The organism is Cupriavidus alkaliphilus, from assembly GCF_900094595.1.
GTDB classification, from domain to species: Bacteria; Pseudomonadota; Gammaproteobacteria; order Burkholderiales; family Burkholderiaceae; genus Cupriavidus; species Cupriavidus alkaliphilus.
Genome location: NZ_FMAD01000009.1, coordinates 223,720 through 279,485, shown reverse-complemented (window position 1 = coordinate 279,485; position 55,766 = coordinate 223,720). Strand labels below are relative to the sequence as shown.

At 69.3% G+C, this 55,766-nt stretch carries 53 protein-coding genes (2 of these 53 only partly in view); 19 read left to right on the top strand and 34 right to left on the bottom strand.

Annotated features, from left to right (window positions below; genetic code table 11):
* From GA0116996_RS20030 to GA0116996_RS20020, 3 genes are all read left to right on the top strand, one after another.
* On the top strand, positions 1-439 hold the 3' portion of the coding sequence (locus GA0116996_RS20030) for a GntR family transcriptional regulator (RefSeq protein WP_092315100.1). Its footprint begins 380 nt before the window's first position; only the last 439 of its 819 coding nucleotides appear in the window; its start codon lies beyond the left edge, outside the window; the stop codon is at positions 437-439.
* A gap of 100 nt (positions 440-539) precedes the next feature.
* Positions 540-959 (top strand): cupin domain-containing protein, encoded by a 420-nt coding sequence (locus tag GA0116996_RS20025; RefSeq protein ID WP_092315098.1) that lies wholly within the window; start codon positions 540-542, stop codon positions 957-959.
* A 5-nt stretch (positions 960-964) separates the two neighbouring features.
* Positions 965-1,315, top strand: a complete 351-nt coding sequence (locus GA0116996_RS20020) for a hypothetical protein (protein ID WP_092315096.1) — start codon at positions 965-967, stop codon at positions 1,313-1,315.
* Here the strand turns inward: GA0116996_RS20020 and GA0116996_RS20015 are convergent.
* The 5 genes from GA0116996_RS20015 to GA0116996_RS19995 all read right to left on the bottom strand — a co-directional run bounded on the left by GA0116996_RS20015 (position 1,312) and on the right by GA0116996_RS19995 (position 5,579).
* On the bottom strand, positions 1,312-1,692 hold the full coding sequence (locus GA0116996_RS20015; RefSeq protein WP_092315130.1) for a DUF427 domain-containing protein: 381 nt from the start codon (positions 1,690-1,692) through the stop codon (positions 1,312-1,314). The genes GA0116996_RS20020 and GA0116996_RS20015 overlap by 4 nt on opposite strands.
* Before the next feature lie 89 nt (positions 1,693-1,781).
* Complete coding sequence (locus GA0116996_RS20010; protein WP_092315094.1) at positions 1,782-2,306, bottom strand: gamma carbonic anhydrase family protein; 525 nt, start codon at positions 2,304-2,306, stop codon at positions 1,782-1,784.
* 90 nt (positions 2,307-2,396) lie between these two features.
* Positions 2,397-3,386: a tripartite tricarboxylate transporter substrate binding protein gene (locus tag GA0116996_RS20005; protein WP_092315092.1), complete on the bottom strand. Its 990-nt coding sequence runs from the start codon at positions 3,384-3,386 to the stop codon at positions 2,397-2,399.
* 70 nt (positions 3,387-3,456) lie between these two features.
* Positions 3,457-4,611, bottom strand: coding sequence for a CaiB/BaiF CoA transferase family protein (locus GA0116996_RS20000; RefSeq protein ID WP_092315128.1), 1,155 nt, complete (start codon positions 4,609-4,611; stop codon positions 3,457-3,459).
* Between the two features lie 20 nt (positions 4,612-4,631).
* Entirely contained in the window at positions 4,632-5,579 is a 948-nt protein-coding gene (locus GA0116996_RS19995; RefSeq protein ID WP_092315090.1) for a hydroxymethylglutaryl-CoA lyase, read from the bottom strand.
* A gap of 218 nt (positions 5,580-5,797) precedes the next feature.
* Here GA0116996_RS19995 and GA0116996_RS19990 point away from each other — a divergent pair, with 218 nt between their 5' ends.
* Both GA0116996_RS19990 and GA0116996_RS19985 read left to right on the top strand, forming a co-directional pair.
* Positions 5,798-6,754, top strand: a complete 957-nt coding sequence (locus GA0116996_RS19990; protein WP_092315088.1) for a LysR family transcriptional regulator — start codon at positions 5,798-5,800, stop codon at positions 6,752-6,754.
* Positions 6,755-6,936: 182 nt separating this feature from the next.
* The gene (locus GA0116996_RS19985; protein WP_092315086.1) at positions 6,937-7,629 is read left to right on the top strand and encodes an SDR family NAD(P)-dependent oxidoreductase; all 693 of its coding nucleotides are present in this window, start codon (positions 6,937-6,939) and stop codon (positions 7,627-7,629) included.
* Here the strand turns inward: GA0116996_RS19985 and GA0116996_RS19980 are convergent.
* On the bottom strand, positions 7,616-8,608 hold the full coding sequence (locus GA0116996_RS19980) for a LysR family transcriptional regulator (RefSeq protein ID WP_243419702.1): 993 nt from the start codon (positions 8,606-8,608) through the stop codon (positions 7,616-7,618). The genes GA0116996_RS19985 and GA0116996_RS19980 overlap by 14 nt on opposite strands.
* 96 nt (positions 8,609-8,704) lie before the next feature.
* On the opposite strand from GA0116996_RS19980, the gene GA0116996_RS19975 reads away from it, so the two are divergent.
* Positions 8,705-9,382, top strand: coding sequence for a type 1 glutamine amidotransferase domain-containing protein (locus GA0116996_RS19975; RefSeq protein ID WP_092315082.1), 678 nt, complete (start codon positions 8,705-8,707; stop codon positions 9,380-9,382).
* A 100-nt stretch (positions 9,383-9,482) separates the two neighbouring features.
* On the opposite strand, the gene GA0116996_RS19970 is transcribed toward GA0116996_RS19975, so the two are convergent.
* The 7 genes from GA0116996_RS19970 to chrA all read right to left on the bottom strand — a co-directional run bounded on the left by GA0116996_RS19970 (position 9,483) and on the right by chrA (position 18,245).
* Positions 9,483-11,921, bottom strand: a complete 2,439-nt coding sequence (locus GA0116996_RS19970; protein WP_092315080.1) for a penicillin acylase family protein — start codon at positions 11,919-11,921, stop codon at positions 9,483-9,485.
* Positions 11,922-12,056: 135 nt separating this feature from the next.
* Positions 12,057-13,640, bottom strand: a complete 1,584-nt coding sequence (locus GA0116996_RS19965; RefSeq protein ID WP_092315126.1) for a sulfite reductase subunit alpha — start codon at positions 13,638-13,640, stop codon at positions 12,057-12,059.
* An 11-nt stretch (positions 13,641-13,651) separates the two neighbouring features.
* Entirely contained in the window at positions 13,652-14,659 is a 1,008-nt protein-coding gene (locus tag GA0116996_RS19960) for an FAD:protein FMN transferase (RefSeq protein ID WP_244159921.1), read from the bottom strand.
* A 14-nt stretch (positions 14,660-14,673) separates the two neighbouring features.
* A complete protein-coding gene (locus tag GA0116996_RS19955; protein WP_092315076.1) occupies positions 14,674-15,513 on the bottom strand; it encodes a DUF4198 domain-containing protein in 840 nt (279 codons plus the stop codon).
* An 18-nt stretch (positions 15,514-15,531) separates the two neighbouring features.
* Positions 15,532-16,056, bottom strand: a complete 525-nt coding sequence (locus GA0116996_RS19950; RefSeq protein WP_092315074.1) for a DUF2271 domain-containing protein — start codon at positions 16,054-16,056, stop codon at positions 15,532-15,534.
* Between the two features lie 56 nt (positions 16,057-16,112).
* The gene (locus tag GA0116996_RS19945; RefSeq protein ID WP_092315072.1) at positions 16,113-16,769 is read right to left on the bottom strand and encodes a PepSY-associated TM helix domain-containing protein; all 657 of its coding nucleotides are present in this window, start codon (positions 16,767-16,769) and stop codon (positions 16,113-16,115) included.
* Positions 16,770-17,012: 243 nt separating this feature from the next.
* On the bottom strand, positions 17,013-18,245 hold the full coding sequence (chrA, locus tag GA0116996_RS19940) for a chromate efflux transporter (RefSeq protein ID WP_092315070.1): 1,233 nt from the start codon (positions 18,243-18,245) through the stop codon (positions 17,013-17,015).
* Positions 18,246-18,602: 357 nt separating this feature from the next.
* Here chrA and GA0116996_RS19935 point away from each other — a divergent pair, with 357 nt between their 5' ends.
* Together GA0116996_RS19935 and GA0116996_RS19930 are read left to right on the top strand one after the other, a co-directional pair.
* Positions 18,603-20,156, top strand: coding sequence for a methyl-accepting chemotaxis protein (locus GA0116996_RS19935; RefSeq protein ID WP_092315068.1), 1,554 nt, complete (start codon positions 18,603-18,605; stop codon positions 20,154-20,156).
* Between the two features lie 145 nt (positions 20,157-20,301).
* The gene (locus tag GA0116996_RS19930; protein ID WP_092315066.1) at positions 20,302-20,553 is read left to right on the top strand and encodes a GlsB/YeaQ/YmgE family stress response membrane protein; all 252 of its coding nucleotides are present in this window, start codon (positions 20,302-20,304) and stop codon (positions 20,551-20,553) included.
* On the opposite strand, the gene GA0116996_RS19925 is transcribed toward GA0116996_RS19930, so the two are convergent.
* From GA0116996_RS19925 to cyoA, 7 genes are all read right to left on the bottom strand, one after another.
* Positions 20,526-23,801 carry a transglycosylase domain-containing protein gene (locus tag GA0116996_RS19925; RefSeq protein WP_092315064.1) on the bottom strand — a complete coding sequence of 1,092 codons (3,276 nt, stop codon included), beginning with the start codon at positions 23,799-23,801 and terminating at the stop codon, positions 20,526-20,528. The two genes, GA0116996_RS19930 and GA0116996_RS19925, sit on opposite strands and share 28 nt — an antisense overlap.
* Before the next feature lie 226 nt (positions 23,802-24,027).
* Positions 24,028-25,065: an aldo/keto reductase gene (locus tag GA0116996_RS19920; RefSeq protein ID WP_092315062.1), complete on the bottom strand. Its 1,038-nt coding sequence runs from the start codon at positions 25,063-25,065 to the stop codon at positions 24,028-24,030.
* Positions 25,066-25,130: 65 nt separating this feature from the next.
* Entirely contained in the window at positions 25,131-25,979 is an 849-nt protein-coding gene (locus tag GA0116996_RS19915) for an SURF1 family protein (RefSeq protein ID WP_092315060.1), read from the bottom strand.
* Positions 25,976-26,377, bottom strand: a complete 402-nt coding sequence (gene cyoD, locus GA0116996_RS19910) for a cytochrome o ubiquinol oxidase subunit IV (RefSeq protein WP_092315058.1) — start codon at positions 26,375-26,377, stop codon at positions 25,976-25,978. Before cyoD ends, GA0116996_RS19915 begins: the two co-directional genes overlap by 4 nt.
* Entirely contained in the window at positions 26,374-27,048 is a 675-nt protein-coding gene (gene cyoC / locus GA0116996_RS19905) for a cytochrome o ubiquinol oxidase subunit III (RefSeq protein ID WP_243419704.1), read from the bottom strand. Before cyoC ends, cyoD begins: the two co-directional genes overlap by 4 nt.
* Entirely contained in the window at positions 27,041-29,044 is a 2,004-nt protein-coding gene (gene cyoB / locus GA0116996_RS19900) for a cytochrome o ubiquinol oxidase subunit I (RefSeq protein WP_092315056.1), read from the bottom strand. Before cyoB ends, cyoC begins: the two co-directional genes overlap by 8 nt.
* A 107-nt stretch (positions 29,045-29,151) precedes the next feature.
* On the bottom strand, positions 29,152-30,156 hold the full coding sequence (cyoA, locus tag GA0116996_RS19895; protein WP_165835182.1) for a ubiquinol oxidase subunit II: 1,005 nt from the start codon (positions 30,154-30,156) through the stop codon (positions 29,152-29,154).
* A 164-nt stretch (positions 30,157-30,320) separates the two neighbouring features.
* Between cyoA and GA0116996_RS19890 the strand changes: the two genes are divergently transcribed.
* From GA0116996_RS19890 to fabG, 3 genes are all read left to right on the top strand, one after another.
* Positions 30,321-31,637 (top strand): MFS transporter, encoded by a 1,317-nt coding sequence (locus GA0116996_RS19890; protein WP_092315122.1) that lies wholly within the window; start codon positions 30,321-30,323, stop codon positions 31,635-31,637.
* 143 nt (positions 31,638-31,780) lie between these two features.
* Positions 31,781-33,010, top strand: a complete 1,230-nt coding sequence (locus tag GA0116996_RS19885; RefSeq protein WP_092315052.1) for an NAD(P)/FAD-dependent oxidoreductase — start codon at positions 31,781-31,783, stop codon at positions 33,008-33,010.
* A gap of 58 nt (positions 33,011-33,068) precedes the next feature.
* The gene (gene fabG / locus GA0116996_RS19880) at positions 33,069-33,800 is read left to right on the top strand and encodes a 3-oxoacyl-ACP reductase FabG (RefSeq protein WP_092315050.1); all 732 of its coding nucleotides are present in this window, start codon (positions 33,069-33,071) and stop codon (positions 33,798-33,800) included.
* A gap of 7 nt (positions 33,801-33,807) precedes the next feature.
* On the opposite strand, the gene GA0116996_RS19875 is transcribed toward fabG, so the two are convergent.
* The gene (locus tag GA0116996_RS19875; RefSeq protein WP_092315048.1) at positions 33,808-34,713 is read right to left on the bottom strand and encodes a LysR family transcriptional regulator; all 906 of its coding nucleotides are present in this window, start codon (positions 34,711-34,713) and stop codon (positions 33,808-33,810) included.
* A gap of 134 nt (positions 34,714-34,847) precedes the next feature.
* Here GA0116996_RS19875 and GA0116996_RS19870 point away from each other — a divergent pair, with 134 nt between their 5' ends.
* Entirely contained in the window at positions 34,848-36,155 is a 1,308-nt protein-coding gene (locus GA0116996_RS19870) for an SGNH/GDSL hydrolase family protein (RefSeq protein WP_092315046.1), read from the top strand.
* Here GA0116996_RS19870 and GA0116996_RS19865 read toward each other — a convergent pair.
* The 5 genes from GA0116996_RS19865 to GA0116996_RS19845 form a co-directional block, all read right to left on the bottom strand.
* Complete coding sequence (locus tag GA0116996_RS19865) at positions 36,113-36,766, bottom strand: glutathione S-transferase family protein (protein WP_092315044.1); 654 nt, start codon at positions 36,764-36,766, stop codon at positions 36,113-36,115. The two genes, GA0116996_RS19870 and GA0116996_RS19865, sit on opposite strands and share 43 nt — an antisense overlap.
* Positions 36,767-36,817: 51 nt before the next feature.
* Complete coding sequence (gene pip, locus GA0116996_RS19860) at positions 36,818-37,774, bottom strand: prolyl aminopeptidase (RefSeq protein WP_092315042.1); 957 nt, start codon at positions 37,772-37,774, stop codon at positions 36,818-36,820.
* A gap of 68 nt (positions 37,775-37,842) precedes the next feature.
* Entirely contained in the window at positions 37,843-38,391 is a 549-nt protein-coding gene (locus tag GA0116996_RS19855) for an MOSC domain-containing protein (protein ID WP_092315040.1), read from the bottom strand.
* A complete protein-coding gene (locus GA0116996_RS19850; protein ID WP_092315038.1) occupies positions 38,388-38,651 on the bottom strand; it encodes a type II toxin-antitoxin system HicB family antitoxin in 264 nt (87 codons plus the stop codon). The genes GA0116996_RS19855 and GA0116996_RS19850 overlap by 4 nt, the downstream gene beginning before the upstream one ends.
* A gap of 42 nt (positions 38,652-38,693) precedes the next feature.
* The gene (locus tag GA0116996_RS19845; protein WP_092315036.1) at positions 38,694-39,581 is read right to left on the bottom strand and encodes a LysR substrate-binding domain-containing protein; all 888 of its coding nucleotides are present in this window, start codon (positions 39,579-39,581) and stop codon (positions 38,694-38,696) included.
* 155 nt (positions 39,582-39,736) lie between these two features.
* On the opposite strand from GA0116996_RS19845, the gene GA0116996_RS19840 reads away from it, so the two are divergent.
* Complete coding sequence (locus GA0116996_RS19840) at positions 39,737-40,135, top strand: RidA family protein (RefSeq protein WP_092315034.1); 399 nt, start codon at positions 39,737-39,739, stop codon at positions 40,133-40,135.
* Positions 40,132-41,262 carry an oxidoreductase gene (locus GA0116996_RS19835; RefSeq protein ID WP_092315032.1) on the top strand — a complete coding sequence of 377 codons (1,131 nt, stop codon included), beginning with the start codon at positions 40,132-40,134 and terminating at the stop codon, positions 41,260-41,262. Before GA0116996_RS19840 ends, GA0116996_RS19835 begins: the two co-directional genes overlap by 4 nt.
* 12 nt (positions 41,263-41,274) lie before the next feature.
* Here the strand turns inward: GA0116996_RS19835 and GA0116996_RS19830 are convergent, their stop codons facing one another.
* Positions 41,275-42,273, bottom strand: coding sequence for an AraC family transcriptional regulator (locus GA0116996_RS19830; RefSeq protein WP_092315030.1), 999 nt, complete (start codon positions 42,271-42,273; stop codon positions 41,275-41,277).
* A gap of 202 nt (positions 42,274-42,475) precedes the next feature.
* On the opposite strand from GA0116996_RS19830, the gene GA0116996_RS19825 reads away from it, so the two are divergent.
* The 3 genes from GA0116996_RS19825 to GA0116996_RS19815 are packed head-to-tail and all read left to right on the top strand — an operon-like array spanning position 42,476 to position 45,991.
* Positions 42,476-43,456, top strand: a complete 981-nt coding sequence (locus GA0116996_RS19825; protein WP_092315028.1) for a quinone oxidoreductase family protein — start codon at positions 42,476-42,478, stop codon at positions 43,454-43,456.
* Positions 43,457-43,480: 24 nt separating this feature from the next.
* Positions 43,481-44,329, top strand: coding sequence for a TauD/TfdA dioxygenase family protein (locus tag GA0116996_RS19820; protein ID WP_092315026.1), 849 nt, complete (start codon positions 43,481-43,483; stop codon positions 44,327-44,329).
* Between the two features lie 15 nt (positions 44,330-44,344).
* Positions 44,345-45,991, top strand: a complete 1,647-nt coding sequence (locus tag GA0116996_RS19815) for a fatty acid--CoA ligase (protein WP_092315024.1) — start codon at positions 44,345-44,347, stop codon at positions 45,989-45,991.
* 68 nt (positions 45,992-46,059) lie between these two features.
* On the opposite strand, the gene GA0116996_RS19810 is transcribed toward GA0116996_RS19815, so the two are convergent.
* From GA0116996_RS19810 to GA0116996_RS19800, 3 genes are read right to left on the bottom strand one after another with little or no spacing between them, the layout of a single operon-like run.
* Complete coding sequence (locus tag GA0116996_RS19810) at positions 46,060-47,034, bottom strand: tripartite tricarboxylate transporter substrate binding protein (protein WP_092315022.1); 975 nt, start codon at positions 47,032-47,034, stop codon at positions 46,060-46,062.
* Between the two features lie 10 nt (positions 47,035-47,044).
* Entirely contained in the window at positions 47,045-47,236 is a 192-nt protein-coding gene (locus GA0116996_RS19805) for a DUF1289 domain-containing protein (RefSeq protein ID WP_092315020.1), read from the bottom strand.
* Positions 47,237-47,295: 59 nt separating this feature from the next.
* Positions 47,296-48,354, bottom strand: coding sequence for a beta-keto acid cleavage family enzyme (locus tag GA0116996_RS19800; protein ID WP_092315018.1), 1,059 nt, complete (start codon positions 48,352-48,354; stop codon positions 47,296-47,298).
* 117 nt (positions 48,355-48,471) lie between these two features.
* Here GA0116996_RS19800 and GA0116996_RS19795 point away from each other — a divergent pair, with 117 nt between their 5' ends.
* Positions 48,472-49,476, top strand: coding sequence for an AraC family transcriptional regulator (locus tag GA0116996_RS19795; RefSeq protein WP_092315016.1), 1,005 nt, complete (start codon positions 48,472-48,474; stop codon positions 49,474-49,476).
* 682 nt (positions 49,477-50,158) lie between these two features.
* Here GA0116996_RS19795 and GA0116996_RS19790 read toward each other — a convergent pair.
* From GA0116996_RS19790 to argG, 4 genes are all read right to left on the bottom strand, one after another.
* Complete coding sequence (locus GA0116996_RS19790) at positions 50,159-51,322, bottom strand: porin (RefSeq protein WP_092315014.1); 1,164 nt, start codon at positions 51,320-51,322, stop codon at positions 50,159-50,161.
* Positions 51,323-51,390: 68 nt separating this feature from the next.
* The gene (locus GA0116996_RS19785) at positions 51,391-51,984 is read right to left on the bottom strand and encodes an RBBP9/YdeN family alpha/beta hydrolase (RefSeq protein WP_092315012.1); all 594 of its coding nucleotides are present in this window, start codon (positions 51,982-51,984) and stop codon (positions 51,391-51,393) included.
* Between the two features lie 17 nt (positions 51,985-52,001).
* A complete protein-coding gene (locus tag GA0116996_RS19780) occupies positions 52,002-53,357 on the bottom strand; it encodes an MFS transporter (protein ID WP_092315010.1) in 1,356 nt (451 codons plus the stop codon).
* 231 nt (positions 53,358-53,588) lie between these two features.
* Positions 53,589-54,914 (bottom strand): argininosuccinate synthase, encoded by a 1,326-nt coding sequence (argG, locus tag GA0116996_RS19775; RefSeq protein WP_012357049.1) that lies wholly within the window; start codon positions 54,912-54,914, stop codon positions 53,589-53,591.
* A 324-nt stretch (positions 54,915-55,238) separates the two neighbouring features.
* On the opposite strand from argG, the gene GA0116996_RS19770 reads away from it, so the two are divergent.
* A protein-coding gene (locus tag GA0116996_RS19770; protein ID WP_092315008.1) for a CaiB/BaiF CoA transferase family protein crosses the window boundary here: on the top strand, positions 55,239-55,766 show its 5' end (the start). 636 nt of this gene lie beyond the right edge of the window; the window shows 528 of its 1,164 coding nt (coding positions 1-528); the start codon lies at positions 55,239-55,241; the stop codon falls past the right edge of the window.

The following is a 55,766-nucleotide window of genomic DNA, read 5'->3' as shown; positions in this document are numbered from 1 at the left end:
CCAGGCGCGCCGCGTGGTCGAGCCCGCGCTGGCCGCTGAACTGGCACAACGCGCCACGCCCGCCAAGGTGCGCAGCCTGCGCCGCCATGCCATGGAAGAAGACAACGCGCGCGCCCGCGGCGACCGCGCGGCAATGATCCGGCTGTCGGGCGAGTTCCATATCCTGCTGGCCGAGATGGCCGGCAACGCCATCCTGGAAAAGCTGATCCGCGAGATGGTGTCGCTGACCTGCCTGATCATCACGCTGTACGACCGCCCCGGCGCACCCGCCTGCGCCGAGCATGAGCACCGGCAGCTGATCGACGCCATCGAACAGCGCGATGCCGCGCGCGCCAGCGCGCTGATGGCGGAACACCTGGAGCACATCGAAGGCTCACTCGATTTAAGCATGCCGGACAGCGGCGCGCCGGACTTCTACAGCATCTTCAGCAAGGGCTGAAACCGGCAGGCCTGGGGCCCGGGATTGCACTCCGCGTGCGGCAGCCTAGACTGGCTGCATGACAAGGCGGCGCGCCCCGCGCCGCAGGGGAGGTCCCATCATGGCCACCACCGAGCCGCCCGCCGCGAGCGGACGGGCACCGCTGGCGTTCGCGCGGCTGTATGCGGATGCGGCCGGCGAATCGCACTTCGCGCCGCTTGCCGTTGCCGTCACCGAACGCCTGTTCGCGCCGCCGGCTCGTGCGTTCTGGGTATCGCCACTGGAGGAAGCCGCCCGGCACGGCTTCCTGGTCGTACCCGCTGGCTGGGTCGGTGCACCGCATCCCTCGCCGTTGCGCATGTGGATCTTCGTGCTGGGCGGCGCGATGGAATTCGAGGCGAGCGATGGCGAGCGCCGGGCGCTGCCGACAGGCAGCGGACTGCTGCTCGAAGACACCACCGGCAAGGGCCATGCCAGCAAGGTGGTCGGGCCCGCCGACGCGACGCTGGCCGTGGTGCAGATGCCGGTGCCGCCGGGCTGAAACCCATGACCGCGCCCGAGCCAGCGGCATCCCCCAAGCCAACGCCGCAAATGGTGCCCACCGGCTATCGCCAGGGCATCATCACCGCGATCACCGTGCTGCTGGGCTTTTCGCTGGGGTTCTGGCGTTTCTGGGGCTTCGAAAGCCCGGGCGAATGGGACTGGCGCTCGCTGCTGGCGGCGGTGGCGCTGCTGGCCGCGGTGGTGCTGCAGATCGTCGCGCTGTTCCGCGCGCTGCGCGTCGAGGACGATGCGGTGCCGGAGTACCGCAAGACGGTGCGCTGCTTTATCGCCTCGGCCATTGCACTGGTGATTGGCCTGGCCGCGGCGATGATCGACGCGGCGCTCGAAACTTAGGGCCCGATGATCTCGATGCTGTCGACACGGTCCGGATAAAACGCCAGGAGCGCGCCGATGGCGGCAACGGCAACGTACGGCGACTCATAGCTCCACACCGCGTTGCGCGCGCGCTCGCCGCCGGCCGGAATGGAGAAGTAGCTGCAGTCGCCCTTGTACGGGCAGTAGGTGGCATGCGCGCTGCGCTCCAGCCGCGCCATGTCGACATGCGCGCGCGGGATGTACTGCACCGGCGCATAGTCCGCCTCCTGCAGGGTCAGCGCCGCATCGCTGTCGGCAATCGTGATGCCGGCCACCTTGACCACCACCCTGCCGGCGGTCGGCGTGATGGTGATGGGATGGTCGGGGCCGGGGATCCTGACGGGCTTGCCTGGCATCTCGTGCTCCTGCATTGGCGGGATGCAGGACATTCTAGGCGCTTGCCGGCCAGCTTGCCGCAACGGCCCCGGGCCGCGCCATGGGCGGCTCAGCCGACCTTCTCCAGTGCCGTGCGGTAGTGCGCGGCACGGCGCACATAGTCCTGCGCATTGGCACGCAGGTTCTTCACTTCGTCATCGGTCAGTTCGCGCACGGCCTTGGCGGGCGAGCCCAGGATCAGCGAGCGCGGCGGGAACTGCTTGCCCTCGGTCACCAGCGCACCGGCGGCAACCAGCGATTCCGCGCCGATCGAGGCGTTGTTCAGGATCACGGCCTGGATGCCGATCAGCGCGCCATCGCCCACGGTGCAGCCATGCAGCATGGCCTGGTGCCCGACCGTCACACCGGCGCCGAGCACGAGCGGACAGCCGGGGTCGGTGTGCAGCACGGCACCTTCCTGGATATTGCTGCCGGCGCCGATGGTCACCGGTTCGTTGTCGGCACGGATCACGGCTCCGGGCCAGACCGACACATGGTCAGCCAGCTCGGCGCGGCCGATGACGGTGGCTTCGGCCGCGACGAAAGCGCTGCCGGCGATGGCGGGCGAGAGCTCGCCAAGCTTGTAGAGAGTCATGATGGATGGTGGAAGACAATGGATCGCCAGCGCTGCCTGCCAGGCAAGGCAGCGGTCGCGCCGGCGGCGGGAAGCAGGAAGCCGTCCGGCTTACTCGGCCTTGACGTTGGCCTTCTTCACCAGCGCGGCATAGCGCGCGGCTTCGCTGCGGAAGAACGCGGCCGCGGCCTCGGGCGTGCCGGGCTCGATCACGGTGCCCTGCTTCTTCATCGCCTCCAGCACTTCGGGCGAGGTGAAGGCTTTGGCAAAGGCATCGTGCGTGCGCTTGACTTCCGCCGCCGGCATGCCGGCGGGGCCGATGACGGCGAACCAGCCAGCGACGTTGTAGCCCGGCAAACCCTGTTCGGCGAGGGTGGCAAGGTCGGGCGCGGCGGCGGTGCGCTTGTCTCCGCACAGGCCGATGGCGCGCAGCGTGCCCGCCTTCAGGTGCGGCGCCACCGCGTTGAGCGCGACCACGCCCATCTCCACCTGTCCGGCCAGCAGGTCGTTGATCATCGGGCCGGTGCCCTTGTACGGCACATGGCGCGCCGTGACGCCGGCCTCGTCCAGGAACATCTCGCCCGCCAGGTGGAGGATGGTGCCGTTGCCCGACGAGGCGTAGTTGTAGCTGTCGGGCTTGGCCTTGAGCAGCGCCACCAGTTCCTTCACGTTCTTCGCCGGCACCTTGGGATTGACCACCAGCACCAGCGGCGTGGTGCCGATCACGCTGATCGGAGTCACGTCCCGGATCGCGTCGAACGGCATGGTGCGGAACACGCTGGGGTTGATCACGTGGTTGTTCGACACCAGCCCCAGCGTGCTGCCGTCGGGCTGCGCCTTGACCACCGCGGCAGCGCCGGTGATGCCGCCGGCGCCGGGCAGGTTCTCGATCACCACCGGCTGGCCGAAGGCCTTGCCCAGCGCCGGGCCGGCCGCGCGCGCGATATTGTCGACGCCGGAGCCGGCGCTGATCGGCAGGATCAGGCGCACGGGCTTGCCCGGTCCGCCCTGCGCGAGCGCTTCGAAGCCGGGGGCGGCGAGTGCGGCGGCAAGCGTGGCGGAAAGTGCCAGCGCAGACTTGAGCAGGGTACGACGTTGCATGCTTTGTCTCCGTTTCGTTATCGTAGGGCTTTGCTGGCGCCGCTGTAGCGCGGCTTGCCCGTCAGCCGCCTCAGCCGCGGCCTTTGCCGAGCCGTGCCAGGATTTCTTCGTTGTGCTCGCCGGCGCGGGGCAGCGGGCCGCGCACGCCGGGGCGGCGGCCGCCCATCAGCAGCGGCAGCAGCACGGTGGGCGTGGTCGAGCCGTCGTCCGCCTGCATCGGCACCAGCCCGCCGCTGGCGAGAAGGTGCGGATCGTCGAGCAGCTGGTCCGGGCGCACGATCGGTGCATAGGGAATGCCGGCGGCTTCAAGCCTGGGCGCCAGATCGGCAGAGCGATGGTGGCGCAGGATCGCGCCGAGCTCTTCCAGCAGTTGCGGCCGCACCGCGACGCGCGAGGTGTTGCTGGCGTATTCCGGCTTGTCGATCAGCTCCGGATGTTCCAGCACGTGGCACAGCGTGACGAACTGCTTGTCGCTGACCGCGCCGATAAAGAGCTGTTCGTCCTGCGCCAGCGTGAACACGTCATACACGCTCCACGCCGACACGCGCGACGGCATCGGCGGCGGCGGCTCGCCGGTCATCGCGTATTGCTGCATATGCTGCGAGGCCAGGAACACACAGTTCTCGAACAGCGCGCTCTGGATCTCCTGCCCCTTGCCCGTGCGGTCGCGCTCGCGCAGCGCGGCCAGCACGCCGATGGCGCCGAACATGCCGCCCATGATGTCGTTGACCGAGGTGCCGGCGCGCAGCGGCCGGCCGCTGGGGCCGGTCATGTAGGACAGGCCGCCCATCATCTGCACCACTTCGTCCAGCGCCAGCCGGTGCTCGTACGGGCCCGGCAGGAAGCCCTTGTGCGACACATAGATCAGGTGCGGGTAGTCGCGCGACAGCGTGGCGTAGTCCAGTCCCAGCTTCTGCATCAGGCCGGGGCGGAAGTTCTCCAGCAGGATGTCGCTCTGGCCCGCCAGTTCCGCCGCGGCGGCGCGGCCCGCGTCGGTGGTGATGTCGAGCACCACGCTCTTCTTGTTGCGGTTGAAGGCGCGGAAGAAGCCGATGCCCAAACCCGGCAGGTTGCGCGTCTTGTCGCCGCCGGGAGGCTCGACCTTGACGACTTCGGCGCCCAGGTCGGCCAGGATCATGCCGCAGGTGGGGCCCATCACCATGTGCGTGAATTCGACCACGCGCACGCCGGCGAGCGGCAGGGACTTGCTGCTGTCTTGGGTCATCTCTTGGGTCATCTCTTGTCTCAGGCAGCGATGGCCGCGGGGCGGGCCGCGTAGGTCTTGGGCAGGCCGGCGCGCCACAGCGTGCCGTGCAGGGTCTCGTCGCGCAGCCAGCCGGCCACGTCCGCGCGCAGCGCCAGCAGGCGTGCGATATCGATGCCGGTCTCGATGCCCATGCTGCCGAGCAGGTAGGCCAGGTCTTCGGTGGCCACGTTGCCGCTGGCGCCGGGCGCATGCGGGCAGCCGCCGATGCCGGCCAGGCAGGCGTCGAAGCGGGTCACGCCGGCGTCGAGCGCGGCATAGACATTAGCCAGCCCGAGCCCGCGCGTGTCGTGGAAATGGCCGCACCAGAAGCGCTCGCCGGCGATATCGACGGCCCGCCCGAACAGCTCGCGCACCATGCGCGGATCGGCATAGCCGACGGTATCGGCCAGGCTGACGCGGTCGGCGCCGGCATCGAGCAGCGCCTGCATCAGCCGCAGCACTTCTTGCGCATCGACATGGCCCTGCAGCGTGCAGCCGAACGCCGTGCCGACGCCGCCTTCGATCAGCGTCCTGGCGCCGCTGGCATCGCGCGCGGCGCGGATGCGCGCCACTTCGGCGACGACTTCATCGGGCGTCTTGCGCAGGTTGGCCAGGCTGTGCGCATGGCTGGCCGACAGCGGCACGATCAGCAGGTCGGCGCCGCTGTCGAGCGCGTCCTGCGCGCCGCGCAGGTTGGGCACCAGCACCGACGTGAACAAGCCCGGCAGCGTGCGCGCGAAGGCGACCAGCTCGGCGGTATCGGCCAGTTGCGGCAGCAGGCGCGCGGGGACGAAGGAACCGACTTCCAGCTCGCGCAGGCCGGCGGCGTGGGCGCCGCGGATCCATGCGAGCTTGCTGGCGGTGGGCAGGATGGTGCGGATGCTCTGCAGGCCGTCGCGCAGACCGACTTCGCGGATCACGGCTTGGCTGGGGAAGAGTTGGGTCATGGTTCTGCGGGACGGGCGTTGGATCCCTCGGTGGGAGCGATGGGAGAACTCTAAGAGTTTCTGCGCGGAAGCTGAAACGATGATTTGCCAAGCAGAACATGCCGAAACGGAAAGTCACCCGCCTGCGCCTGGCCCGGCCCCGGGATTTCCCGGACGCGACATTGCCGCGCCGGCAACAGGCGTAGCATTCCAATCCGGAAACACTGCCGCCCCCACTTATGCGAGACCTCGACCTCACCACGCTGCGCCTGTTCGTCGCCGTCTGCGAAACCCGCAACATGGCGCGCGCCGGCGAGCAGGAACACATCGTCGCTTCCGCCATCAGCAAGCGCCTGGCGCAGTTGGAGGAAACCGTCGGGACCACGCTGCTGGAACGCCGCCGCCGCGGCGTCATCCCTACCCCCGCGGGCGAGATCGTGCTGGCGCATGCGCGCGCCATGCTGGCCGCGGCCGACCGCGTCACGCGCGACATGGCCGACTACGGCTCGGGCGTGCGCGGGCAGGTGCGGCTGCTGGCCACGGTATCGACCATGGCGGAATCGCTGCCGGACGACATCGCCGCCTTCATGCAGCTGCCGGCTCACCGCGACGTGCGCGTAACGATCGAAGAGAGCCTGAGCAGCGAGGTGGTGCGCGCGCTGCGCGACGGTACCGCGCCGCTGGGCATCTGCTGGGACGCCGCGGACCTGGAGGGCTTCCAGACCCGCCCGTACCGCGCCGATCACCTCGCCGCGGTGGTCTATCCCGGGCACCCGCTGGCGCGCGCGGACAGCTGCCGGTTCGAAGACACGCTCGACTATGACCAGATCGCCATGCCGGCGCAGACCGCGGTGCAGATCATGCTGGCGCGCTATGCGGCGATCCTGGGCCGCCGCATGGCGCATCGCGCCGTGGTGTCGACCTTCGACGCGGCGCTGCGCTGCGTGCGCGCGGAACTCGGCATCGTCATCATCCCGGCCGAGATCGCCACGCTCGTGGCCACGGCCTTCGGCCTGCGCGTGATCCCGCTGCGCGACGACTGGGCGCGCCGGCGCTTTGCGATCTGCTGCCGCGACTTCGCGCTGCTGTCGCCCGCGGCGCAGCTGCTGGTGCAATTCCTGGAAGACGCCGCGGCGAAGGAGGCGGCGGACGCCGCGCCAGCGCCTGCGCCGGCACGGGCACGGCGCAGGCGGTAAGTCGGCGCGCAACTTCCTGTGCGTTTCGAGGGTTACCCCGAGGCGTTTTCGTAAGCTTATGTTGCGCGCCGTTGCGTAGACTGGCTTGCGTTTTTCGCCGCCGGCCACGATGGTTGGACAGGACAGGCCGGGCGAAGCCCGGATCACGACAATGCGCGCCGCCACGGCGCAGGAGCATGCAAATGAACTTCAACGGCAAGAACGTACTGGTCACCGGCGCAAGCGGCAACCTCGGGCGCGCGGTCGCGCACGCCTTCGCGCAGGCAGGCGCGCGCGTGGTGGTGCTGGATCGCCATGACGCACCGTTGCCGGAGACCGGCAGCGGCCACCTGGCGCTGCAGGCCGACCTGCTCGATGCGGATAGTCTCGGCCAGGCCATCGACCAGGCTGTGCAGGCGTGCGGGCGCATCGACGTGGTGTGCAACCTCGCCGGCGGCTTTGCCATGGGCACGGGCATCCACGAGACCAGCGCTGCCGACTGGAACCGGCTGTTCGACATGAACGTGGGCACGGTGCTGAACATGGCGCGCGCGGTAGTGCCGCACATGCTGGCCGCGGGCGGCGGCGCCATCGTCAATGTCGGCGCCAATTCGGCGGCGCGCGGGCTGGCGCAGATGGGCGCCTATTGCGCCTCGAAGGATGCGCTGGCGCGCGTGACCGAATCGATGTCGGCCGAGCTGCGCGACCAGGGCATCCGCGTCAACGCGGTGCTGCCCAGCATCCTCGATACGCCCGAGAACCGCCAGGCCATGCCGGATGCGGACAGCTCGCGCTGGGTCGGCCTGGACGCGCTGGCCGAGGTGATCCTGTTCCTGGCGTCGGACGCGGCACGCGCCGTCCACGGCGCGCTGCTGCCGGTGGTCAACCGCGCCTGACGCGCGGCCGGCGCGCGGCGGATGCGGGGGTTGTGGCGGGTGAGGCGGCGCCAAGCACGCTGGCCGCTTCCTGGATCTGCTGGCGCAGCCAGCGCCGCAGCCGGTCGGCATCGGTGCGCGCATGCCAGATCTGCATCATGTCGACCCGCGGCAGCGCGAACGGCACCGGCAGCATCACCAGGTCAGGATCGCGCGCCACCGCTTCCTGCGCGACCGAGCGCAGGCAGGTCAGCAACAGGGCCGAGCCGCGCACCAGCCGGCTCGGCGCCAGGAAGCTCGACAAACCCGCCACCACCGTGCGCCGGTGTCCCAGCCGCGCCAGTGCCCGGTCGACCACGCCGTTGAGGTCGCCGGTCAGCGTGGTCAGCAGGTGCTCGCACGCCAGGAAGGCGTCCAGGTCCAGGCCGTCCGCGATGCGCGGATTGGTGCGCGAGGCCAGCACCACGAAGTCTTCGCTGCCCAGCCGCTGCTGGTGGAAGGTGTCGGGCAGGTTCTCATAGAAGCCGGCGATCGCCAGGTCGCAGGTGCCCTTCTCCAGTTCCTCGCGCGGCAGCTCGCCGCGCGTGTTGTGCGTGACCAGCACCACCCCCGGCGCGTCGCGGCGCAGGCGCGGCAACAGCGCCGGCAGCAGCAGCTGCTCCATGTAATCGGTGGTGTAGATGTGGACGGCCTCGCTGCGGGCGAGGAAATCGCGGCCGTCGCAGGCGTCGTAGAACGCATCCAGGTCCGCCACCAGCCGCTGCACCTGCGGCGCCAGCGCATGCGCGCGCGGTGTCGGCGTCAGGCCGCGCGGCGCGCGCACGAACAGCGGGTCGCCCAGTTCGTCGCGCAGCCGGTTGAGCTTGTGGCTCAGCGCCGGCTGGCTCAGCGCCATGCGCGCCGCCGCGCGCGAGGCGTTGCCCTCCTGGTAAAGCACATGGAAGACGTAGAGCAGGTTCAGGTCCTTGCCGGCGATATTCATTTTTTGGATGGCAGGCATCGAAGATTCGAAGTTTTCGAATCATAGCCAGCTGCGTAGGATGTTGCCAATGCCGGGACTGCCCGGCCGACCGTGGACGCAAACCGGAGAACCCACATGAAAATCCTGATGGTGCTGACCTCGCACGACCAGCTCGGCAATACCGGCAAGAAGACCGGCTTCTGGCTGGAGGAATTCGCCGCGCCGTACTACGTCTTCAAGGACGCCGGCGCCGACATTGCGCTGGCTTCGCCCAAGGGCGGCCAGCCGCCGATCGACCCCAAGAGCGATGACCCGGATGCGCAGACCGATGCGACGCGGCGCTTTCGCAGCGATCGTGCCGCGCAGCAGGCGCTGGCCAGCACGCTGACGCTGGACCAGGTGAAGGCCGAGGACTTCGACGCGGTGTTCTATCCCGGCGGGCATGGCCCGCTTTGGGACCTGGCCGAGGACAAGCGTTCGATCGCGCTGATCGAGCAGTTCGACCGGCTGGGCAAGCCGGTGGGTGCGGTGTGCCATGCGCCGGGGGTGCTGCGGCATGTCAAGGGCGCGGACGGGCAGCCGCTGGTGAAGGGCAAGGAAGTCACCGGCTTTACCAACAGCGAGGAAGAGGCCGTGCAGTTGACTGCAGTGGTGCCGTTCCTGGTCGAGGATGTGCTCAAGGCCAGCGGCGGGCGGTTTACGCGCGGGGACGACTGGGCCAGCCACGTGGCAGTGGCCGGGCGGCTGGTGACCGGGCAGAACCCGGCGTCGTCCGAGGCGGGGGCGGAGGCGGTGTTGGGGTTGTTGAAGTAAGGCCTGCGGCCACCTGCGGCGTTCGATCCGCTGCCGGTTTGCTCCCTCTCCCGCAAGCGGGGAGAGGGAGTACACAACCGGGATTTGGCAGGCTCGAGGATTACTGCGGCACCAGCTCCACCCTCTCCCTGCTCGCCTTCTCCACCGCCTTGCGCGTATAGACCAGCGGGAAATACTCCCCCTTGGCCCACAGCGGCGCCAGGTCGCGGTAGTGCGGGCTGGCGGGGTTGCCCGACTGCCCCGGCGTGTTGATCACGCGCGAGGCGTCCCAGTTGCCGACGTCCAGCACCATGCGGAACGACGCGCCCGCGGTCAGGCGGAAATCCGTATTGCGGTAGCTGGTGTTCATCGGCGTGAAGGCCGAACCGCCGACCGGGCCCGCGTCGACGTTGAACTGCAGGCGTTCGGCATCGCTCAGGATCGGGTCCATCGGATGCGTGAACACGGCGGTGTGGAGCTTGCCCCATTGCCAGGCGCGCGGGTCCGGGCCGAGTCTGGCTTCGACCTCGGCCATCGCGGCCTTCAGCGATTCGAGCATCACCGCGTTGCGGCGCTCCGGCGGCATCCAGGGCCCGGGCTGCTCCAGCACCGCCACCACGCGCGCGGCATCGCCGGCGCCGACCAGGCGCGCGGCTTCGGGCGGCAGCGCGGCGCGCACCACGGCCTGGCGCAGGTGCTTGCTGAACCACACCTCGAACAGCGCCGCGGCGGCACTGTCGGCGCGCTCGTTGCCGTTCCAGCCGCGCAGCAAATCAAGCCCGCGCGCCAGCTGCGCGTCGTCGCTGCGCACGTCCTGCAACAGCGCCACCACGCGCTGCGCCGGCAGCGACACGGTGTCGTTCTGCCACGCCATCGAATCCTGCACCGAGCTGCGCGGATTGGCGCCGACCACCGCCTTCAGGCGACGCGCGCGCGAGCTGTCGCTCCATTCGTAGCCCACGCCCAGCTTCGCGGCCGGGTGCTCGGGCGGGATGTTGTTTTCGTTGGCGGTGACGATATAGCCGGGCGCCGGGTTGTAGGCCCACGGCAGCTCGTCCATGTTGCGGTAGCCGGCCCATTCATAGCGGCCGTCGCCGGCCACCGGCGTCAGGCCGTCCCAGTTGGGACGCTTGACGGTCAGCCCGCCCGGGATCCAGCCGATATTGCCGCTCGTGTCGGCATAGACCTGGTTCTCGCCCGGTGCGCCCCAGCGGTTCATGGCGGCGCGGAACTGGTCCCAGTTGCGCGCGCGCATGTAGTCCATCGAACCGAAGTACGGCGCCATGCCGTGGTCCAGCCACGCGGCGCGCAGCGCCCATGCGTGCCCGGACCCGGACACCAGCACCGGGCCGTGGCGGGTGAAGTCGAGCGTGACCTTGCGCGGCGCGGGCTCTCCCTTGACCGCGATCTCTTCGGTGATGGTCTCCATCGGCTCCCAGCGGCCCTTGTACTTGTACTCGCGCGGGTTGGCCGGGTTCAGCTCGTAGCCGTACAGGTCTTCCTGATCCATGTAAAAGCGCGTCAGGCCAAAGGCGATGGTGCCGTTGTGCCCGATCGAGATGCCCGGCAGGAACGGCTCGCCCGCGCCGATCACCGACATCCCCGGCGCATTCAGGTGGCTGATGTAGCGCAGGCTGGGCGCGCCGTGCGAGCGGTGCGGATCGTTGGCCAGGATCGGCCGGCCGGTGGTGGTGCGCTTGCCGCCGATGACCCAGTTGTTCGAGCCCAGGCTGCGGCCGGTATCGCTGTTGGCATCGACCACGGCGTAGAGCTGGTCCAGCGGGATGCCGGCGGCCCGCCCGTCGCCCCAGGCTTCCTTCGGGAAGCGCGCGGCGGCGGTGGCCAGTTCGTAGGCGCGGCGCAGTTCGGCCGCGGGCACGGTGCAGGGGTCGATGCCGGGGTTGAGCTTCGGTTCGATCTGCGGGTCGAGTTCGCGCCGCAGCCAGTCGGCGCGCGCGGCCTGGGTTTTGGCTTCGCAGTAGAGGCGGGCGCGATCGATCTCGCCGGTGAAGTTCAGGGTCAGGCCGTGGTGGCGGATGCGCACGATGTCTTCGGCCTGCCAGCGCGCCGGCTTGTAGTTGAGCTTGCGGAATTCCGGCGGCAGCAGCTCGGGCTTCTGCTCGGTCAGCGCCACGTAGGCGTTCACCCCCGCGACAAAGGCCTCGGCCACGCGCTTGGCGTCGCTGCCGTAGGCCAGCCATTCGCGGTACATGTCGCCGCGGAACAGCACCGCGCGCGCCATGCGGTCGCCGTCGGCATAGGCCGGGCCGAAGTCCTTGGCCATCTCGCCTAGCCCGCGCTTGCGCCACAGGTCGATCTGCCACAGGCGGTCGCGCGCGGCCATGAAGCCCTGCACATAGAAGGCGTCGTAGAGCGTGCCGGCATAGATATGCGGCACGCCCCAGCGGTCGACCAGCACGCTGGCGGGCTTTTCCAGGCCGGGCACGGCGAAGGTGTGTTGGCGGGCGGGCGCTTCGGCCATGGCGGCCGGGATGGCGGCAGGCAGGGCGGTGGCGAGCAGCGCCAGCGCAGCGGCCAGGCGGCGGGGGGTGCGTAACATCAGGTCTCCTCGTGTTGTGATGGCTGCAGATGTCTTGCAGTTCACACCGAAGATAGTGCATGGCCGGCCGGCGCGCGAGCGCCGCGGCCGATCTCCGCACGCTGCGTGGCGTGCGGAGATCGGCGGCCCGGATGCCTAGTAGACGTCGCGCCGGTAGCGGCCGTCGTCGGCCAGGCGGCGCAGCGCGTCCTCGCCCAGGATTTCCGCCAGCGCGTCATGGACGCCGCCGGCCATGCCCTGCAGGCTGCCGCAGACATAGATGGCCGCGCCGTCTGCCACCCATTGCCGCACGCCATCCGCGTGCAGGCGCAGGGCGTCCTGCACGTAGCGCGGCGCGCCGCCGTCGCGCGACCAGGCGTGGTCCGCACGCGCCAGCGTGCCGTCCGCCAGCCAGCCGGCCAGTTCCCCGGCAAAGAACGCGTCATGCCGCGCCGAGCGCTCGCCGAACAGCAGCCAGTTGCGCCGCCGCCCGGCCGCGGCGCGCGCCTTGAGCTGGGCCCGCAGCCCGGCCAGCCCGGTGCCGTTGCCGACCAGGATCAGCGGCCGGTCGTCGGCCGGCGGATGGAAACTGCGATTGGCGCGGATGCGCAGCGCGATGCGGCTGCCCACCGCGGCGTGTCCGGTCAGCCAGCCCGAGGCGAGGCCCAAGCGGCCATCGTCGTGGCGGGTCTGGCGCACCAGCAGCTCGAGCCTGCCGTCGCGCGGCAGCGAGGCGATCGAATATTCGCGATGCGGCAGCGGCGCCAGCGCATCCACCAGCTGCTGCGGCGCGACGCCCTGCATCGCGGCAAGATGCGGTGCGGGCAGCGGCATGCGCGTGGCCATGGCCGCGGCCAGGGTGGTGTCGGCGCCATCGCAACGCACCGGGGTGGCGCCATCCAGGCCAAGCTGCGCCAGCAGCCGGTCGACTTCGGCCGGCGCATGGCACGGGCCGATCTCGGCAATGTCGCCGGCCTGCCAGTCCGGCGCCGCGCCGTCCGGTGGCGCCAGCACCAGATGGAAGGCCGGCGCGCCCTGGCTGCCGGGGTTCAGGTAATGGCGCTGCGCCAGCCGCCAGTGCTCGTAGCGCGGGCGCTCCCAGTCGGCGATCTCGGCGCCGCCGCTCAGCGCCGACAGGTGGTTCTGCCAGTGGCGCAGCGCGCCGGCGTCGCCGTTGTCGACTTCGATCAGGTCGAACAGCGGCTGCGCGCGCTGGCGCTGCAGCCAGCCCTCCAGCGCATGGCCGAAGGCGCAGAAGCGCGCGTAGCTGCTGTCGCCAAGCGCAAGGATGCCGTAGCGCAGCCGCTGCAGGCCATCGGCGCCCGCCAGCAGGCGGCGGGCGAAGCCCGAGGCGCTGTCGGGGGCGTCGCCCTCGCCGGTGGTGCTGACCACGAACAACGCCTGGCGGCACGCTTGCAGGCGCCGGCCATCGACCTCGGCCAGCGACAGCAGCTGCACCGGCAGGCCCGCGCCCTGCAGCGCGGTGGCGGTCTGCAGCGCCAGTTGTTCGGCAAACCCGGTCTGGCTGGCATAGACCACCAGCGTCGCGCCGTCGTCCGTGCCCGCCAGCGCCGCCACCTTCGCGCGCCGCTGGCGGTGATGGGCCACCACCGCGCCGCAGAACCCGGCGTACGCGGCGGCCACCCCGGCGGCCATGGCCATGCGCGATGGCCCGAGCACGGACAACGCAACGCCGCCGGCCACGGCAAGCCAGCCAGCGCCGGCAATGGCGGACGACATCGTGCTGCCGCTCATGCCAGCATCGCGGCAAAGGCCGGCGAATGATGCTCGAGAAAGCCGTCCGCGGTGCGCACCAGGAAGCGCGCGGCAATGCCGTGGCGGCGCGCGTGCGCCATGCCGGCCTCGGGGCCCAGCACGGTCAGCGCGGTGGACAGCGCATCGGCCAGCATGCACTGCGGGTGGATTACCGTGACCGAGGCCAGCGCGTGGCTGGCCGGGTAGCCGGTGCGCGGATCGATGGTATGGGCATAGCGGCGGCCTTCGCTGTCGAAGTAGCGACGGTAGTCGCCGGAGGTGGCCACCGACAGCCCGTGCAGCGCCACCAGCGTTTGCTGCGCGCCATCGCTGCCCGGCCCCGGCGGCGCTTCCAGCGCGACCCACCACGGCATGCCATCGGGCTTGACCCCATGGCCGCGCAGTTCGCCGCCGATCTCGGTGAGGTGATGGTCCAGCCCCTGTGCGCACAGGTAGCGCGCCACCGCGTCGACAGCGAAGCCCTTGGCGATGGCACAGAAGTCCAGCGCCACGCCGCCCGGCTGGCGGGCGCGCCCGCCCGCGGCATCGGTTTCGATGCGGGCCCAGCCGCAACGGGCGCGCGCGGCCTGTACGTCGTCTGGCGACGGCGGCGCGCGGCGCGCCGGGGCCGGGCCGAAGCCCCACAGGTCGACCAGCGGTCCCGCGCTCGGGTCATAGGCGCCGCCGCTGTCGCGTGCCACCTGCAATGCGGTCCGCAGCACCGCGAAGCAGTCTGCCGGCAAGGCGTGCCAGCTGCCCGCCGGCGCGCGGTTGAACCGGCTCAGGTCGGAGTCCGCTTCCCAGTTGCTCATCTGCGCGATCACGCGCTCGAGCACCGCGCCGATGCCGGCGGCGATGGCGCCAGCATCCGCCTGCGGCGGCAGCAGCGCCGCCACCGACCAGCTCGTGCCCATGGTGGGCCCGCCCCAGCGCAGCAGGCGCGCACCGGCGGGCGGCGGCGCGGGAGGCGCGCTCAGCGCAACGGGTACCAGGACGCGGTTCACGCCATGCAACCGGCTTATTGCGGCAGCACTTCCACCGTCACCGCATAGACGGCGCGGCGCGACTTGGCCTGCTTGAAGGTGGTCTTGTCGTCCTTGACCTCGGCTTCCATCCAGTACATGCCCGCGGCCGGCCACTTGACGCTGAACTTGCCGTCGGCGTCGGTGGTGGCGCTGAATTCCTGCAGCTGGTCGCGGTAGCGGATGCCGCCCGGCACCACCGCCACCTTCAGGTTGCTGGCGGGCTTGCCGTCGAGCAGCAGGCGGAAGCTGGCGGTGTCGCCGGCGACCAGGTCGTTCGGGTGCGTGATCGGCGCCAGCTCCAGGCCGCGGCCGACGGCGCGCAGGCCCTTGTCGCTGGGCTTGCCGGCGGTGACGAAGGATTCGATGCGGCCCTCGGCCTGCGTGACCTGCAGGTCCTGCGCGTTGGCCGGAACCTCTTTGGCGAAATTCTCGGCGCTGCCGCGCCAGCGCTTGGGCTGGCCGTCGAGCTTGTAGCTGGCGAACAGGCCGTTGTTGACCACCGCCACGCGATACGTGCCGGGCTGGGTCAGGTGCAGGTCGAAGGTGCTGCGGTACTTGCCGGTGGCCGCGTTCTGGGCCTTGACCGCGCTGCCGTCGGGGGCGGTCACCTGCAGGTTGTCGAGCCGCATCGGCACATGTTCGAAGTAGAACAGGTCGTTCGAGACGGCGGCGTCGACGGTGACCCACGGATCGCTGCCGGACAGCACGGTGGCCGACGGCAACAGCCACTGCCGATGCGCGTGCGCGGCCAGCGGCGCGAGCGCGGCCAGGGCCAGGACAGCGGCGCGCACCGCCAGGCGGGAAGATGCGGCGGACATCAGGGAAGGTTTCATGGTCGGGCTCCGGGAAGGTTAAGGCTTCAGGTCGACGGTGACGCCGCCGAGTTCGTGTTCGCCCTTGGCGCGGGCAGTCTGTGCCGATTGCGGCGGCCACGTGAACGGCACGCGCAGCAACTCGCGCCCGCCCACTTCACGCGCAGCCTCCACCACCAGCTGGTAGTCGCCGGCGGGCAGCTTGCCCAACGGCGCCTTGCCGTCGCTGAAGCGCACGCTGTGCTCGCCCGGCGCGCGCGTGGCGCCGGAGATGCCGTCGGCCGGCATGTGCAGGTCGCGGCCGGCCTTGCGCCACCACTGGCGCATGTCCTTGAGCCATTTGGTGCCCTCGCCGTCCTTGAGCTTGCCGTCGTACCAGACCGCCAGGGTCTGCACCGGGCTCTGGTCGGCGCGCTCGACCCACATCGCCACATAGGGGCGGTGGTACTCGGCCACGGTCAGGCGCGGGATGTCGACCTTGACGTTCAGGTCCGCGGCCAGCGCGGGGCCGGCCAGCGGCACGGCGGCCATGCCGGTCAGGGAGACGGAGAGCAGTCGGCGCATATCGGAGAAACCTCGTCAGTGAGATGCAGGAAACAGATCGGCGCGAGCGCGACCGATCAGTGGATAAACAGGATCGCCAGCAGCACCGGCACCACCAGCCCCAGCCCCACCAGCGGCCAGGTCGCCACGCGCCCGCCCGCATGCAGCTTGAGCAGGAACAGGCCGGTCACGCAGAACACCAGGCATGCCAGCGCGAACGCGTCCAGGAACAGGCTCCACGCCGCGCCGGTGTTGCGGCCCTTGTGCAGGTCGTTCAGGTACGAGACGGCACCGCGCGAGGTGGTCTCGTACTGCGCCTCGCCGCTGTCGAGCGCGATGCTGACCCACGCGTCGCCGCCAGGGCGCGGCAGCGCCACGTAAATTTCGTCGGCGGACCATTCCGCCTCGCGCCCGCCGGCGTCGATATCCAGCGCCTGCGCCAGCCAGTCGGCCAGCACCGCCGGCACCGGCGCCTTGGTCTCGCCCGCCCCGGCGGCGCCGGCGGGCGCCGCGGCCCGGACCTTGTCGAGCACGCGCGTGGGCAGCGTGGCGTGCCGGGTCTGCACGGCGGGCCTGGCCTCGATCTGGCCGGCGTGGTTCAGGGTGAAGCCGGTGACCGCGAACAGCAGCATCCCGACCAGGCAGATCGCGGAACTGATCCAGTGCCACTGGTGGAGATGCTTGAGCCAGAAGGCACGGCGCTGCTGGCCGGCGGCCGGCTGGGTGTCGGTCATTGCGGTGGGTCGGCTGGCGCGATCTGGTGTGGCCACGCCCGGTCTTGCCTGGTACGGGTAGCGAAAGCGCCCCCTGGAACGCTCACAGGGCGTCAGGATGTGCCATGGCCGGCACAAGGAGGCGCGGAAGAGAGAAGGATAATCGTTCGCATTTGAAAGCGCAAACGGTCGGCCGGCGGGGCGGATTACAGCGCATTACAACGTCAAGGCGGGGGTTGTTTGCGTGCGTGCGCCAGGCCCGCCTCAAACGACAGTCGCCAGCGCCGCCACCGCCCAGCCCGCCACGCCGCTGGCCACCACCACCAGCCACGGCGGCAGCTTCCAGCGCATCAGCGCCACCAGTGCCAGCGCCACCAGCACGATGTCCAGCGGGCCCTGCACCGCGCTGGTCCATACCGGATGCCACAGCGCCGCCAGCAGCAGCCCGACCACGCCGGCGTTGATGCCGGCCAGCGCCGCCTGGGCGCGCTGGTTGCGGCGCAGGCTTTCCCAGAACGGCAGCGCGCCCAGCACCAGCAGCGCGCCGGGCAGGAAGATGGCCAGCGTGCACAGCAGGCCGCCGGCGAGGCCGGTGGGCGGGTCCTGCATGGCAGCGCCGAGGAACGCGGCGAAGGAAAACAGCGGCCCGGGCATGGCCTGCGCCGCGCCATAACCGGCCAGGAAGGCTTCCTTGCCGACCCAGCCGGGCGTCACCACGGCTGCATCCAGCAGCGGCAGCACCACGTGCCCGCCGCCGAACACCAGCGCGCCGGCGCGGTAAAAGGCGTCGAACACGCGCACGGCCGGGTCGGCGGCCCACTGCGCCAGCAGCGGCAGGCCGGCCAGCAGCGCGGCAAACAGCGCCAGCGCCAGCACGCCGCCCCGATGCGTCACCGGCAGCCGCAGCGGTTCATGCGCGCCGCCCAGCGCCGGCCGCAACAGGGCCATGCCGGCCACCGCGGCAGCGGCCATCAGGGCCACCTGGGCCCACGGCCCGGGCCACGCCAGCACGGTGCCGGCGGCCACCAGCATGATGGCGATGCGCACCGGGCCGACGCACAGCGTCCGCGCCATGCCCCACACCGCCTGCGCCACCACCGCCACCGCCACCAGCTTCAGCCCGTGCAGCGCGCCCGGCGCCGCGGCCATGCCGTAATGGGTCACCCCCAGCGCGAACACGATCATGGCCAGCGCCGACGGCAGCGTGAAGCCCACCCATGCCGCCAGCGCGCCGCCATAGCCGGCGCGCGCCAGCCCCAGCGCGATGCCGGTCTGGCTGCTGGCCGGTCCGGGCAGGCACTGGCACAGCGCCACCACGTCGGCATAGGCCGTCTCGCTGAGCCAGCCGCGCCGGCGTACCAGTTCATCGCGGAAATACGCCAGGTGGGCCACCGGGCCGCCGAACGAGGTCAGGCCGAGCCGCAGGAAGATCAGGAACACGGCAAGCGGCCCGTCGTGGCCGCGGGTGTCGTCGGAGGGGCTGGGCAAGGAGGCCATGGGGCGGTTTGCGGCAAACGGCAGGGGCGTACGGAGGACAGCGCAGATTCTGACCGATTTTTGCCAGCCCGGCGTGACAAAGCGAAGGCGAAAGCACGCGCCCTGCCACGCGGCCCGAGCGAAGCGTCGCATGACGCACAACACCGAGCCAGACTTTTGAAACCAATCAACCACACTGCCGGTGTGGCGGGCCTACCTCAATCAAGTTACGTCCGTTTTGCGCCGTTATGCCGCAGACGCACGCGCCGTCGGCCCTTGTCCCCTGCTGGCCGGCCACCCTCGTCACCTGGCGTGGCACGGCGATGCGCATCACCGATGACAAGCGTAAAGCGCGAAGAAGAAGGAGGAGTAGAAGCGATGCTGCACAACCTTAGCCTGAAGAAAAAACTGCTGTTGCCGCTGGTGCTGAGCTGGGTCTGCCTGCTCGGCATCACGCTGTGGAATGCGTGGCACATCCGCACGCTGCGCATGGACGAGCGCCGGCTCGACCTGGCCCACGTCACCGACACCGCGGTCTCGGTGGTGGCCGAGTACGAGGCCCTGGCCAAGGCCGGCAAGCTGCCGGCCGAGGAAGCGAAGCAGCAGGCAATCGAGCGCGTGCGCGCGATGCGCTTCGGCACCGACGGCTACTTCACGCTGATGCGTTCCGACACCGTGGTGCTGATGCACCCGTTCAAGCCGGAGATGAACGGCAAGGCGATGGAAGGCATGAAGGACCCGAACGGGGTCTACCTGTTCCGCGACATCGCCGCGATCGGCAAGGGCCCCGGCAAGGGCTTCGTCGAATACCTGTGGCCGAAGCCGGGCGCGCAGGCGCCGCAGCCCAAGCTGAGCTACGTGGCCAACTTCCGCCCGTGGGACTGGAACTTCATCGCCGGGCTGTACCTGGACGACATCGAGGCGGCATTCCGCCAGGAGCTGTGGAAGGCGCTGGGGCTGCTGCTGGCGGTGGGCGCGCTGATGTCGCTGGTGATGGTGCGGGTCGCGGCCAGCCTGCAGCGCCAGCTGGGCGGCGAGCCGGCCACCACCGCGCTGATCGCCGGTCGCATTGCCGAAGGCGACCTGGCCGGCCAGGTCGAGCTGCGCGCCGGCGACGAGCACAGCGTGCTCCATGCCATGCACCGCATGCAGTCGCGCCTGACCGGCGCGATCGGCAGCATCCGCGGCTCGGCCGATTCGATTGCCGGCGCGGCCAAGCAGATCGCCGCGGGCAATGCCGACCTGTCGCGCCGCAGCGAGGAGCAGGCCGCGTCGCTGCAGGAAACCGCCGCCAGCATGGAGCAGCTCACCAGCACCGTGCGCCAGAGCGCCGAGAACGCGCGCCAGGCCAGCCACCTGGCCGAGGGCGCGTCGGACATCGCCGTGCGCGGGGGCGCCATCGTCAGCCAGGTGGTGGACACCATGGGCGAGATCAAGAGTGCCTCGGGCAAGGTGGTCGACATCATCGGCGTGATCGAGGGCATCGCCTTCCAGACCAATATCCTGGCCCTCAACGCGGCGGTCGAGGCGGCCCGTGCCGGCGACCAGGGCCGCGGCTTCGCGGTGGTGGCCGGCGAGGTGCGCACGCTGGCCCAGCGCAGCGCCACCGCGGCCAAGGAAATCAAGGCGCTGATCGGCAACTCGGCGCAGCGCGTCGAAGACGGTTCGGTGCTGGTCGAGAACGCCGGCCGCGCAATGGACGAGATCGTCGGCGCGGTCAAGCGCGTGACCGACCTGATGGGAGAAATGCGCGCCGCCACCGAGGAACAGACCGGCGGCATCGAGCAGGTCAACCAGGCGGTGTCGCAGATGGACCAGATGGCGCAGCAGAACGCCGCCCTGGTGGAACAGGCGGCGGCGGCGGCCGCGTCGCTGGAAGACCAGGCCGAGGCGCTGCACCGCGCCGTGGGCCAGTTCCGCCTGGCGGCCTGAGCGGCGCAGTCCGGCCGCATGCCCCGCACGCCCCGCGCGCCATCCGCCTGCCGCGCCCTGCGTGTATGATGAAGCGAAGCCGGCCGCACAGGCGGCCGGCCCAGTGCATCAGCCCGTTACCGCAGACCACTGACAGGAGCGCACCATGATGGCATTCATTGGCACCGTGTTCGTTGGCCTTATCGTCGGCCTGATCGCCAGGGCGGTAAAGCCCGGCGACGACAAGCTGGGCTGGATCATGACCATCATCCTGGGCATCCTGGGCTCGGTGGTCGCGGGCTATGTCGGCCGCGCGCTGGGCTGGTACCAGCCAGGCGAGCCCGCGGGCTGGGTTGCCTCTGTGCTTGGCGCGATCGTGCTGCTGGTCATCTACGGCATGGTGCGCCGCAAGGCCTGACTGGCGCGGCGCACGCCGGCCGCGTCGTTGTCGGCCAGGCCCGGCGCCTGGGGCGCCGGCGGCGGCGGCATCGCGGCCACCTCCTGCCGCGCCGGCGGCTGCAGCGCGGCTTCCAGTCCCGCGCCCGGGCCTTCGGCCAGGACCGTGCCGGGCATGCCGTCGGCCGGTGACGCCATGGTCGGGGCGCGCGGCGTGCGCAAGCCCGGGGCCGCGTCGCGGCAGCGCAGCAGCGCGCGGTCGCCGCCCGGCGCCATCGCCGACACCTGCGGGGCAATCGCTCGCAGCACCCGCACCGCCAGCGCGCTGGTGAAGCTGTAGCGCGCCGCGTAGGGTTCGCGCACATTGACCACCACGGTACCGAAGAAGCGTTCGCCCAGCGTGAAGACAAAGGTGGCCGAACGGTTCACCGAGCGCGACGAGATCAGCCGCCCGCCCGGCCCGTAGACCTGGAAGCGCTGGTCGCCGGTGCCGGTCTTGCCGGCCACGGTCAAGGTGGCGCCATCGCGCCCCGGCACCGTGAACGCGCCGCGGATCGACTTGGCGGTACCGCGCTCCACCACATCCAGCATCGACCGGCGCGCCAGCTCGGCGACCTCGGCCGGCAGCACGCGCTTGCCCGGGCCGGGCTGCAGCACATAGCGGGTGGCGTACGGGGTGCCGTCGGCAAACGCCAGGCTGCGCACGGCCGCGTTCTGCGTGACCACGCCGCCTGACAGCAGGATGCCGGCCAGCTCGGCCAGCGCCGCGGGGCGGTCGCCGGCGGCGCCGATGGCGCTTGCATACGACGGAGTCAGCGAGTCGAACGGATAGCCCAGCCGCTGCCAGCGCCGCGCGATGCGCGTAAAGGCGTCCTGCTCCAGCAGCGTGCGGATGCGGTTGTCCTGCCCGGCCTTGCTGCGCGTGCGGAACAGCCATTTGTACACTTCCTGGCGCTCGGCGGCGCTGGCGCGCAGGATCTCCGGCAGCGTCGCGTCGGGGTGCTGGTCCAGGTATTCCACCATCCACAGTTCCAGCGGATGCACCCGCGACAGGTAGCCACGGTCGTTCAGGTTGAACTTGTCCTTGCCGTATTTGCGGTACAGCGCCGGCAGGTCTTCCTTGGCCAGCTGCTTGTCGCCCAGGCGCGCGCGCATGATGCGGATATAGCTGTCCTCGTCCAGCGCGGGCCGCGCGCTCAGCAGCGTCACCGACATGCGCACCGCGTTCAGGTGCGGCGTGGTCATGCGCACCCGCCCCAGCAGCGTGGCCAGGCGCTGCTCCGAAGTCTTGCCGCGGTAGCGCTGGTAGAAGCTGGTCATGTAGGCGCTGCCTTCCTGGTCGGCAAAGCGCTCCAGGTAGGCGCGCCGGCCGGGCGCGTCGCGGTCTTCGAACAGGTTGCCGATATCCGGGTTGGCGTGGAAGGTCTCGTAGCGCACGATGTCGCGCATCATGCGGATGAACACCAGGTTGACCGAGTGCTGGAACGCAGTGCGCACGGTCAGGTTGCGCAGGCCCGACTCGCGCTCGAAGTTGGTGAAGCTCTGCAGGCCGCCGCCGGTGTAGAAGGCTTCGCCGGCACCGCCGGCATACTTGCGCTCCATCGCCGCCTCGAGCATCGCCATCAGCTCGCGCTCGGCCGGCTTGCGTGCCTTGGCCAGGTATTCGACCGCCCAGCGGCTGAGCGCGTCCTGACGCGCCAGCGGCACCGCGGCCAGTTCGGCGCTGGTCATGCCGGCATAGCGCGCGTGCAGTTCGCTGATGATCTCCAGGTAGGTCACGAGCGTGCGCAGCTTGGCGGTGGAGCCCAGGTTCAGGCGCGCGCCGCTGTTGATGTCGAACGGCTGGTCGATATTGTCGGCCTGGATCCGCACCACACTGGCATTGCCGACGCGCTCGTACAGCGTGAAGCTGGCCATCAGCCGGGACGGATCGTCGTGGTCGCGCAGCAGGTTGTGGCCATACAGGCCCATGGCGCGCGCGTCGGCCTTGTTGTTCACGCGCTGCAGCGTGTCGACGACGATGCGCTGGGCCTCGCGGTTGATGGTGCTGTCCACGGTCAGGTCGAGCCGGTCCATGTCGTAGCGGCTCTCGACCCCGGTCAGCCGGCCGATGTCGGCGCGCACGCGGTTGACGGCCTTGCGCGTGACAAAGGGCTCCTGCGGCGGGCGCTGCGGCGCCGACGCCTTGTCCAGCGGCTGCGCCAGCGCGGCGTCGCGCAGTTCGGCGGTGATGATGCCGTTGGCCGCCATCAGGCGCAGGTAGCTGCCGGTCAGCGCGTCCAGGTTGGTATCGTCGCGGCGCAGGTGGTACGACGGGCGGCGCTGCGAGATGATCAGCGACAGCGCGCGCTTGAAGGCCTGCGCCTGGCGCGGATCCGGCGCGCGCTGGTCCATCTCCTTGAGCAGGCGGTTGACTTCGCCGAAATCCTCGCCGTACCAGACCCACAGCGCATCGCCGATGCCGTTGATCTCGCCGAAGCCGGCGCGCGCCGACAGCGGCACCGTGTTCAGGTAGTCGACCACGATGCGCTCGCGCGCACGCTGGGTGTCCGGGCCGTCCAGGTAGGCGCGCAGCGATGCTGACGCCATCTGCCGGAATTTTTCCGGGATCGAGGTGGTACGGCCCTCGGGCGAGTGCCGGTATTTCTCTATCTGCGTCGCCAGCGTGCTGCCGCCGGGCGCGTCGTGCGACTTGTCGGCAAGCCGGATCATCTGGTCCAGCACCGCGCGCGACAGCCGGCGCCAGTCCAGCGCCGGGTTCATGTTGGGGTATTCCGGATTGAGCAGGCCCTGGTTCTCGACGTACAGCAACGCGCTCACCAGCACCGGCGGCACCGCGCCGAAATCCGCGTACTGGCGCTGCGGGTAGCGCTCGAACGCCAGCGTCAGGCCGTTGCAGTCGCGCAGCAGCAGGCCCGCCTGGTTCTTCTCGCGATAGGGCGCGAACAGGCCTTCGTCGATCAGCCGCACCATGTCGGGCGACATGCGCGCCTGTTCGGCGGGGACGTAGCCGCGCTGCTCCAGCCGCTGCGCGAACAGCGGCAGCTGGCCGTAGCCCATGCGGGCGTCATAGGGTCCGGAATGCGGGAAGCGGATGCTGTCGCTGGCACCCGGCTGGATCTCGAACGTCAGCCGCTGGCCCAGGCTGCCGATCAGCCGCGCCTGCCAGTGCGAGTTGCGCACCTCGCTTGCGACAACGCTATACACGACATAGGCGCCGCCCGTGAGGGCGACCGCCAAGCCAGCGAAAATCCAGCCACGACGCGACACGTTTGGGCTTCCTTGATGGGCCGGCACAGCGCGCAATCTCTTCATGCGCCGGCTCGAAGCGCGGTTTTTTCGCGGTGCGCGCCTCGCGCGCGCCCGCCTGTCTTGATATTAGTAGGAGTCGCGCCCGGGTGCATCAAGCACGCGCGCGGGTCGCGTGCCGTTGCAGAGGGGCGTCACCCCAGGCAGCGCCTGCGCCACTTCCGGCGCGTCCGAAAGGTGCCGCGGATTATCGGCCAGCGGCCGCACGACCGACCGGCCGGCCGGTCAACGGATAGCCCGGATCGTTGTAGCCCGGCGTCGAGGCATGGCCCGGCGACACCATCGCATCGATCATCGCCTCTTCCTCGGGCGTGATCGCGGCACCGAGCGCGCCGAAGTAATCCTCGAACTGCGCCAGCGTGCGCGGGCCGGCGATCACCGACGACACGATCGGGTTGGCCAGCACCCACGCCGTGGCGAACTGCCCCGGCGTCAGCCCGCGCGCCTCGGCATGGGTCTTGAGCTGCTGCGCGATGACCAGCGACTCCTCGCGGAACTCGGTCTCCATCATGCGGCGATCGGCGCGGCCCGCGCGCGTGCCTTCGGCCGGCGCCTGGCCGGGCGCGTACTTGCCGGTCAGCACGCCGCGCGCCACCGGGCTGTAGGGCACCACGCCCAGGCCGTAGTGCTCGCACGCGGGCAGGATCTCCACTTCCGGCAGCCGGTTCAGCAGGTTGTAGTACGGCTGGCACGCCACCGGACGTGGCACGCCCAGCTCGCCGCACAGGCGCGCGATCTCGGCGATGCGCCAGCCGCGGAAGTTCGACACCGCCCAGTAGCGGATCTTGCCGCTGCGCACCAGGTCGCCCATGGCACGCACCGGCTCTTCCAGGTTGGCGCCGGGATAGTCGCGATGCAGGTAGAGGATGTCGATGTAGTCGGTCGCCAGCCGGTGCAGGCTGTCCTCGACCGCGCGCGTGATCCACGCGCGCGAGTAGTGGCCGTGGTTGGGCGCGGCCTGCATGGCGTTGCCGAGCTTGGTGGCCAGCACCCAGTCGTGGCGCTCGGCGGTCAGCAGGCGCCCGACCATCTGTTCGGACGCGCCCTTGCTGTACACGTCGGCGGTATCGATGAAGTTCACGCCGTGGTCACGCGCGCTGGCGACGATGCGGCCGGCCTCGGCCTCGTCGGTCTGGTCGGCGAACATCATGGTGCCCAGGCACAGCGCCGAGACGCGCAGGTTGCTGGCGCCAAGGCGGCGGTACGGCATGGAGAGGTCTGGCATGGCGGCTCCTTGGGATGGGACAGCCCACATTGTGCCGCCAGCCGGCCAGGCTTGCCGGCGCGGCCTCAGGCGCGCGGATCGGAGTGGGCTGCGGCGGCGCTTGCGCCGCGGCGCTTGCGGTATTCCTCGCGCCCCACGTAGGCCGCGGCAGCCGCCACCATCAGCGCCAGCCCGTACCAGGTGAGGGCGTAGCCTAGGTGGTTGTTGGTAAAGGCCGTCACCGTCAGCCCACCCGCGGGCCAGGCCTTGGGGTCCGCCCCGGCCGGCGGCGGCACTGCCGCGGCGTCGATGAAATACGGCGCGACCTGCCCCAGGCCGCGGTGCGCGGCGATCGCCGCCACGTCGCGCGAGAACCACTGGTCGCGCGCCGCGTCATTGTGGCGCAGCAGGCCGGTGCCCGGCTCGCTCATGCGCAGCAGGCCGACCACTTCGCTGGGGCCGCTGCCGGCGGGGGCCACGCGCGCGCGGAACGGCTCGGCGACGAAACCGCGGTTGACCAGCACGGTGCTGCCGTCGGCCAGCCGCAGCGGCGTCATTACCCAATAGCCGCCGCCCTGCTCGGTCACGGCCTGCACCAGGGTCTGGCGGTCGTCGAGGAAGGTGCCGCTGGCGCGGACCCGCCGGTACTCGGCATTGGCCTTGGTCAGCCCCGCCCACTGCGCGGGCGCGGGCGCCGCCACCGGCGGCGCATGGACGCGCTCGGCCACCTGGGCGATCAGGCCGAGCTTCCAGGCGCGGCGCTCGACCTGCCAGTTGCCCAGCGCCACCAGGCCGGCGATGGCCGCCGCGGCGAACAGGGCCAGTGCGGCCAGCCAGACTGTCGACAGCGGGCGCGCGGATTCGGGGACGCCTTTGTTGGCGTGGGCGGTGCGCAATTGTTCGACCGGCGCGCGGTCGTCGGTGGAACCGGTCAAGGCAGGGTCTTGGTGGTATGCATGCCCGGCATCATATTGGAATTCAGGTGGAACATCACCCACAGCGTGCCCGTCAGCGTGATCACCACCAGCACTAGCGTGAAGATCAGCGCCAGCATGTTCCAGCCGCCCTCGGACCTGGCGTTCAGGTGCAGGAAGTAGATCATGTGCACAACGATCTGCACCGCGCCCAGCGCCAGCAGCACCATCGCGGTGGTGCTCGACTGTTCGAACACCTTGCCCATCACCAGCCAGAACGGGATCGCGGTCAGGATCACCGACAGCACGAAGCCGGTCACGTAGCCACCCAGCGAGATATGGATCTCAGCTTCGCCGTGGCCATGGTCGCCGGCGTGTCCATGGCCGTGGGCCGGCAGCGTGTCGTCGTGCGCGCTCATGGCAGCACTCCCATCAGGTAGACAAAGGTAAAGACGCCGATCCAGACCACGTCGAGGAAGTGCCAGAACATCGACAGGCACATCAGCCGTCGCTTGTTCTCGGGGATCAGCCCGTGGCGGCGCAGCTGCACCACCAGCGTGACCAGCCACACGATGCCGAAGGTCACATGCAGGCCGTGGGTGCCGACCAGCGCGAAGAAGGAGGTCAGGAAGCCGCTGCGCTGCGGCCCGGCGCCCTCGCCGACCAGGTGCGCGAACTCGTAGATCTCGACCGCGAGAAAGGCCGCGCCCAGCAGGCCGGTCACGGCGAGCCAGCCCTGCGTCGGCCCCAGCCGGCCACGCTGCGTCTCCAGCATGGCAAAGCCGTAGGTGATCGACGACAGCAACAGGAACGATGTATTCAGCGCCACCAGCGGCAGGTCGAACAGCTCGGCGCCGGAAGGCCCGCCCGCATAGTTGCGGCCCAGCACGCCGTAAGCGGCGAACAGGCACGCAAAGATCAGGCAGTCGCTCATCAGGTAGAGCCAGAAACCGAGCAGCGTGCCGTTGGGCACGTGGTATTCCTCGGTCAGGTAGAAGCGCAGCTCGGCCGGCGGCGCGGGCGCGCGCTGCGGCGGGGCCTCGTGCGGGCGCGTGCCTTCGGCGGTAAAGGGAGCGAAGGTATCAGCCATGGCTGGCCAGCAGCGCGCTGCGCTCTGCCTCGGTGCGGTGGACCGTGTCGGCCGGGATGTAGAAATCGCGCTGGTAGTTGAAGGTATGGCCGATCGCCGTGACCAGGGTGGCGGCGAAGGCCAGCACCGCCAGCCACCAGATATGCCAGATGAGGGCGAAGCCGCACAGCGTGCTCAGCGCGGCCAGGATGATGCCCGCGCCCGTATTTTTTGGCATATGGATCGGGATGAAGCCGTGCTCGGGGCGCTGGTAGCCATGCGCCTTCATCTGCCACCAGGCGTCGTTGTCATGCACCAGCGGCGTGAAGGCAAAGTTGTACGGCGGCGGCGGCGACGAGGTCGACCACTCCAGCGTGCGGCCGTCCCACGGGTCGCCGGTGACATCGCGCAGCGACTCGCGGCGCAGGAAGCTCACCACCAGCTGCACCAGGAAGCAGCCGATGCCCAGCGCGATCAGCAGCGCGCCCACGCCGGCCAGCTGGAACCAGATCTGCAGCGACTGGTCCTCGAAATGGCTCACGCGCCGGGTCACCCCCATCAGCCCCAGCACGTAGAGCGGCATGAACGCCACGTAGAAGCCGACCAGCCAGAACCAGAACGAGCACTTGCCCCAGAACGGATCCAGCCGGTAGCCAAAGGCCTTGGGGAACCAGTAGGTAATGCCGGCCATCAGCCCGAACAGCACGCCGCCGATGATTACGTTATGGAAATGCGCGACCAGGAACAGGCTGTTGTGCAGCGAGAAATCGGCCGGCGGCACCGCCAGCAGCACGCCGGTCATGCCGCCGATCACGAACGTCACCATGAAGCCCACGGTCCACAGCATCGGCACCTCGAAGCGGATGCGCCCGTGGTACATGGTGAAGAGCCAGTTGAACAGCTTGGCACCGGTCGGGATCGAGATGATCATGGTGGTGATGCCGAAGAACGAGTTCACGCTGGCGCCCGAGCCCATCGTGAAGAAGTGATGCAGCCACACCAGGTACGACAGCACCGTGATCACCACCGTGGCATAGACCATCGAGGCATAGCCGAACAGGCGCTTGCGGCAGAAGGTGGCGACCACCTCGGAGAACACCCCGAACACCGGCAGGATCAGGATATAGACCTCGGGGTGGCCCCAGATCCAGATCAGGTTCACGTACATCATGGCGCTGCCGCCAAGGTCGCTGGTGAAGAAGTTCATGCCCAGGTAACGGTCGACCGCCAGCATCCCCAGCGCCGCGGTCAGCACCGGGAACGCGGCGATGATCAGCACGTTGGTGCACAGCGCGGTCCAGGTGAAGATCGGCATGCGCATCAGCGTCATGCCGGGCGCGCGCATCTTGACGATGGTCACCAGCAGGTTGATGCCTGACAACAGCGTGCCCACCCCCGCCACCTGCAACGACCACAGGTAATAGTCCACGCCCACGTCCGGGCTCTGCAGGATGCCGGACAGCGGCGGATAGGCGAGCCAGCCGGTGCGCGCGAACTCGCCGACGAACAGCGACATCATCACCAGCACGGCGCCTCCCACCGTCATCCAGAAGCTGAAGTTGTTCAGGAAAGGAAAGGCCACGTCGCGCGCGCCGATCTGCAGCGGCACGACAAAGTTCATCAGGCCGGTGACCAGCGGCATGGCGACGAAGAAGATCATGATCACGCCGTGCGCGGTGAAGATCTGGTCATAGTGGTGCGGCGGCAGGTAGCCCAGGTTGTCGCCGAAGGCAATGGCCTGCTGGATGCGCATCATGATGGCATCGGCAAAGCCGCGCAGCAGCATGATGATGCCGAGGATCATGTACATGATGCCGATGCGCTTGTGGTCGATGCTGGTGAACCACTCGCGCCACAGGTAGCCCCACTTGCCGTAGTACGTGACCCCGCCGGCCAGCGCCAGCCCGCCGAGCGCCACCACCGCGAAGGTAGCGATCAGGATGGGCTCATGCAGCGGGATTGCCTCCCAGCTCAGGCGGCCGAAGAGTTGCGTGGCGAGTTCGGATCGCTCCGGCATGTGGATCTCCAGGACAACAACGGCGTTCTAGGTCACGGTCATTCGCACGGTCATCCGCACGGTCTTGCGCACGACCCCGCGCAGCGCCTGCCACCGACGCAGGCGCGCTAGCGCAGCAGCTCGCCGGCACCGGCCGCGCCGGTCCCGAACAGCGGTTCGGCCAGCGTGTTGCTGGCGGTGCAGACGGCGGCGCCCAGGCCCGCGGCGCGCTGCTTATCGCGGGCCATCAGGTCTTTCTGGCAGACCTGCCCGGCCTGCACGCAACGGTTCACGATGGCATCGAACAGGTTCGCGTCGACGCTGCCGTAGCGCCGCACCGGCTCGCGTTCGCTGGGCTGCGCCAGCTGCGTATAGGTGGCCCGGCTCAGCGGCGCGCCGGCGGCCCGCACGGTCTGCACCCAGCGGCCGAATTCATCGTCGCTCAGGCCATGGAAGCGGAAGCGCATGTGCGAAAAGCCCGCGCCGCTGTAATTGGCGGAGAAGCCCTCGTAGACGCCCGGCCGGTTGATTACCGCATGCAGGCGCGTTTCCATGCCCGGCATGGCGTAGACCTGGCCGGCCAGCGCGGGGATGAAGAACGAATTCATCATGGTGGTGGACGTGATCTTGAAGCGGATCGGCCGGTCGACCGGGGCGGCCAGCTCGTTGACGGTGGCGATGCCTTGCTCGGGGTAGACGAACAACCACTTCCAGTCGAGCGCCACCACCTCCACCGTCAGCGGCTGCGTGCCCGGCGGCAGCGGGCGGCTGTCGTCGAGCCGGGTCAGCGGCTGGTAGGGATCGAGCTTGTGGGTGCTGACCCAGGTAATGGCGCCGAGCGCGATGATGATCAGCAGCGGTGCCGACCAGATCAGCAGCTCCAGCACCGTGGAGTGGTCCCAGTCGGGGTTGTAGTGCGCATCGGCGTTGGCGGCGCGATATCGCCACGCAAACACCAGCGTCAGCACGATCACCGGCACGATGATCAGCAGCATCAGCCCGGTGGAAATGATGATCAGGTCACGTTGCCGCACGGCCAGGTCGCCGGCCGGCGCAAGCAGCACGGCGTTGCAGCCGGCCAGCGACAGCACGACTGGCAGCAGCAACCAGCGGATCGGGCGGTGCATGGACATTGTCTGACCGGAAGATCGCATAGCTTTCGGGCCCGCGCCATTTGTACGCCGCGGCGCAAGTGACTTAGACTGGTCTGAGCAACTATGGCAGTGTAGGCGCTCAAGTGCCATTCTTCATGGTGCAATTTGCAGCGCCCTCGCCCACAGACACGGGAGGTATGCCGATGACCACCGCGACCCACCAGCACCGGGCGTCTCCTACAGCACCTCCCGCGCCCGGCGCCGCGCATGTCGCGCCCGCGGAAATCGCCACCGGCGTGGTGATCGGCCGCGCCTCGGAATACTTCGATTTCTTCGTCTACGGCATTGCCTCGGTGCTGGTGTTCCCCGCGGTCTACTTTCCGTTCGCCGACCGGCTCGACGCGCTGCTCTACGCCTTCGCCATCTTCGCGCTGGCCTTTATCGGCCGGCCCTTCGGCACCACGCTGTTCATGCGCATCCAGCGCCGCTGGGGCCGCGGCGTCAAGCTGACCGCGTCGCTGTTCCTGCTCGGCACCGCCACCGTCGGCATCGCCTTCCTGCCCGGCTATGCGTCGCTCGGGCAGACTTCCATCATCCTGCTGGCGGTGTTCCGCACGCTGCAGGGCGTGGCCTTCGGCGGCTCGTGGGACGGGCTGCCCTCATTGCTGGCGCTGAACGCGCCCCCGCAGCGGCGCGGCTGGTACGCGATGCTGGGGCAACTGGGCGCGCCCACCGGCTTTATCGTCGCCGGTGCGCTGTTCCTGTTCCTCAACCTCAGCCTCGAGCCGCACGAGTTCCTGGCGTGGGGCTGGCGCTATCCCTTCTATGTCGCGTTCGCGATCAACGTGGTGGCGCTGTTCGCACGCCTGCGCCTGGTGGTGACGCACGAATACACGCAGCTGCTCGACGAAGACGAGCTCGAGCCCATCAGCACCACCGAGATCGTCAGGAAGCAGGGCTACAACCTGCTGCTGGGCGCGTTCGCCGCGCTGGCGAGCTTTGCGCTGTTCCACCTGGTGACGGTGTTTCCGCTGTCGTGGGTCGCGCTCAATGGCTCGCAGCCGGTCACCGACGTGCTGGCGGTGCAGATTGCCGGCGCCTTCATCGGCATCCTCGGCACCATCGTCTCGGGCGTGATCGCGGACCGGATCGGGCGTCGCACCACGCTGGCGCTGATGGCCATCCTGATCGGCATCTTCAGCCTGTTCGCGCCCTGGCTGATGGGCGGCGGCCCGCTCGCGCAAGACCTGTTCATCCTGCTCGGCTTCGGCTTGCTGGGCTTGTCCTACGGCCAGGCCGCCGGTGCCGTGACCTCGAACTTCGAGCGGCGCTTCCGCTACACCGGCGCGGCGCTGACCACCGACATGGCGTGGCTGTTCGGCGCCGGCTTCGCGCCCCTGGTGGCGCTGGGGCTGTCGGCGGAATTCGGCCTGTTCGCGGTGAGCGGCTACCTGCTTTCCGGCGTTGCCTGCACGCTGCTGGCGCTGCGGATCAATCGGGCGCTGGGGACGCATGTCTGACTGGCGCGGCGCGCCCGCGCAGCCATCGCCGTGAGTCATGAAAGCCGCCGGGGCCGGTTTTGCCGGCGCCGGGCAGCGTTCTGAGTACAATTGACGCCCGCCAAAATCCCGTCGTTCCGGATGTGATTCCGGAGCCGAAGCTTATGAAAACGGAAACCACGGACGTCGTCATCATCGGCGCTGGGCCTGCCGGCTCGGTCGCTGCCGGGCTGCTGCGCAAGCACGGTATTCCGGTGCTGGTGATCGAGAAAGAAACCTTCCCGCGCTTCTCCATCGGCGAAAGCCTGCTGCCGCAAAGCATGGCCTATCTCGAAGAAGCAGGCATGCTGCGCGCGGTGGTGGAAGCCGGCTTCCAGTACAAGAACGGCGCCGCGTTCGCGCGCGGCGCGCAGCGCACCGCCTTCGACTTCCGCCAGAAGTATTCGCCCGGCTGGGGCACCACCTACCAGGTGCAGCGCGCGCAGTTCGACCACGTGCTGATCCGCGAGGCCGAGCGCCAGGGCGCTGAGGTGCGTTTCTCGCACGTAGTGGAGAACGTCGATGTCAGCGGCGTGCAGCCGGAAGTCACCGTGCGCGCGCCGGACGGCAGCCAGTACACCGTGCGCGCGAAGTTCCTGCTCGATGCCTCCGGCTTCGGCCGCATCCTGCCGCGCCTGCTGCAGCTGGAAACGCCGTCGGGCTTCCCGGTGCGCAGCGCGATCTTCACGCACGTGCAGGACCGCATCCCGACCGGCACCTTCGACCGCAACAAGATCCTGATCAGCGTGCATCCGCAGCACCAGGACGTCTGGTACTGGACCATCCCGTTCTCCGACGGGCGCTGCTCGCAGGGCGTGGTGGCCGAAAAGGCGTTCCTGGACCGCTACACCGGCACCGAGACCGAGCGGCTGCAAGCGCTGGTCGCGGAAGAGCCCGGCCTGGCAGCATTGCTGGCCGACGCGCAATGGGACACCCCGGCGCGCCAGATCGCGGGCTATTCGGCCAACGTGAAGTCGCTGTGGGGCAACGGCTATGCGCTGCTCGGCAATGCCGGCGAGTTCCTCGACCCGGTGTTCTCGTCCGGCGTGACCATCGCCTTCAAGTCGGCCAGCCTGGCGGCGCAGTGCCTGGTGCGCCAGCTGCGCGGCGAAGCGGTGGACTGGGAGCACGAGTTCGCGCAGCCGCTCAAGGCCGGCGTCGATTGCTTCCGCGTCTTTGTCGAAGCCTGGTACGAAGGCCGTTTCCAGAAGCTGATCTTCCACCCCAACGCCACCTCTGAAATCCGCGACATGATCGCGGCGATCCTGGCCGGCTATGCGTGGGACCGCGACAATCCCTTCGTCACCGAGCCGCGCCGGCGGCTGGCGGTGCTGGAAGAGTTCTGCAAGCTCTGATGCGCCTCACCGTATGCCGGCCCGCCTTGGCGCGGGCGGTTCTGCAAGGACAACAACCATGAGCCATCCGACCGTGCTGGTCACGGGTTCGTCCCGCGGCATTGGCCGCGCCATTGCCCTGCGGCTGGCCCGCGACGGCTATGACGTGGTGGTGCACTGCCGCTCGCGTCGCGACGAGGCGGATTCCGTCGCCGACGCCGTGCGCGCGTGCGGGCGCAAATCGCGTGTGCTGTGCTTCGACGTGGCCCGCCGCGAAGAAGCCGCCAGCGGGCTGCTGACAGATATTGCCGCGCATGGTTGCTACTACGGCGTGGTCTGCAACGCCGGCCTGGCGCGCGATGCCGCCTTCCCGGCCATGACCGGCGCCGAGTGGGACGAGGTGGTGCACACCAACCTCGATGCCTTCTACAACGTGCTCAACCCGGTGGTGATGCCGATGGTGCAGCGCCGCCAGCCGGGCCGCATCGTCACGCTGTCGTCGGTGTCGGGGCTGGTGGGCAACCGCGGCCAGGCCAACTACAGCGCGGCCAAGGCCGGCATCATCGGCGCCACCAAGGCGCTGGCGATCGAGCTGGCCAAGCGCGCGATCACCGTCAACTGCGTCGCGCCGGGCCTGATCGACACCGACATGGTCGAGCCGCACGTGCGCGACGAAGCGCTGCGCCTGATCCCGGCGCGGCGCATGGGCACGCCCGAGGAAGTCGCCGCCACCGTGGCCTTCCTGCTCTCGCCCGACGCGGGCTATATCACCCGCCAGGTGATCTCGGTCAACGGCGGGATGTTCGGCTGACGCGCCATCAGACCGCCGTGAAGCCTGGCAGCGCCGCGATTTCGCTGGCCAGGAACTCCAGCAGCACCCGCACCGGCGCCGGCTGGTAGCGCCGCGTCGGACACACCAGGAAGGCTTCCTGCGCCGGGCCCTGCCAGCGCGGCAGCACCCGCCGCAGCGCGCCGCTGTCGAGCAGGTCCTGCACCAGCCACGCCGGCGTCATGCCGAAGCCGGCGCCGGCAAGAAAGCTCTCGCGCATCGCCAGCGAGTTGTTGACGCGGTACCGGCACGGCGCGCTGATCAGCGCCTGTCCGCCCGGTCCGTCGAGCACGATGTCGTCGCCGCTGGCGAGCCAGGTAAAGCGCAGGATCTGGTGGCGCGCCAGGTCCGCCGGCTGCCGGATCCTCGGATGCCGCGCCAGGTACTCCGGCGCCGCCACCAGCAGGCGCGGAGACACCGCGATACGGCGCGCCACCACATGCGGCGGCAGCGTGGCGCCGAGGCGCACCGCCACATCGACCCCGGCTTCGACCAGGTCGACGAAACGGTCGTCGAACAGCAATTCCACCTCGACTTGCGGATAGCGCTGCTGGAACGCCAGCACCAGCGCATTGAGCCTCAGCACGCCGAAGCTGGCTGGCGCGCTGACGCGCACGCGGCCCGCGGGCTGGCCGGACGCGCCGCGCGCATCGCTGACGGCCTCGCCGTATTCGTCCAGCACGCGCCGCGCGCGTTCGTAGAAGCGCCGCCCGGCCTCGGTCGGCAACAGGCTGGTGGTGCTGCGCGCCAGCAGCCGCACGCCCAGGTCGCGCTCCAGCGCGGCCACGACCTTGCTGATGGTCGGCTGCGTCGACTGCTGCTCGCGCGCCACCGCCGACAGGCTGCCCAGCTCCACCGCGCGCACAAAGACCTGCATTGCCCGGATGGTGTCCATGCCGTTCCTTGTCTTTTCTCATTCCGGATTGGAATGAGCAATATGCCATTTTGCCTGCTACCTGGCATGAGTGGAATCGCCTAACTTTGGCGCCATGCCGGCAACGTTGCCGGTCCATCTGACAGGACCTATCCATGTTTTCCGATCTTCGTTTCCTGCGCCGCGTCGCGGCAGCGACCCTTGCCGCCGCCGTCGCCAGCAGCGCCGCGCTCGCCAGCCCGTTGCAAGACCGGGCCTGGCTGACCAGCTGGATGGCCAGCCAGCAGCCGGTGTGGCAACCGGACGCCCTGCCGCTGCCCACCGGCGTGCCGGCGGAAGTGGCGGACCAGACGGTGCGCCAGGTGGTGCGGCTGAGCGTGGGCGGGCAACGGCTGCGCGTGGTGTTGTCGAACCCCTATGGCCGGCAACCGCTTGTGATCGGCGCAGCGCAACTGGCACCCCACGCCGGTGGCGGCCGCATCGACCTCGCCGGCAGCCGTGCCGTGACCTTCGGCGGCAGCGCGACGGTGATCATCCCGGCGGGCCAGTCCGTGGCCAGCGATGCGATCGCGCTCGATACGCCGGCCCTGGGTGAACTCGCGCTCAGCCTTTACCTGCCGCAGCGCACCGCAATCGAATCGTTCCACTGGGATGGCCGCCAGAGCGCGTGGCTGGCTGCGGGCAACGCTACCGCGCAATCCATGCTGGCTGCGCCACAAGTGTTCAGCGCACGGGTCCTGCTGAGCGAGGTGCAGGTCGAAGCCCCGGCGGGCGCGGGTGCCGTGGTTGCGATCGGCGATTCGATCACCGAAGGCAATGGCTCCACCCCCGACACCAACCGGCGCTGGCCGGACGTGCTGGCGCAGCAGCTGGCCGCCGACGGCGTGGCCGTGCTCAACGCCGGCATTTCCGGCGGCCGGCTGCTGCGCGACGGCATGGGCGTGTCCGCGCTGGCGCGGCTGGATCGCGACGTGCTGAGCCAAGCGCATGTCCGCACCGTGATCGCCGCCATCGGCATCAACGATATCGCCTGGCCGGGCTCGACCTTCGCCCCGCACGACGCCGTGCCACAAGCCGGCGAACTGATCGAGGGCTACCGGCGCCTGATCGCGCGGGCGCATGCACGCGGCGTGCGCGTGATCGGCGCCACCATCACGCCCTTTGCCGGCGCATTACGCGATACGCCGATCCGCGGCTATGACAGTCCGGGCAAGGAAGCCGTGCGGCTGGCCGTCAATGACTGGATCCGCCATGGCGGCGCGTTCGATGCGGTGGTGGATTTCGACGCGGCCGTGCGTGATCCGGCGCGCCCGCAGGCACTGCTGCCGGCTTTCGACAGCGGCGACCACTTGCATCCGGGCGATGCCGGCTATCGCGCCATGGCGGCGCAGTTCGCCCTGACTCTGCCTGCCCTTGCCGGTCAGTCGCGCTCCGGCGCGCCCGGGGGGAACAGCGGGCGATAGGGGCGCGCCTCGTCCACCGCGCGCGCAAACGACGGCCGCGCCAGCAGCCGCCTGCGATACGCGCGCACGTTGCCACATGATTCGGGGATCGGCTGTACCCAGTCCGCGTAGAACAGCGATGGCGCGGCGGCACAGTCCGCCAGCGTGAAGGCATCGCCCGCGGCCCATTGCCGCGCCGCCAGTTCGGTCTCGAGCCACGCATAGGCCGAGTCCAGCAGCTTGCGGTATTCGGCCACGCCATGGGGATCGCGGTTCGCCGCGGGACGCAGGTAATCGGCCACGATGCGCTGCATCGGCGTCATCACGTACTGGTCGAAGAAGCGGTCGAGCAGGCGCACCGTCAGCGCGGCATCGGCCGACTCGGGCAGCCAGCGCACCGGGCCGCGGTGATGCTGGTCCAGGTATTCGATGATGATGCTGGACTCGAACACCGAACGGCCGTCATCGACCAGCAGCGGCATGCGCCGCAGCGGCCAGCGCTTGCCGAGTTCGTCCATGTGCTGGGGGTGGTCGGGCGACAGCATGCGGAAGTCGAAGGGAATCGCGTTCTCATACAACGCCACCAGGACCTTCTGGCAATAGGACGAAAACGGGTGCGCGTACAGCTCCATCGTGATCTCCAGTGGGGTGGGGGCATGCCCCCGGGGAGCTTCGGTGCGCGGCTAGCGCTGCGCGGCGAAGCGATCGGTCGCGGCAAGCAGCTGGTCCATGATGCCCGGCTCGGTCCACGCATGGCCGGCGCCTTCGATCAGGTGGAACTGCGCCTGCGGCCACGCCTGGTGCAGCGCGTAGGCATAGCGTACCGGGCACGGCATGTCATAGCGGCCGTGCACGATCACGCCGGGGATGTCGGCCAGCTTGTGCGCGTCGCGCAGCAGCTGGCCCTCTTCCAGCCAGCACCGGTGCGTGAAATAGTGGTTTTCCAGCCGGGCAAAGGCCAGGGCGAAGTGCCCGTCGTCATGCCTGGCGCTGTTGCCTGCATCCGGCAGCAAGGTAATGGTCTCGCCTTCCCACACGCTCCAGGCGCGTGCCGCCTCTACCTGCTTGTCGTGGTCGGGGCCGGTCAGCAGCTTGCGGTAGGCCGCCATCATGTTGCCGCGCTCGGCCACGGGCACCGGCGCCTGGAAACGCGCCCACTTGTCGGGGAACATCTCGGACACGCCGTACTGGTAGTACCAGTCCAGCTCCGCCTGCGACACCGTATAAATGCCGCGCAGCACCAGCTCGCTCACGCGCTGCGGGTGCTTCTGCGCATAGGCCAGCGCCAGCGTCGAGCCCCACGAGCCGCCGAACACCAGCCAGCGCTCCACTCCCGCCAGCACGCGCAGCCGCTCGATATCGTCGACCAGGTGCCAGGTGGTGTTGGCCTCCAGCCCCGCATGCGGGGTCGAGCGCCCGCAGCCGCGCTGGTCGAACAGCAGCACGTCATAGCGCGCCGGGTCGAACAGCCGCCGATGGTCCGGCGAAATGCCGCCGCCGGGCCCGCCATGCAGGAACACCGCGGGCTTGGCGCCGGGCGTGCCGACGCGCTCGTAGTAGACGACATGCCCGTCGCCGACATCAAGCGTGCCGGTTTCGTAGGGCTCGATTTCGGGGTAGAGGGTGCGCAGGGCGGGCATGGATGGGTCTCCGACAGTCGGGGCCACAGTGTACGCCGCAGGCATGGCGTGGCGCACGCAATCCGCCGCTAGACGCGGTCGAGCAAGCGATGGGGTGGTGCCGGCAAACCGACCGCAATGGCATCGCCCGGCCGCACCACGCCGCCCGCGATCACGACACCCATGACGCCTGCCTTGCGGACCAGCGTGCCGTCGGGGGTCCGGCTCAACACCTGCGCCAGAAGACCGGGCCGAAACGCCTCGATCTGGCCACACGGGTTGCGCAGGCCGGTCAGCTCGACCACCGCGCTGGATCCGAGCCGCAACCGCGTGCCAACGGGCAGCGCATGCAGGTCCAGGCCCTGCGTCGTGATGTTCTCGCCCAAGTCTGCGGAACCGATGTCAAAGCCGGCGCGCAGTAGCTCCGCGTGGAGTTCCGTGCCGATGAGGTGGACCTGCCGCAGGTTGGGCTGGGTCGGATCAATACGCACGCGCGATCGGTGCTTGACGGTATGGCCTGCATGCGCGTCGCCTTCGACGCCAAGGCCTTCGAGCAGCCGGATCTCGGCGCGCAGAAGCTTGGAAAACTCGTGCGTGGCCGCGGCAGCCACAGCGAGAACGGTGGGGAATGTGCTCAATCGATGCTCCCACGCGACAGGGCGATTTCAACGAGTAGCCAGAATCCACCCTCGAACTGACGGCTCTCAACCCACCGTAGCCGGTCCGAAGGTTCGGGTATAGGTGCGCCATCGGCATAATACGCTTCGGCGGCCTCCTGGACTTTGCCTGGGATCTCGGGCCAATCGTCAGCAGCGGAGAAACAGCCCGGGAAATCCGGCACGGTGATGTCGTACGCGTGCGTCGCATCACCGGGCTCGATATGTACGGGATATAGCATGAGTAATCCAATGGCGTTGTGCCACTGTACCTAGACCAGGCCTTACTCTGCAAACACCCCTCTCACCCAGTCCCGCAGCAACCGCGTGGCCGGACGCTCCACCGCCCGCTCGCTGTAGACCAGGTCATAGCGAAAGCTCTCCAGCGCCAGGTCAAAGGGCTGCACCAGCGCGCCCGACGCCAGTTCTTCCGCCACCAGCGTCAGGCTGAGCAGGCCCACGCCCTGTCCGGCGATGGTGGCCTGCACCGCGTGGATCTCGTCGGTAAAGCGCAGGCCAGCCTGCGGATCGGCCACCTCGACGCCGGCCTGCGCCAGCCAGTGGCGCCAGACCGGTGCGCGCGCATCATCGCGCGCGGCAGCACCCCATTCGAAGTGGACCAGCGTGGCGTGCTTCAGGTCCTGCATGGATGCCGGTTTCAGGGCGGGGCTGCAAACCGGTGCAAAGCGGTCGCGGAACAACGGCTCGGTCACCAGGCCGGGATAGCTGCCGCTGCCGTAGCGGATCGCCGCATCCGCATCGTGGTCCAGGTCGACGACCTGGTCCGAGGCATCGAGGCGCAGGGTCCAGTCGGGATGCGCGGCCCGGAACTGCCCGGCGAGCGGCGCGAGCCGCCTGGCCATGAACGCCACCGTCGATGTCAGCGTGGCTACGTGCGGGCGGCCGCTGCGCTGCACCGCCTGCACCGCGCGCTCCATGCCGTCGAGGCCGTCCCGCACCGCGGGGAACAACTGATGCCCGGCCGCCGTCAGCCGCACCTTGCGGGTCTGGCGCTCGAACAACCTCACGCCCAGGCTCTCTTCCAGCGCGCGGATCTGGTGGCTGATGGCCGTCGGCGTGACGTGCAGTTCGTCGGCGGCGTGCTTGAAGCTGGCGCGGCGGGCGGCGGCTTCGAAGGCGCGCAGGGCGCCGAGGGGCGGCAGTTTGCGCAAGGTGTCTCCATGGATGAATTTGTCTCATGCATCGACTGAAAAGCGACCATTTGTCGCGGCCGATACCGGCTCCGATACTTGGCATATCGGCTGGCCCGCAAGACGCTCAGCCCGATAGAAAGATGAATTTTACTAAATCATTACCGGAGTCAGCGATGCACCTGGAACAAGTCCACACCCAGCCCGATCCCTATGCCCCCTACCTGCTGTCCCAGGCCATTCGCGCCGGCGGCCTGCTGTTCGTTTCCGGCCAGGCCGGCGTTGGCGACGATGGCGCCATCGTCGGGCGCGGCGACTTCGACGCGCAGGCCGAGCAGGCCTTCCGCAACCTCAGGCGCGCGCTGAAGGCGGGCGGCTCGGGGCTGGACCGCGTGGCCAAGGTGACGATCTTCCTGACGTCGATGGAATACTTCCCGAAGATCGTCGCGCTGCGCCGCAAGTGGTTTTCCGCGCCCTATCCGGCCGATACCATCGTCGAAGTCTCGGCACTGTATTCGCCGGACGCGATGATCGAGATCGAAGCCATCGCCCTGACCACGGAGGGCGAGCAATGACCACGCCCGCCGCGCCTTCGCTGTTCGATACGCCGGCGCTGAACGGCGTACCGTTGCGCAACCGCCTGGTGGTGGCGCCGATGACGCGCATCAGCGCCACCGACACCGGCGTCCCCACCGAGGCCATGCGCCGCTATTACGAGGGCTTTGCCCGCGGCGGCTTTGGCCTGATCGTCAGCGAGGGCATCTATACCGACCGCGCCTATGCGCAGGGTTATGCCGGCCAGCCGGGACTGACCGACGCGCAGCAGGCGCAGGGCTGGCGCGGGATCGTGGACGCGGTCCACCGGGCCGGCGGCCGTATGGTCGCGCAGCTGATGCATGCGGGGGCGCTGTCGCAGGTCAACCCCTTCCGCGACGATACCGCCGGCCCTTCGGCCGTGCAGCCCAGGGGCCGGCAGCTGAGCGCGTATGGCGGCACGGGCGCATTCCGTACGCCGCGCGCGATGGACGAGGCAGAAATCTTGCAAGCCATCGACGGGTTTGCGCAAGCGGCGCGGCGGGCCCGCGAGACCGGCTTCGACGGCGTGGAGATCCACGGCGCCAACGGCTACCTGCTCGACCAGTTCCTCAACGGCCATACCAACCAGCGCCAGGACGCCTGGGGCGGCGGCATCGCGCGGCGCATGCGCATGATGCTGGAGACGATCCGTGCCGTGCGCGCCGCGGTGGGCAGCGATGTCATCGTCGGCGTGCGCATCTCGCAGGCCAAGGTCAATGACTTTACCTACCAGTGGCCCGAAGGCGCAGAGGGCGCTGCCGCGGTGTTTGCCGGCATTGCGGCAAGCGGCGTCGACTACCTCCATGTGACCGAGCATGAAGCCTGGCAGCCCGCCTTCGCCGACGGCAATGCGTCGCTGGTGCAGCATGCCCGGCGCGCGGCGCCGGGGCTGGCCATCGTTGCGAACGGCAGCCTCGCGGATCCGGTGCGCGCGGCGGGCATGCTGAAGCAGGGTGCAACGCTGGTTGCGCTCGGGCGCGGGGCGCTGGCGAATCCGGACTGGCCGGCGCGGGTGCACGCGGGACAACCGGTGCGGCCGTTCGATGCGGCGGTGCTGGCGCCGCTGGCGGGCATCAAGGACACGGAACTGGCGCTGCGCGAGGTCCCGGCAGCGTTGGCGGGCTGATGCCTTGCCGCGCTACCGTCCTGCGCGATCCCTGCGCCAGTTGGCCGGAGCCGTGCCGAACTGCGCCGAGAACCAGCGCGTGAAGGCGCTGGCCGAGCCGTAGCCCAGCAGCTGCGACACGCGCAGCAGCGAATAGCGCGGGTTCTCGACATAGCGTCGCGCCAGCTCGCGCCGCACGTCGTTGAGGATGCCAGTGAAGGTCTCGCCCGCGTCGTCGAGCTGGCGTTGCATGGTGCGCAGGCTCAGGCCCAGGCCCTCGGCCACGGCCTCGCAGGTGGCGCGGCCCATCGGCAGCATCAGGTAGATGGCGGCGCGCACTTCGTGGCCGATCGACTGCGGGTTGGCGCGCGGCAGGGTATCGATGAACTGCTGCGCATAGCGCGCCATGACGGGATCCGCACCGGGGTTGGGAGCGTCGAGGTCGGCGGCGCGGCAGACGATGCCATTGCAGTCCGCATCGAACTCCAGCGGGCAGCCGAACAGCCGGCGATGGACGCGCAGGTCGGCCGGCGCCGCATGCGTGAAGCTCACCGCGATCGGCTGCCAGCGCGGCCCCAGCAGCAGCGCGCACATGCGGAACACGACACCGATGGCCAGCTCGGTGGCCTGCCGCGAGGGCGCGTCGCTCAGCACTTCCTGGCGGATCACCACGGCGCTGCCGGCGTCCTCGAGCAACAGCGCCACCGAATCGTTGACCAGGTGCCGATAGCGGATGGTGGTGGCCAGCGCGGCGCGCAGCGTGGGCTGCTGGCTGATCAGCAGGCTCATCACGCCAAAGTCCGACAGCTGGCGCGACTCCGCCATGCGCAGCCCGAACGTGATGCAGCCCGAGGCCTGCGCGGCGGCTTCCAGCAGCGCCACGCAGGCGCCGAGCGGCACCCGCTGGTCGGGGTCGTCGAGCCAGGCGCGGCGCAACCGGGCCTGGCGCAGCAGCGGCTGCGGGTCCAGGCCGAGGTCGCGCGATACCTCCAGGAAGTTGGTCAGTGCGGCGGCACGTATGAGCGTTTCCAAGCGGATCCTGCCTTGCGATGCGTTGCGATGTCCTGCGCCATTGCGGGGGGCTGCCGGCCCGCCGCAGCAGGATCATAGGCCTCCTGGCATGAAATGCAAAGTCAGCGGTAGCCAATGCAAAGCCGGACCGGCCCGCGCTCCCTACAGTGGCAGGCATGTGCAGGGCACCCTGCACCAACGCTAATTCCAGGAGACCAGAATCATGGCAAATGTCGTCCGCATGTATGAGACCGGCGGCCCCGAAGTGCTGCGCTACGAACCCATGGAAGTCGGCGAGCCCGGACCTGGACAGGTTCGCATCCGCCACGTCGCGGTGGGCCTGAACTACGCCGATACCTATTTCCGCAACGGCACCTATCCCGTGCCGCTGCCCAGCGGCATGGGCGTCGAAGCCGCCGGCGTGGTGGTGTCGGTGGGAGCGGGCGTGACCAACGTAGCGCCGGGCGACCGCGTCACCTACACCGGCTTCGTCAACACGCTGGGCGCGTACAGCACCGAGCGCCTGGTGCCCGCCGCGCCGCTGATCCGCCTGCCCGACAGCATCGCCTTCGAAACCGCGGCGGCGATGACCATGCGCGGGCTGACCTCGGCCTACCTGATGCGCCGCATCCATCCGTTCCAGGCCGGCGACACCATCCTGCTGCACGCGGCAGCGGGCGGGGTCGGACTGATCGTGTCGCAGTGGGCCCGGCTGCTGGGGCTGACCGTGATCGGCACGGTGTCGACCGAGGCCAAGGCCGAGGTGGCGCGCGCGCACGGCTGCGACCACATCATCTACTACACCCGCGAGGACGTGGCCAAACGTGTGCGCGAGCTGACCGATGGCGTGGGCGTGGCGGTGGTGTTCGACAGCGTCGGCAAGACCACCTTCATGGGCTCGCTGGACTCACTGCGCCGCCGCGGCACCATGGTCTGCGTGGGCACCGCCTCCGGCCCGGTGCCGCCGTTCGATCCGGCGCTGCTGGCGATGAAGGGCTCGCTGTTCCTGACCCGGCCCGCGCTGGCCGACTACATCGCCGATCCCGCGGAAAAGCAGGCGCTGGCCGACGAGATCTTCGGCCACGTCGCCGCGGGGCGCATCCAGATCGGCATCAACCAGCGCTATGCGCTGGAAGACGCGGTCCAGGCGCACCAGGACCTGGAAGCGCGCCGCACCACCGGATCATCGATCTTCGTCATCTGAAAACAAAGAAAGAGGAGACAAACCATGCATGCGGAACCGCTGACCTGCACCATCGGCGCCGAACTCACCGGCGTCAGCCTGGCCGATGCCTCGCGCGACGCCGGCCTGTTCGCTGAAATCAAGGCGCTGCTGCTGCAGCACAAGGTCCTGTTCCTGCGCGACCAGGACATCACCCGCGCCGAGCACGTCGCCTTTGCGCGCCAGTTCGGCGAACTGGAAGACCACCCGGTGGTGGGCAGCGACCCGGAGCACCCGGGGCTGGTGCAGATCTACAAGTCGCCCGACAGCAAGGTCGAGCACTACGAGAATGCCTTCCATTGCGATGCCACCTGGCGCCAGGCGCCGCCGATGGGATGCGTGCTGCGCTGCGTGGAGACGCCGGCGGTCGGCGGCGACACCATCTGGGTCAACATGGGCGAAGCCTACCGGCGCCTGCCGCAGGACATCAAGGCGCGCATCGAAGGGCTGCGCGCCAAGCACAGCATCGAACACACCTTCGGCGCCAACATGGCGCCGGAGAAGCGCGCCGCGCTGGCGGCGCAATTCCCGATGGTGGAGCATCCGGTGGTGCGCACCCATCCGGAAACCGGCGAGAAGATCCTGTTCGTCAACGCCTTCACCTCGCACTTCGCCAACTACCACCGCGGCGACGTGATCCGCTTCGGCAAGGACTTCATGCCCGGCGCGGGCGACCTGCTGCACTACCTGTGCGCGCAGGCCGAGATCCCGGAGTACCAGGTGCGCTGGCGCTGGAAAAAGCACAGCGTCGCAATCTGGGATAACCGCTGCACGCAGCACTACGCGGTGCAGGACTATGCGCCCACGGTGCGCAAGATGGAGCGCGCCGGCATCATCGGCGACGTGCCGTTCTGACGGAGGGACACAGCCATGCAACCACATCTCGTGCCTGCGGCACCGCAGGCCTATGCCTATCCCCTGCTCGTGCGGCAACTGCTGCTCAATTCGCTGTCGCTGTACGGCGACCAGCAGATCACGTATCGCGGACAGCTGCGCCACAGCTATCGCGAGTTCCGCCAGCGCGTTGGCCGGCTCGCCTCCGCGCTGGCTGCGCAGGGCGTGGCGCACGGCACCACCGTGGCGGTGATGGACTGGGACAGTCATCGCTATCTGGAGTGCTATTTCGGCGTGCCGATGATGGGCGCGACGCTGTTCACGGTCAACGTGCGGCTGTCGGCGCAGCAGATCCTGTACACGCTGAACGATTCCGGCGCCGAGGTGGTGCTGCTCCATCCGGACTTCCTGCCGGTGATGGAAGAGATCCGCGGCCAGCTGACCAGCGTGCGCAGCCTTGTCCTGCTGGCCGACGGCCAGCAGATGCCGCCGACCTCGCTGCCGTTTTGCGGGGAGTACGAGACGCTGCTGCAAGCGGCCTCACCCGACTTCGACTTCCCCGAGTTCGACGAGAACACGCGCGCCGCCACCTTCTACACCACCGGCACCACCGGCGACCCCAAGGGCGTGTGCTACAGCCATCGCGACATCGTGCTGCATGCGCTGGCGTCGGCCACCAGCCTGTGCGCGCCGCGCGAAGGGCAGCGCCTGCACCGCGAAGACGTCTACATGCCGATCACGCCGATGTTCCACGTGCTGGCCTGGGGCATCCCCTATGTCGCGGTCATGCTCGGGCTGCGCATCGTGCTGCCGGGGCGCTACGCGCCGGACGTCTTGCTGCGCTTGCGCGAGACCGAGCGGGTCACGTTCTCGCACTGCGTGCCGACCTTGCTGCAGATGCTGTTGCAGGCGGCGCAGGCAAGCGGCCAGGATCTGTCGGGCTGGAAACTGATCATCGGCGGCTCGGCGCTGCCGCCGGCGTTGTGCGAGGCCGCGCTCGCGCGCGGCATGGATGTGTTTGCCGGCTATGGCATGTCGGAGACCGGGCCCATCGTCGCGCTGGCGCAGTTGCCCCCGGGCCACGCCAGTGCCGATCGCGAGACCGAAGTGCGCATGCGCTGCTCGACCGGCCGTCCGGTGGCCATGGTGGACTTCCGCCTGGTGGACGAGTCCATGCACGACGTGCCGCGCGACGGCAGGGCGCGCGGCGAGATCGTGCTGCGCGCGCCGTTCCTGACCCGGGCATACCACGGCAAAGCCGAGGCATCGGCCGAGCTGTGGGCCGGCGGCTACCTGCATACGCAGGACATCGCGGTGATGGGCGCCGACGGCTTCGTGCAGATCGTTGACCGGATCAAGGACGTGATCAAGACCGGCGGCGAGTGGGTCTCGTCGATCGAGGTCGAGAGCCTGGTCACGCAGGTGCCGGGCGTGCAGGAGTGCGCGGTCATCGGCGTGCCGGACGCGCGGTGGGGCGAGCGGCCGATGGCATACGTGGTGCGCATGCCTGGCGCCACGGTCACCGCGGAGGCGATTCGCGCGTTTCTGCTGGAGCGCGTCGAGGCCAACCGGCTCAGCAAGTATGCGGTGCCGGAAGCTGAGCGGATCGTGTTTGTCGACGCGATCCCGAAGACCAGCGTCGGCAAGATCGACAAGAAGCGCTTGCGCAGCACCGGAGCCTGAACGGGCAGCAGGAAAGCAACAGGGCAGCCTCGTCCGAGGCTGCCCTGTTTGCGTTGGCAGGCAGGGATTCAGGGCTGGATATTAAAGGCCCTGACGATGCCGGCATTGCGCTCGAACTCCGTGCCCACCGACTCGCTCAACTGCGGCAACGGCTGCGCCGGCAGCGGCTCGTAGCCAAGCGCCTCCATGCGCTCGCGCACCCTGGCCGCGGAAGCAGCCTTGTAGGCCGCCGCATGGATCTTCTGCGCCAGTTCAGGCGACAGTTTCGACGACGCAATCACTCCCACCCAGTTGCTGAACTCCATCTCCGGGTAGCCCAGTTCGGCGAAGGTCGGCACCTGTGGCAGCAGCGCCGAGCGGCTCTTCGACGCCACGGCGTAGACCTGCACCTTGCCGGCGCGGATCATCGGCAGCGAGGTCACCATGCCGTCGTACATCACCGCGATCTGGTTGCCCATGACCTGCGCCAGCGCGGGCGCCGAGCCGGCGAAGGGCACGTGCTGCAGGTCCAGCCCGGCCTTCTGGTTCATGATCATGCCGGCGTAGTGCGAGGCGGTGCCGGCGCTGTACGAGGCAAAGCTGAGCTTGCCCGGATTGGCGCGCGCATAGCCGACCAGGCTCTTCAAATCCCTGGCCGGCAGGCCGGGCGCGCCGATCATCACCATGCGCGAGCGCGCTACGGCGGCAACGGGGCGCACATCCTTGAGCGGATCGAACGCAGGCTTGAGCACGTGCGGCACCTCGGTCAGCACGTTGCTGGCGGTGACCATGATGGTCTGGCCATCGGCGGGCGCCGCCAGCATGGTGGTGATGGCGATGCCACCGCCGGCGCCGGGCTTGTTGTCGACCACCACCGGTTGGCCGAGGTCCGCCGACAGCTGGTCCGCCAGCAGCCGCGCGAGTACATCCATGGTGCCGCCGGCCGGCGCCGGCACCAGCATCCGGACCGGCTTGCCGGTCCAGGCCATGGCAGAGGGCGCGGCCAGCGCGAGGCTGGCCGCGGCGGCGGCGATGCGCAGCAGGAAGGCGGGGCGGGTGGTCATGTTGTCTCCGTTATGTAGTATGGCTGCTGCTTGCCCGGCGCGCAGGCACCGCGGCCAGGACCTGCGCGCGTTCGGCCTCGCTCATCCGCAGCCAGCGGCCGATTTCAAGCCGGGTCCGGCCGCAACCCTGGCAATAGCGGTTGGCAAGATCCATCCGGCAAATGTTGATGCAGGGATTGGCGAGGGCGTCGGGGTGATGCATCGCGGACTCCGGTCATGCCTGGCACCGGGCCGGCGGTGCGCCTGCCCGGCCCACGGCCGTCAGGCCGCCGCGCGCAGCGGCAGGTTCTTCTGCCCCGACTTGCGGTTGGGGGCCATGCCGTTGGCCTGCAGCGTGGCCTCGGCGCTGTCGTACCAGGTGCCGATGCGGTAGATCTCGCGCGCTTCCTGGCCGGAGGCGATCTCGCGGCCCAGTTCGCGCGCCACGCGCACGCACTGCTCGATCTGCTGCACCGAGGTCATGCGCTTGCCGTGCTGGTCGATGATGGTGTCCTCGATGCCGCAGCGCGGGTGCAGGCCCATCGCCATCGCCATCATGTTGAACGGCAGCACGTTCTTCAGCAGCGACTCGGCGGTCAGCGTGCAGCCGTCCGGGGCGCGGTGCACGAAGTTGAAGAAGTTGAACGGGTTGGGGCCGTCAAAGCCGCCGCCGATGCCGATCCAGGTCAGGTTCAGCGGGCCGGTGTAGACGCCCGCGCGCACCAGCCGCTCCAGCGTTTCCAGCGCATGCATGCCGGTGAGCTGGAAGTGCGGCTGGATGCCCGAGGCCTGCAGCCGGCGCAGGTGCTCTTCGACCCAGCCCGGGCCCGCCGGCACGGTCATCTCGCGATAGGCGGCCTGGTAGGCCGGGTGCTCCAGCGAGGTTCCCTTCAGGTACTCGGGATAGAGCAGCTCCATGATGTTCATCTGCGTGGTGTTGATGGCCACGGTGACCTGGTCCGGCTTGGGCTGCAGCTCGGCCAGCATGTGGCGGGTGTCGTCGGACAGCCACTTGGCCTCCTGGCCGTCGTCTTCCGGCGCGAACGAGATCGAGCCGCCGACCTGGATGATCATGTCCGGCACCGCGGCGCGCACGCCGGCGATCAGCTCGTTGAACTTGGACAGGCGCTTGGAGCCCTTGCCGTCGAGTTCGCGCACATGCAGGTGCAGCACGGTGGCGCCGGCGTTGTAGCAATCGACCGCCTTCTGCACCTGTTCTTCCATGGTGACCGGGATGTCCTCGGGGAAGTCCTGCGGCATCCACTCGGGGCCATACGGGGCCACGGTGATCACCACCTTGTCCATGTTCTCGGGGTGCAGGGAATCGTCGAGGAATTGCATAGATCGCTCCGGTTGGTTGGTGACTGGAGTATCGATCAACGGACCGCGGCGATTTGACGATCCGGGACAACCGATTTACATTTCGGGACACTCAGGGAAAGCCCGGAAGCCGTTGTCATGTCCTACTACCTGCGCAGTGCCAGCCTGACCAACTACGTCGAAGTCGCGCGTGCGCTGGGGCTGGATCCGTACCAGCAGCTCAGGGCCGCGAAGATCAACCGCTCGGCGCTGCTGGACCCCGATATCCGCATCCCGGCGGCATCGGTGGGCCGCCTGCTGGATGCATCGGCGCGCGCCGCCGGGGCCGACGATTTCGGCCTGCGCATGGCCGAGCTGCGCGAGTTCTCCAACCTGGGCCCGCTGGCCTTCGTGGTGCGCGAGGAACCGACGCTGCGCCGCGCGCTGGAGTCGATGGTGCGCTACATGGGCCTGCAGAATGAATCGCTGGCGATGCGCGTCGAAGACAGCGATGACCTGGTGATGATCCGGCTGCAGGTCCTCAGCGAAGCGCCGGGCACCCTGCGCCAGGCCACCGACCTGGCGGTGGGTGTGGTATTCCGCATGCTGAAGCTGTTCCTGGGGCCATCGTGGCGCCCGCGCAGCATCTGCTTCACGCATCCGGCGCCGGCCAGCACGGCGACGTACGCGCGCGTGTTTGGCATGGCCGGCTCGTTCAACCAGGACTTCGACGGCATCGTCTGCCAGGCCGCGGACCTGGAAGCACCGTTGCCGTCGTACGACCCGGTGATGGCGCAGCAGGTGAAGCAGTATCTCGGCACGCTGCTGGCGCAATCGACCGCGGCCACCATGCCGGACATGGTGCGCAAGCTGGTGTACGCGTTGCTGCCGACCGGCCTGTGCTCGGTGGAGCGCGTGGCCCAGCATCTCAGCGTCGACCGCCGCACCGTGCACCGGCGCCTCGGCCAGGCGCACACCACCTACTCCGACATCCTCGCCGAGGCCCGCGCCGACCTGGTGATCCGCTACCTGGAAAACCGCGAGCGGCCGCTGTCGGAAGTGGCCGCGCTGCTGGGGTTTTCGTCGCTGAGCGCGTTCTCGCGCTGGTTCAGCGGGCGCTTCGGGCGCAGTGTGTCGGCGTGGCGGGGGGATGGGGGGGATTGATTTTGGGCTTTTCGCTATACGGGGGGTTTTGGTGCTTGGCGGGCGTGGCTGTTTCGCCGGCGTAGCCGGCGACCTACTTTCTGTCCGAGCGACAGAAAGTAGGCAAAGAGCGCGTCGCCTGAGCGGCTGGCTATAAATTGAGCGGCGCTGGTCATATGGGCGGCGGTGCTTGCCGTTTGGATGTGGGTGCCCGTTCGGCCCTGCTACGCCAGGTGAGTCTGGACCGCTGCCTTCGTTAACCGGCTTTTGGACGATCCCCATGCAGGGCGGTGGCCCGGGCTGGCGAGCGATACCGCATCAACGCCTTCGGCTGCGCTTCGCGCAAGCGCCCAATGCCCGTCAGCGCCTTTTGAGCCCGCGCAGCAGCCGTAGGCGTCCCCGCGATGTCGTTTGGCAGCAGGCGGCCTACGCCCTGCATGGGGATCGTTCAATAGTGGGTTATCGAAGGCACTATCCCTGACTCACATGGCGTAGCAGGGTCGAACAGGCAACCACGCCCAAACGGCAAGCACCACCGTGCGAACTACCAACACCGTGGAATGGATTGCCAGCCGCATAGGCGACGCGTTTCTTGGTTACTTCTTGTCGCTTGGACAAGAAGTGACTCGCCGGCTACGCCGGCGAAACAGCCACGTGTGCCAAGCACAAAAACCGCCCGCATAACGACACACACCAACAACATTCAAAACTTATGCCTCACCCCCAACGCCACCCCCACCATACTGCGTTGCCCGTTGCCCGCGGCATAGCTATTGCCCAGCGACAGGCTGTTGGCATAAACCGTGGCCAGTGATTCCAGCATCAGCCCGGCGTTGCGCGCGTAGGCGGTCGACAGGTACACATCGGTGCGCCGCGAGAACGCATAGGTGGCAACAAAGGCGATCTGCCACGGATTGGCCACCTGCGTATCGCCGAACAGGCTCCTGACGTTGTCGTAGTTGTATTCGAGCGTCAGCCCCACCGCCGGGTTGACCTGGTAGGTGGCGCCGATCCAGTAATAGTCGTCGCGCTGGATCACCACGTCGGCAGCGTTCTTGTTCTGGCCCCAGCGGTAACCGCCCATGACCTTGGCCGGGCCAAAGGTGTAGCTGGCGCCCACCACGGCCTTGCGCACGGTGCCGCTGCTGGTGCCGATGGTCGGGTTCCACTGGTCATAGCCGACGGTGGCGCCGAACGGTCCGGCGGCATACGCGAGCGAGGCGCCATAGGCGGTGTCGCGGCGGAACTGGCCGGGCACTTCGCCGTTGCCGCCGATCGGCGTGGCAATGCCAACCGTCTGCGGCAGCGCCAGCCCGGCGCCGAACGACCAGTGCGCGCGCGCCGTCAGCGGGCCGAACTGGCCGGTGTACTTGACGGTGTTGTCCTCGCGGAAATTGGCGCCGGCCTGCAACACCACCGGTTCGTATTGCGTGGCATAAGCCGTGGGCGAGAAATTTGCCAGGGCCTCGAAGATCGACGTGTACTGGCGGCCCAGGCTGAGCTGGCCGATGCCGGCGTGCCGCAGCGCGACGAACGCCTGGCGGCCAAACAGCCGCCCGCCCTGCTGCAGCGTGCCGTTGTCGACGCTGAAGCCGCTTTCCAGCACGAACGAGGCCTGCCATCCGGCGCCCAGGTCCTCCATGCCGCGCAGGCCCCAGCGCGAGCCCGACAGGCCGCCCGAAGCCATGCGGAACACCTTGTCGCCGGGACCCGGGTTGAAGCCGTTCGCCGCGACCGGCACCGCACCGATGCGATTGACGTATTCGACGTTGATGTCGGCCACGCCATACAGCGTGACCGACGATTGCGCGGCGGCCGCCAGCGGGCACGACAGCATCAGCGCCATGACGGCGTTTCTGTTTTTCATTGGTCTCCTCCTTGTTGGCCCGGCCTGGATGGCCGGATGCTCTTGTTGTGGCGCGCGCTGCGGCGCGCTCAGGCCTGCTGTGCGACCAGTGTCTCCAGTTCCGCCAGCAAGGCATGGGCGCGTGGCCATGGACCGTAGCCGGCGGCGGGGTTGAGATGGCCGACGTTGCCCAGGTCGACCAGCCGGCTGCCCCAGGCGGCGGCCATCTCGGCGACGCGCGCACGGCTGGCCAGCGGATCGTTGCGGCTGGCCGCCACCAGGCTGGGGAACGGCAATGGCGCCAGCGGCGTCGGCAGCCAGCCGGCCTGCGCCAGGTCCGGCTGCGCCGGATAGCCGGGCGGCAGCGGCTGCGTGAAATCCGGCGGCGTCACCAGCAGCGCACCCCGGATCGGACGGCGGTGCCGCGCCGCCCAATGCACGGTGATCATTACGCCGGCGCTGTGTGCCACCAGCACCACCGGCCCGTCGATGGCTGCCAGCGCCGTCTCGAGCGCGGCGACGCGGGCGGCGCGGCTGAGCTTGTCGTGCTCAAGCGGCGGCACGCAGCGGGCGTCATGTCCCTGGTCCAGAAGTTCGGCTTGCAGCAGGGTCTGCCAGTGCTCGGCGACGTGGTCGCGCAGGCCCGGCACCATCAGGATGGTGGGTGAGGGGGTAGCAGTCATGGTGGGATCGGAAAGGGTCAGGCAGGAACGGCGTGGGGCACGGGTTGGCCATCCAGGCGCCGCAGGTCCGCGGCATAGTGACGGCGGCCGATACAGAACAGCAGCGTGGCGGCGGCGCCGGCCAGCGGAATCCATTGCAGCGCGCCGGGCAGGCCGATGCGGTCGGCCAGCACGCCGGTCAGGAACGGGCCCGGCGCCAGGCCCAGCAGGTTGTTGATGAGCGTCAGCGTGGCAAACGCGGTGGCGTGGATGGCGGGCCGCGTCAGGTTGGCCACCATCGCGCTGGCCGGGCCGGCGCAGCCGCCCACCACCAGCATGCCCGCCCCGATCAGCACCAGTTGCGCGGTGCCGGCGGGCAGCCGGAACGCCGTCATCAACAGCACGCAGCAGGCCAGGCTGTAGCCGATGGCCATGTGCCATTTGCGCCCGGGCGCGCGCCGCGCCACGCGGTCGGTCAGCGCGCCGCAGGCCACCATGCCGGCGCCGGCCACCAGCACCAGCAGCGCCGCCACCGCGCCGGCACGGCCGGTGGCCATGCCGTACTCGCGCGCCAGGAAGCTTGGCAGCCACGCCAGCAGCGCGGCCATCACCAGCAGCTGCAAGGCGCTGCCGGCGCAGGCGCAGAGCATCGACGGCAGCGTCAGCAGCTCGCGCACGATCCGGCGCGGCGCCAGCTGGCGCGCCGCGGCCGCATCGCTGTTGCCTTGCTCGCTGTCAGCGCCGATGCGCTGCTGCAGCCGGCGCAGCCGCTGCTCGCTGATCGTCAGCGCGTAGCAGGCCACCATCGCCAGCCCGAACGCGGCCATCCCGGCAAAGGCCATGCGCCAGCCGAAATGCGCGGACAGGATGCCGCCCAGTCCCATGCCCAGCACCGAGCCGAACGCGCCGCCGGCGATAAACGCGGCGCTGAGGCTGGCGCGCAGGTGGCGCGGGAACACCGACACCACCACCGCGATGCCGACGCTGCCGTATGCGGCCTCGCCGATGCCGACGCACAGCCGCGCCAGGAACATCTGGCCGAAACTGCCCGCCAGCGCGCAGCCCAGCGTGGCCAGGCTCCACAGCGCCGCCATCAGGATCAGGCTGCGCACCCGGCCCCAGCGGTCGGCCAGCAGCGACAGCGGGATCGCCAGCACGCCCACCATCAGCGCCACCACCCCGCCGAGTGCCCCCAGCTCCGTATCCCCCAGCTGCCATTCGGCCTTCAGCAGCGGAAACACGGCATTGAGCACCTGGCGCGACATATAGTCGGACAGCAGCAGCGCAAAGGTCAGCGCAAAGACCAGCCACGCATAGCGCGTTCCGGCAGCCGCGGGTGCGGCCGGCGTCGGCGCGGCGGATGCGGCGGCAAGGGCAAGGCGGGATCTGGGCATGGGCGTCTCCGGAAGCCGGGCGGCGGTCTTGGCGCCGCCGTGCGTTCAGTGCCCGCGCAAAGTGGCGGGCGAGCGCAGCCAGTATCTGGCGATCGGGACAGCGCGGTTTGATATTCCGGGACGTACGCTTGACATTACGGGACAGGTGGGGAAAACGCCGAGACAAAAAAAACCGGCACCCTGAGGTGCCGGTTTCTGGCGGTCCCGCGGTCAGGCGGGGCAGCGCGAAGCTCAGTCTTCCAGCTTCGGCAGCGAAGCGCTGACCTGCGTCGACAGCAGGCCGGTCTTGGCATACGTCTGCAGCTTCTCGCGCGTATCGACGATATCCAGCGTGCGCATGGTCAGCTGGCCGATGCGGTCCAGCGGCGTGAACATCGACTCGCCCTTTTCCATGGTCAGCCGTTCCGGCTTGTAGGTCAGGTTGGGCGAGGTGGTGTTCAGGATCGAGTAGTCGTTGCCGCGGCGCAGTTCGATGGTGACCTCGCCGGTGATGGCGCCGGCGACCCAGCGCTGGGCGGTTTCACGCAGCATGATGGCCTGCGGGTCGAACCAGCGGCCCTGGTACAGCAGGCGGCCCAGGCGGCGGCCGTTGTCGCGGTACTGCTCGATGGTGTCTTCGTTGTGGATGCCGGTGATCAGGCGCTCGTAGGCGATGAACAGCAGCGCCAGGCCCGGGGCTTCGTAGATGCCGCGGCTCTTGGCTTCGATGATGCGGTTCTCGATCTGGTCGCTCATGCCCAGGCCATGGCGGCCGCCGATGCGGTTGGCTTCCATGAACAGGTCGACGGCGTTGGCGAAGGTCTGGCCGTTCAGCGCCACCGGCTGGCCTTCCTCGAAGCGCACGGTGACTTCCTCGCGCTTGACTTCGACGTCATCGCGCCAGAACTGCACGCCCATGATCGGCTGGACGATGCGGATGCCCGAATCCAGGTGCTCCAGGTCCTTGGCCTCGTGGGTCGCGCCCAGCATGTTGGAGTCGGTCGAGTACGCCTTCTCGGCCGACATCTTGTAGTCGAAGCCGTTCTGGCGCATGAACTCGGACATCTCGGCGCGGCCGCCCAGTTCGTCGATGAACTGCTGGTCCAGCCACGGCTTGTAGATCTGCAGGCCGGGGTTGGTCAGCAGGCCGTAGCGGTAGAAGCGCTCGATGTCGTTGCCCTTGAAGGTGCTGCCGTCGCCCCAGATGTTGACGCCGTCTTCCTTCATCGCGGCGACCAGCATGGTGCCGGTGACGGCGCGGCCGATCGGGGTGGTGTTGAAGTAGGTGATGCCGGCGGTGGAGATATGGAAGGCACCGCACTGCAGCGCGGCGATGCCCTCGGCCACCAGCTGCGCGCGGCAGTCGACCAGGCGGGCTTCCTCGGCGCCGTAGGCCTTGGCGCGGCGCGGGATGTCGTCGTAGTCGGGCTCGTCGGGCTGGCCCAGGTTGGCGGTGTAGGCGTAGGGGACAGCGCCCTTCTGGCGCATCCAGAGGAGTGCCGCGCTGGTGTCAAGGCCGCCGGAGAAGGCGATACCGACGCGCTGGCCGGTAGGAATGTGCTGCAGGATGGTAGTCATCGCCAGAAATCAATGTGAATTTGTCGGCTCTTGGACGGGCTTCCACGGCGTCGGCCGCAAGCGGCCGGGGGCAGCGTGGAAGCACGGCGACGCGGCCGGCCGAGTCACGTGCCGAGTCAGTGCCAAACGCGAATTGTGACACGGCAGCGCCCACGCGCCAAACCCGGGGGCCGGCGGGGCCCCGGCGCCACCCGCACTCGGCGCCGGCCGGAGCGCCGCCGCACCGTTCAAATCCGGCGAACGCGCCTTTCAAAACTCTCGACTGGTTCGGCCCGATACCCCTCCCTATACTGCGCCGCACTGTTATCGGAAAGCGGAGTCGTCATGCTGCATCGCGCCCTGGAAGGCGTCCGGGTCCTGGATTTGTCGCGCATCCTGGCCGGCCCCTGGTGTACCCAGAACCTGGCCGACCTGGGCGCCGAGGTGACCAAGGTCGAACACCCCGAGCGCGGCGACGATACCCGCGGCTGGGGGCCGCCCTATCTCGACGCACCGGCCGGCACTGCAGGCGATCCGCGCCTGTCCGGCTATTTCATCTGCTGCAACCGCGGCAAGCGTTCGGTCGCGATCGACTACGGCACCTCCGAAGGCGCGGCACAGGTGCGCGAACTGGCGCGCACGGCCGACGTGCTGGTCGAGAACTACAAGGTCGGCACGCTGCGCCGCTACGGGCTGGACTACGACACGCTCAAGGCGATCAACCCGCGCCTGGTCTACCTGTCGATCACCGGCTTCGGCCAGAGCGGGCCGATGGCCGACAAGCCGGGCTACGACTACGTGTTCCAGGGCATGGGCGGGCTGATGAGCTACACCGGCCAGCCCGACGGCACGCCCGGAGCCGGCCCGCTGCGC

Bases quoted from the DNA above. Each gene is read 5' to 3' on its own strand.
- GA0116996_RS20000 (WP_092315128.1), bottom strand. From the start codon at position 4,611: ATGACCCAAGACAGCAGCAAGTCCCTGCCGCTCGCCGGCGTGCGCGTG.
- GA0116996_RS19980 (WP_243419702.1), bottom strand. From the start codon at position 8,608: ATGCCTGCCATCCAAAAAATGAATATCGCCGGCAAGGACCTGAACCTG.
- GA0116996_RS19990 (WP_092315088.1), top strand. From the start codon at position 5,798: ATGCGAGACCTCGACCTCACCACGCTGCGCCTGTTCGTCGCCGTCTGC.
- GA0116996_RS20020 (WP_092315096.1), top strand. From the start codon at position 965: ATGACCGCGCCCGAGCCAGCGGCATCCCCCAAGCCAACGCCGCAAATG.
- GA0116996_RS20025 (WP_092315098.1), top strand. From the start codon at position 540: ATGGCCACCACCGAGCCGCCCGCCGCGAGCGGACGGGCACCGCTGGCG.
- GA0116996_RS19935 (WP_092315068.1), top strand. From the start codon at position 18,603: ATGCTGCACAACCTTAGCCTGAAGAAAAAACTGCTGTTGCCGCTGGTG.
- GA0116996_RS19985 (WP_092315086.1), top strand. From the start codon at position 6,937: ATGAACTTCAACGGCAAGAACGTACTGGTCACCGGCGCAAGCGGCAAC.
- chrA (WP_092315070.1), bottom strand. From the start codon at position 18,245: ATGGCCTCCTTGCCCAGCCCCTCCGACGACACCCGCGGCCACGACGGG.
- cyoB (WP_092315056.1), bottom strand. From the start codon at position 29,044: ATGCCGGAGCGATCCGAACTCGCCACGCAACTCTTCGGCCGCCTGAGC.
- GA0116996_RS19865 (WP_092315044.1), bottom strand. From the start codon at position 36,766: ATGGAGCTGTACGCGCACCCGTTTTCGTCCTATTGCCAGAAGGTCCTG.
- GA0116996_RS19870 (WP_092315046.1), top strand. From the start codon at position 34,848: ATGTTTTCCGATCTTCGTTTCCTGCGCCGCGTCGCGGCAGCGACCCTT.
- GA0116996_RS19950 (WP_092315074.1), bottom strand. From the start codon at position 16,056: ATGCGCCGACTGCTCTCCGTCTCCCTGACCGGCATGGCCGCCGTGCCG.
- GA0116996_RS19850 (WP_092315038.1), bottom strand. From the start codon at position 38,651: ATGCTATATCCCGTACATATCGAGCCCGGTGATGCGACGCACGCGTAC.
- GA0116996_RS19800 (WP_092315018.1), bottom strand. From the start codon at position 48,354: ATGCAATTCCTCGACGATTCCCTGCACCCCGAGAACATGGACAAGGTG.
- GA0116996_RS19955 (WP_092315076.1), bottom strand. From the start codon at position 15,513: ATGAAACCTTCCCTGATGTCCGCCGCATCTTCCCGCCTGGCGGTGCGC.
- GA0116996_RS19965 (WP_092315126.1), bottom strand. From the start codon at position 13,640: ATGTCGTCCGCCATTGCCGGCGCTGGCTGGCTTGCCGTGGCCGGCGGC.
- pip (WP_092315042.1), bottom strand. From the start codon at position 37,774: ATGCCCGCCCTGCGCACCCTCTACCCCGAAATCGAGCCCTACGAAACC.
- GA0116996_RS19780 (WP_092315010.1), bottom strand. From the start codon at position 53,357: ATGCCCAGATCCCGCCTTGCCCTTGCCGCCGCATCCGCCGCGCCGACG.
- GA0116996_RS19795 (WP_092315016.1), top strand. From the start codon at position 48,472: ATGTCCTACTACCTGCGCAGTGCCAGCCTGACCAACTACGTCGAAGTC.
- GA0116996_RS19930 (WP_092315066.1), top strand. From the start codon at position 20,302: ATGATGGCATTCATTGGCACCGTGTTCGTTGGCCTTATCGTCGGCCTG.
- GA0116996_RS19970 (WP_092315080.1), bottom strand. From the start codon at position 11,921: ATGTTACGCACCCCCCGCCGCCTGGCCGCTGCGCTGGCGCTGCTCGCC.
- GA0116996_RS19885 (WP_092315052.1), top strand. From the start codon at position 31,781: ATGAAAACGGAAACCACGGACGTCGTCATCATCGGCGCTGGGCCTGCC.
- GA0116996_RS19785 (WP_092315012.1), bottom strand. From the start codon at position 51,984: ATGACTGCTACCCCCTCACCCACCATCCTGATGGTGCCGGGCCTGCGC.
- GA0116996_RS19945 (WP_092315072.1), bottom strand. From the start codon at position 16,769: ATGACCGACACCCAGCCGGCCGCCGGCCAGCAGCGCCGTGCCTTCTGG.
- GA0116996_RS19875 (WP_092315048.1), bottom strand. From the start codon at position 34,713: ATGGACACCATCCGGGCAATGCAGGTCTTTGTGCGCGCGGTGGAGCTG.
- GA0116996_RS20010 (WP_092315094.1), bottom strand. From the start codon at position 2,306: ATGACTCTCTACAAGCTTGGCGAGCTCTCGCCCGCCATCGCCGGCAGC.
- GA0116996_RS19790 (WP_092315014.1), bottom strand. From the start codon at position 51,322: ATGAAAAACAGAAACGCCGTCATGGCGCTGATGCTGTCGTGCCCGCTG.
- GA0116996_RS19975 (WP_092315082.1), top strand. From the start codon at position 8,705: ATGAAAATCCTGATGGTGCTGACCTCGCACGACCAGCTCGGCAATACC.
- GA0116996_RS19825 (WP_092315028.1), top strand. From the start codon at position 42,476: ATGGCAAATGTCGTCCGCATGTATGAGACCGGCGGCCCCGAAGTGCTG.
- argG (WP_012357049.1), bottom strand. From the start codon at position 54,914: ATGACTACCATCCTGCAGCACATTCCTACCGGCCAGCGCGTCGGTATC.
- GA0116996_RS19920 (WP_092315062.1), bottom strand. From the start codon at position 25,065: ATGCCAGACCTCTCCATGCCGTACCGCCGCCTTGGCGCCAGCAACCTG.
- GA0116996_RS19840 (WP_092315034.1), top strand. From the start codon at position 39,737: ATGCACCTGGAACAAGTCCACACCCAGCCCGATCCCTATGCCCCCTAC.
- GA0116996_RS19995 (WP_092315090.1), bottom strand. From the start codon at position 5,579: ATGACCCAACTCTTCCCCAGCCAAGCCGTGATCCGCGAAGTCGGTCTG.
- GA0116996_RS19810 (WP_092315022.1), bottom strand. From the start codon at position 47,034: ATGACCACCCGCCCCGCCTTCCTGCTGCGCATCGCCGCCGCCGCGGCC.
- GA0116996_RS20005 (WP_092315092.1), bottom strand. From the start codon at position 3,386: ATGCAACGTCGTACCCTGCTCAAGTCTGCGCTGGCACTTTCCGCCACG.
- cyoA (WP_165835182.1), bottom strand. From the start codon at position 30,156: ATGTCCATGCACCGCCCGATCCGCTGGTTGCTGCTGCCAGTCGTGCTG.
- GA0116996_RS19890 (WP_092315122.1), top strand. From the start codon at position 30,321: ATGACCACCGCGACCCACCAGCACCGGGCGTCTCCTACAGCACCTCCC.
- fabG (WP_092315050.1), top strand. From the start codon at position 33,069: ATGAGCCATCCGACCGTGCTGGTCACGGGTTCGTCCCGCGGCATTGGC.
- cyoC (WP_243419704.1), bottom strand. From the start codon at position 27,048: ATGGCTGATACCTTCGCTCCCTTTACCGCCGAAGGCACGCGCCCGCAC.
- GA0116996_RS20015 (WP_092315130.1), bottom strand. From the start codon at position 1,692: ATGCCAGGCAAGCCCGTCAGGATCCCCGGCCCCGACCATCCCATCACC.
- cyoD (WP_092315058.1), bottom strand. From the start codon at position 26,377: ATGAGCGCGCACGACGACACGCTGCCGGCCCACGGCCATGGACACGCC.
- GA0116996_RS19820 (WP_092315026.1), top strand. From the start codon at position 43,481: ATGCATGCGGAACCGCTGACCTGCACCATCGGCGCCGAACTCACCGGC.
- GA0116996_RS19815 (WP_092315024.1), top strand. From the start codon at position 44,345: ATGCAACCACATCTCGTGCCTGCGGCACCGCAGGCCTATGCCTATCCC.
- GA0116996_RS19805 (WP_092315020.1), bottom strand. From the start codon at position 47,236: ATGCATCACCCCGACGCCCTCGCCAATCCCTGCATCAACATTTGCCGG.
- GA0116996_RS19835 (WP_092315032.1), top strand. From the start codon at position 40,132: ATGACCACGCCCGCCGCGCCTTCGCTGTTCGATACGCCGGCGCTGAAC.